This is a genomic window from Streptomyces sp. NPDC006193, from assembly GCF_040613915.1.
Classification (GTDB): domain Bacteria; phylum Actinomycetota; class Actinomycetes; order Streptomycetales; family Streptomycetaceae; genus Streptomyces.
Genome location: NZ_JBEXTB010000037.1, coordinates 1 through 50,705, shown reverse-complemented (window position 1 = coordinate 50,705; position 50,705 = coordinate 1). Strand labels below are relative to the sequence as shown.

At 73.2% G+C, this 50,705-nt stretch carries 45 protein-coding genes and 1 pseudogene; 14 read left to right on the top strand and 32 right to left on the bottom strand.

The window, feature by feature from the left end; translation table 11 throughout:
- Positions 1 to 273 precede the first annotated feature (273 nt).
- From ABZ261_RS26355 to ABZ261_RS26345, 3 genes are all read right to left on the bottom strand, one after another.
- Positions 274 to 1,101: an NAD(P)H-binding protein gene (locus tag ABZ261_RS26355; protein ID WP_356863287.1), complete on the bottom strand. Its 828-nt coding sequence runs from the start codon at positions 1,099 to 1,101 to the stop codon at positions 274 to 276.
- Between the two features lie 104 nt (positions 1,102 to 1,205).
- Positions 1,206 to 3,773, bottom strand: a complete 2,568-nt coding sequence (pepN, locus tag ABZ261_RS26350; protein ID WP_356863285.1) for an aminopeptidase N — start codon at positions 3,771 to 3,773, stop codon at positions 1,206 to 1,208.
- Positions 3,774 to 3,858: 85 nt separating this feature from the next.
- Positions 3,859 to 4,209: a chorismate mutase gene (locus ABZ261_RS26345; protein WP_356863283.1), complete on the bottom strand. Its 351-nt coding sequence runs from the start codon at positions 4,207 to 4,209 to the stop codon at positions 3,859 to 3,861.
- 192 nt (positions 4,210 to 4,401) lie between these two features.
- Between ABZ261_RS26345 and ABZ261_RS26340 the strand changes: the two genes are divergently transcribed.
- Positions 4,402 to 5,283 carry a hypothetical protein gene (locus ABZ261_RS26340; RefSeq protein ID WP_356863309.1) on the top strand — a complete coding sequence of 294 codons (882 nt, stop codon included), beginning with the start codon at positions 4,402 to 4,404 and terminating at the stop codon, positions 5,281 to 5,283.
- Positions 5,284 to 5,582: 299 nt separating this feature from the next.
- Here the strand turns inward: ABZ261_RS26340 and ABZ261_RS26335 are convergent, their stop codons facing one another.
- The 3 genes from ABZ261_RS26335 to ABZ261_RS26325 all read right to left on the bottom strand — a co-directional run bounded on the left by ABZ261_RS26335 (position 5,583) and on the right by ABZ261_RS26325 (position 12,797).
- A complete protein-coding gene (locus tag ABZ261_RS26335; protein ID WP_356863281.1) occupies positions 5,583 to 7,046 on the bottom strand; it encodes a glutamate synthase subunit beta in 1,464 nt (487 codons plus the stop codon).
- On the bottom strand, positions 7,039 to 11,634 hold the full coding sequence (gltB, locus tag ABZ261_RS26330; protein ID WP_356863279.1) for a glutamate synthase large subunit: 4,596 nt from the start codon (positions 11,632 to 11,634) through the stop codon (positions 7,039 to 7,041). The genes ABZ261_RS26335 and gltB overlap by 8 nt, the downstream gene beginning before the upstream one ends.
- Before the next feature lie 431 nt (positions 11,635 to 12,065).
- Entirely contained in the window at positions 12,066 to 12,797 is a 732-nt protein-coding gene (locus tag ABZ261_RS26325; RefSeq protein WP_356863277.1) for a VIT1/CCC1 transporter family protein, read from the bottom strand.
- A gap of 151 nt (positions 12,798 to 12,948) precedes the next feature.
- Here ABZ261_RS26325 and ABZ261_RS26320 point away from each other — a divergent pair.
- Positions 12,949 to 13,244 (top strand): annotated as a pseudogene (locus ABZ261_RS26320) (CoA ester lyase); the annotation flags it as partial.
- A 456-nt stretch (positions 13,245 to 13,700) separates the two neighbouring features.
- On the opposite strand, the gene lgt reads toward ABZ261_RS26320, so the two are convergent.
- The 10 genes from lgt to hisI all read right to left on the bottom strand — a co-directional run bounded on the left by lgt (position 13,701) and on the right by hisI (position 22,660).
- Positions 13,701 to 14,678, bottom strand: a complete 978-nt coding sequence (gene lgt / locus ABZ261_RS26315) for a prolipoprotein diacylglyceryl transferase (protein WP_356863275.1) — start codon at positions 14,676 to 14,678, stop codon at positions 13,701 to 13,703.
- An 81-nt stretch (positions 14,679 to 14,759) separates the two neighbouring features.
- Positions 14,760 to 15,539, bottom strand: coding sequence for a thioredoxin domain-containing protein (locus tag ABZ261_RS26310; RefSeq protein ID WP_356863273.1), 780 nt, complete (start codon positions 15,537 to 15,539; stop codon positions 14,760 to 14,762).
- A 98-nt stretch (positions 15,540 to 15,637) separates the two neighbouring features.
- Positions 15,638 to 16,456: a tryptophan synthase subunit alpha gene (gene trpA, locus ABZ261_RS26305; protein WP_356863271.1), complete on the bottom strand. Its 819-nt coding sequence runs from the start codon at positions 16,454 to 16,456 to the stop codon at positions 15,638 to 15,640.
- The gene (trpB, locus tag ABZ261_RS26300) at positions 16,453 to 17,736 is read right to left on the bottom strand and encodes a tryptophan synthase subunit beta (RefSeq protein ID WP_356863269.1); all 1,284 of its coding nucleotides are present in this window, start codon (positions 17,734 to 17,736) and stop codon (positions 16,453 to 16,455) included. The genes trpA and trpB overlap by 4 nt, the downstream gene beginning before the upstream one ends.
- A 301-nt stretch (positions 17,737 to 18,037) precedes the next feature.
- Positions 18,038 to 18,847, bottom strand: a complete 810-nt coding sequence (gene trpC, locus ABZ261_RS26295) for an indole-3-glycerol phosphate synthase TrpC (protein ID WP_356863267.1) — start codon at positions 18,845 to 18,847, stop codon at positions 18,038 to 18,040.
- A gap of 134 nt (positions 18,848 to 18,981) precedes the next feature.
- A complete protein-coding gene (locus ABZ261_RS26290; RefSeq protein WP_356863265.1) occupies positions 18,982 to 19,440 on the bottom strand; it encodes a DUF2752 domain-containing protein in 459 nt (152 codons plus the stop codon).
- A 166-nt stretch (positions 19,441 to 19,606) separates the two neighbouring features.
- Positions 19,607 to 19,864 carry an HGxxPAAW family protein gene (locus tag ABZ261_RS26285; RefSeq protein WP_356863263.1) on the bottom strand — a complete coding sequence of 86 codons (258 nt, stop codon included), beginning with the start codon at positions 19,862 to 19,864 and terminating at the stop codon, positions 19,607 to 19,609.
- A gap of 184 nt (positions 19,865 to 20,048) precedes the next feature.
- On the bottom strand, positions 20,049 to 20,687 hold the full coding sequence (locus tag ABZ261_RS26280; RefSeq protein ID WP_356863261.1) for a TIGR02234 family membrane protein: 639 nt from the start codon (positions 20,685 to 20,687) through the stop codon (positions 20,049 to 20,051).
- A 51-nt stretch (positions 20,688 to 20,738) separates the two neighbouring features.
- The gene (locus tag ABZ261_RS26275; RefSeq protein WP_356863260.1) at positions 20,739 to 22,232 is read right to left on the bottom strand and encodes an anthranilate synthase component I; all 1,494 of its coding nucleotides are present in this window, start codon (positions 22,230 to 22,232) and stop codon (positions 20,739 to 20,741) included.
- 11 nt (positions 22,233 to 22,243) lie between these two features.
- Entirely contained in the window at positions 22,244 to 22,660 is a 417-nt protein-coding gene (hisI, locus tag ABZ261_RS26270) for a phosphoribosyl-AMP cyclohydrolase (protein WP_356863258.1), read from the bottom strand.
- Positions 22,661 to 22,743: 83 nt separating this feature from the next.
- Between hisI and ABZ261_RS26265 the strand changes: the two genes are divergently transcribed.
- Both ABZ261_RS26265 and ABZ261_RS26260 read left to right on the top strand, forming a co-directional pair.
- The gene (locus ABZ261_RS26265; protein ID WP_356863256.1) at positions 22,744 to 23,379 is read left to right on the top strand and encodes a TIGR03085 family metal-binding protein; all 636 of its coding nucleotides are present in this window, start codon (positions 22,744 to 22,746) and stop codon (positions 23,377 to 23,379) included.
- 13 nt (positions 23,380 to 23,392) lie between these two features.
- Complete coding sequence (locus tag ABZ261_RS26260) at positions 23,393 to 23,791, top strand: VOC family protein (protein WP_356863254.1); 399 nt, start codon at positions 23,393 to 23,395, stop codon at positions 23,789 to 23,791.
- A gap of 6 nt (positions 23,792 to 23,797) precedes the next feature.
- Here ABZ261_RS26260 and ABZ261_RS26255 read toward each other — a convergent pair whose 3' ends face one another.
- The 10 genes from ABZ261_RS26255 to hisD all read right to left on the bottom strand — a co-directional run bounded on the left by ABZ261_RS26255 (position 23,798) and on the right by hisD (position 31,455).
- Entirely contained in the window at positions 23,798 to 25,051 is a 1,254-nt protein-coding gene (locus ABZ261_RS26255; RefSeq protein WP_356863252.1) for an MFS transporter, read from the bottom strand.
- Between the two features lie 11 nt (positions 25,052 to 25,062).
- The gene (locus ABZ261_RS26250; RefSeq protein WP_356863250.1) at positions 25,063 to 25,650 is read right to left on the bottom strand and encodes a helix-turn-helix domain-containing protein; all 588 of its coding nucleotides are present in this window, start codon (positions 25,648 to 25,650) and stop codon (positions 25,063 to 25,065) included.
- 82 nt (positions 25,651 to 25,732) lie between these two features.
- A complete protein-coding gene (hisF, locus tag ABZ261_RS26245) occupies positions 25,733 to 26,488 on the bottom strand; it encodes an imidazole glycerol phosphate synthase subunit HisF (protein WP_356863248.1) in 756 nt (251 codons plus the stop codon).
- On the bottom strand, positions 26,485 to 26,886 hold the full coding sequence (locus tag ABZ261_RS26240; RefSeq protein ID WP_356863246.1) for a RidA family protein: 402 nt from the start codon (positions 26,884 to 26,886) through the stop codon (positions 26,485 to 26,487). Before ABZ261_RS26240 ends, hisF begins: the two co-directional genes overlap by 4 nt.
- Positions 26,883 to 27,608, bottom strand: coding sequence for a bifunctional 1-(5-phosphoribosyl)-5-((5-phosphoribosylamino)methylideneamino)imidazole-4-carboxamide isomerase/phosphoribosylanthranilate isomerase PriA (priA, locus tag ABZ261_RS26235; RefSeq protein ID WP_356863244.1), 726 nt, complete (start codon positions 27,606 to 27,608; stop codon positions 26,883 to 26,885). The genes ABZ261_RS26240 and priA overlap by 4 nt, the downstream gene beginning before the upstream one ends.
- Before the next feature lie 3 nt (positions 27,609 to 27,611).
- A complete protein-coding gene (gene hisH, locus ABZ261_RS26230) occupies positions 27,612 to 28,262 on the bottom strand; it encodes an imidazole glycerol phosphate synthase subunit HisH (RefSeq protein WP_356863242.1) in 651 nt (216 codons plus the stop codon).
- On the bottom strand, positions 28,253 to 28,417 hold the full coding sequence (locus ABZ261_RS26225; RefSeq protein ID WP_356863240.1) for a hypothetical protein: 165 nt from the start codon (positions 28,415 to 28,417) through the stop codon (positions 28,253 to 28,255). Before ABZ261_RS26225 ends, hisH begins: the two co-directional genes overlap by 10 nt.
- A gap of 4 nt (positions 28,418 to 28,421) precedes the next feature.
- Complete coding sequence (gene hisB / locus ABZ261_RS26220) at positions 28,422 to 29,024, bottom strand: imidazoleglycerol-phosphate dehydratase HisB (RefSeq protein ID WP_356863239.1); 603 nt, start codon at positions 29,022 to 29,024, stop codon at positions 28,422 to 28,424.
- A complete protein-coding gene (locus ABZ261_RS26215) occupies positions 29,021 to 30,136 on the bottom strand; it encodes a histidinol-phosphate transaminase (RefSeq protein WP_356863237.1) in 1,116 nt (371 codons plus the stop codon). The genes hisB and ABZ261_RS26215 overlap by 4 nt, the downstream gene beginning before the upstream one ends.
- Positions 30,133 to 31,455 (bottom strand): histidinol dehydrogenase, encoded by a 1,323-nt coding sequence (gene hisD, locus ABZ261_RS26210; RefSeq protein WP_356863235.1) that lies wholly within the window; start codon positions 31,453 to 31,455, stop codon positions 30,133 to 30,135. Before hisD ends, ABZ261_RS26215 begins: the two co-directional genes overlap by 4 nt.
- 186 nt (positions 31,456 to 31,641) lie before the next feature.
- Between hisD and ABZ261_RS26205 the strand changes: the two genes are divergently transcribed.
- The 4 genes from ABZ261_RS26205 (at position 31,642) to ybaK (ending at position 35,676) form a co-directional block, all read left to right on the top strand.
- Positions 31,642 to 33,219 (top strand): oxidoreductase, encoded by a 1,578-nt coding sequence (locus tag ABZ261_RS26205; RefSeq protein WP_356863233.1) that lies wholly within the window; start codon positions 31,642 to 31,644, stop codon positions 33,217 to 33,219.
- A gap of 134 nt (positions 33,220 to 33,353) precedes the next feature.
- Positions 33,354 to 34,406, top strand: coding sequence for a hypothetical protein (locus tag ABZ261_RS26200; protein WP_356863231.1), 1,053 nt, complete (start codon positions 33,354 to 33,356; stop codon positions 34,404 to 34,406).
- Positions 34,407 to 34,417: 11 nt separating this feature from the next.
- Positions 34,418 to 35,158, top strand: a complete 741-nt coding sequence (locus tag ABZ261_RS26195; protein ID WP_356863229.1) for an LON peptidase substrate-binding domain-containing protein — start codon at positions 34,418 to 34,420, stop codon at positions 35,156 to 35,158.
- A gap of 17 nt (positions 35,159 to 35,175) precedes the next feature.
- On the top strand, positions 35,176 to 35,676 hold the full coding sequence (gene ybaK, locus ABZ261_RS26190; RefSeq protein WP_356863227.1) for a Cys-tRNA(Pro) deacylase: 501 nt from the start codon (positions 35,176 to 35,178) through the stop codon (positions 35,674 to 35,676).
- Between the two features lie 129 nt (positions 35,677 to 35,805).
- On the opposite strand, the gene ABZ261_RS26185 is transcribed toward ybaK, so the two are convergent.
- The 4 genes from ABZ261_RS26185 to ABZ261_RS26170 all read right to left on the bottom strand — a co-directional run bounded on the left by ABZ261_RS26185 (position 35,806) and on the right by ABZ261_RS26170 (position 39,671).
- On the bottom strand, positions 35,806 to 36,447 hold the full coding sequence (locus ABZ261_RS26185; protein WP_356863225.1) for an AAA family ATPase: 642 nt from the start codon (positions 36,445 to 36,447) through the stop codon (positions 35,806 to 35,808).
- Positions 36,448 to 36,481: 34 nt separating this feature from the next.
- Positions 36,482 to 37,303, bottom strand: a complete 822-nt coding sequence (locus ABZ261_RS26180) for an ABC transporter permease (protein WP_356863223.1) — start codon at positions 37,301 to 37,303, stop codon at positions 36,482 to 36,484.
- 64 nt (positions 37,304 to 37,367) lie between these two features.
- Positions 37,368 to 38,381, bottom strand: coding sequence for an ABC transporter ATP-binding protein (locus tag ABZ261_RS26175; protein WP_356863221.1), 1,014 nt, complete (start codon positions 38,379 to 38,381; stop codon positions 37,368 to 37,370).
- Positions 38,382 to 38,450: 69 nt separating this feature from the next.
- Positions 38,451 to 39,671, bottom strand: coding sequence for an NYN domain-containing protein (locus ABZ261_RS26170; RefSeq protein ID WP_356863219.1), 1,221 nt, complete (start codon positions 39,669 to 39,671; stop codon positions 38,451 to 38,453).
- Positions 39,672 to 39,896: 225 nt separating this feature from the next.
- On the opposite strand from ABZ261_RS26170, the gene ABZ261_RS26165 reads away from it, so the two are divergent.
- Positions 39,897 to 40,073, top strand: a complete 177-nt coding sequence (locus ABZ261_RS26165; RefSeq protein ID WP_356863217.1) for a hypothetical protein — start codon at positions 39,897 to 39,899, stop codon at positions 40,071 to 40,073.
- 71 nt (positions 40,074 to 40,144) lie between these two features.
- On the opposite strand, the gene dnaE is transcribed toward ABZ261_RS26165, so the two are convergent.
- Complete coding sequence (gene dnaE, locus ABZ261_RS26160) at positions 40,145 to 43,684, bottom strand: DNA polymerase III subunit alpha (protein ID WP_356863215.1); 3,540 nt, start codon at positions 43,682 to 43,684, stop codon at positions 40,145 to 40,147.
- 224 nt (positions 43,685 to 43,908) lie between these two features.
- Between dnaE and ABZ261_RS26155 the strand changes: the two genes are divergently transcribed.
- The 4 genes from ABZ261_RS26155 to ABZ261_RS26140 all read left to right on the top strand — a co-directional run bounded on the left by ABZ261_RS26155 (position 43,909) and on the right by ABZ261_RS26140 (position 48,757).
- Complete coding sequence (locus tag ABZ261_RS26155) at positions 43,909 to 45,258, top strand: DUF2252 domain-containing protein (protein WP_356863213.1); 1,350 nt, start codon at positions 43,909 to 43,911, stop codon at positions 45,256 to 45,258.
- 67 nt (positions 45,259 to 45,325) lie between these two features.
- Positions 45,326 to 46,012, top strand: a complete 687-nt coding sequence (locus ABZ261_RS26150) for a hypothetical protein (protein WP_356863211.1) — start codon at positions 45,326 to 45,328, stop codon at positions 46,010 to 46,012.
- 100 nt (positions 46,013 to 46,112) lie between these two features.
- Positions 46,113 to 46,937 carry a thioredoxin domain-containing protein gene (locus tag ABZ261_RS26145; protein ID WP_356863209.1) on the top strand — a complete coding sequence of 275 codons (825 nt, stop codon included), beginning with the start codon at positions 46,113 to 46,115 and terminating at the stop codon, positions 46,935 to 46,937.
- Positions 46,938 to 47,086: 149 nt separating this feature from the next.
- A complete protein-coding gene (locus tag ABZ261_RS26140; RefSeq protein ID WP_356863207.1) occupies positions 47,087 to 48,757 on the top strand; it encodes an alkaline phosphatase D family protein in 1,671 nt (556 codons plus the stop codon).
- Between the two features lie 41 nt (positions 48,758 to 48,798).
- On the opposite strand, the gene ABZ261_RS26135 is transcribed toward ABZ261_RS26140, so the two are convergent.
- Entirely contained in the window at positions 48,799 to 49,377 is a 579-nt protein-coding gene (locus ABZ261_RS26135) for a dienelactone hydrolase family protein (protein WP_356863205.1), read from the bottom strand.
- Between the two features lie 105 nt (positions 49,378 to 49,482).
- On the opposite strand from ABZ261_RS26135, the gene ABZ261_RS26130 reads away from it, so the two are divergent.
- On the top strand, positions 49,483 to 50,589 hold the full coding sequence (locus tag ABZ261_RS26130) for a mechanosensitive ion channel domain-containing protein (protein WP_356863203.1): 1,107 nt from the start codon (positions 49,483 to 49,485) through the stop codon (positions 50,587 to 50,589).
- Positions 50,590 to 50,705: the final 116 nt, after the last annotated feature.

Here is a 50,705-nt window from a genome sequence, read left to right as displayed (position 1 = left end):
AGGCGCGCGGACTTCCGCACGTGGACGGACGGTCCGCCGGGACACCGAGCGCGGGACACCGGGCCCGCCGGGGCCGCGCGGATGCGTCGGGGGCGGTCGCCCGCACGGTGCCTGCGCCGCCCCGCCGGGCGCGCGGACTTCCGCACGTGGACGGACGGTCCGGCGGGACGCCGGGGCCGCACGGCCGTACGGATCTGCGGGCCGCCCGGTGGCGGCTGCGACGTCAGACGGGCATGCCGGGGGCGGTCGCGGCGGGCCCTGCGGGCGGGCTGGTCACGGCGTCCGGAAGTCGGCGGTGTGGTCGTGGGCCCACCGGGCGAAGGTGCGGGCCGGGGCGCCGGTGACCTTCTCCACCGTGCCGGTGATCTCCGGGGGCACGCCGACGGTCGCCGCGAAGGACTGCATCAGCCGTTCGAGCATCTGCGGCGGGACGTACGGGAACAGCTCCGGGGCCGCCTCGGCCGGGTCGGTCTCGACGAACGTCAGCTGTCTGCCGAGCGCCCGGCCGATCGCCGCGACCTGGTCGGCGTTGCTGATCGCCTCCGGTCCGGTGAGCCGGTGCACGGCACCCTCGTGCCCGTCGTCGAGCAGGACGCGTTCGGCGACGGCGGCGATGTCGTCCTCGTGGATCGGCGCGGACAGCCCGCCGGCGTAGACGCCCCGGACGGTGTCGCCCGCGCGGATCTGCGGCGCCCACTGGAGGGCGTTGGTGGCGAAGGCGTTCGGCCGCAGGAACGTCCAGGCGAGCCCGCTGTCGTGGATCTGCCGCTCGGCGGTGGCGTGCATGACGTGGATGGGGTGCGTCTCGTCGGCGCCCTCCTGGATGACGCCGCTGGAGAGCAGGACGACGTGCCGCACGCCGTGCGCGCGGGCCGCCTCCAGCAGGGGCGCCGAGCAGGCCTGCGCGTACAGGAAGAGCTTGGTCGCCCCGCCGAACAGGGCGTCCGGGTCGTCCGCCCGGAACGGCACCACGTCCGCGGAGGCGGGGAGCGCGGCCCGCCGCGGGTCGCGGGTCAGCGCCCGGACGGGCTGTCCCGCGGCGAGGAGACGGTCGACGAGGGCGCGGCCGACGTTGCCGGTCGCGCCGGTCACTACGATCACGGTGGGCCTCCGGGGCTCGGCTGATCACTGACCGCCGAGCCTAGGGGCGGCGGCCGGGCCGCCGCATCGTCGGCGGGGACCAGCCGCGCCCTACGTCGTCCGGTCTACGCCTGCCGTGCGGCCGCCGGTTGCGCGCCGCGCACCTTCAGGGCGCGGGACAGGTCGTCGAGGCGGTCGGCGAGGGTGCGGCGCAGGGCCGGGGTGAGGTCGGCGTCGCGCAGGCAGGTCTCGCCGAGCCGCAGGTTCTCCGCGTCGACGGCGTGGGCCGGGAAGCACCAGCGTCCGGCGGCGACGGCGATGGCGGGGCCGCGGCGGGCGGCGACGGCGACCGCGTTTTCGTAGAAGCGCGGCACGTACTGCCGTACCAGGTCGGCCTGTTCGGGCTGCCAGAAGCCCTGCGCGGTGGCCGTGAAGAGGTAGTTGGACAGGTCGTCGCCGGCGAACATGGCCTCCCAGGCGGCGCGCTTGGCGTCCGGGTCGGGCAGCGCGGCGCGGCAGCGGGCGGCGCCCTCCTGCCCGGTGGCGCTCGGGTCCCGTTCCAGTTCGGCGGCGATGGCGGCCTCGTCGGTGGCGCCGAGCACGGCGAGCCGGGCGAGGATGCGCCAGCGCAGCTCGGGGTCGAGTTCCGGTCCGCCGGGCACGGTGCCGTCGGCGAGCCAGGCGGCGATGGTGTCCGGGTGGGCGGCCGCGCCGATCAGGTGGCGTACGGCGATGAGGCGCAGGCCGGGGTGGTCGCCGTCCTCGGTGCGGCGCAGCAGGTCGCGGCAGAGGGAGGTGAGGGCGGCGAGGGCGGCCGGCCGGTCCTGCGGCGGCAGGTACTGGTCGGCGATGTGGCCGGCGGCGAAGGCGAGGACGCCCTGGGCGAGGGCCAGGTCGGTCTCGTGCGGGAGGTGGGTGCGGGCCGTCTCCAGGTAGGCGGCGGGCGGGAGTTCGCCGTCGCGGACGGCGTCCCGCAGGGCGTTCCACACGACCGCCCGGGTCAGCGGGTCGGGCAGGCCGGACAGGGTGGTGCGGACCGTCTCGAAGGACTCGGCGTCGAAGCGGATCTTGGCGTAGGTGAGGTCGCCGTCGTTGAGGACGACGAGTGCGGGGCGCGGGCCGGAGGTGGTCAGTCGGAGATCGCCGGTCGCGGGGAGGTCGGCTTCCACGCGCTCGCGCAGGGTGAGCCGCCGCTCGTCGTGCAGGTCGCGGTCGTAGACGCCGAGGGTGATGCGGTGGGGGCGGCTGCTGCCGTCCCGGGCGGCGCCGGACGGGGAGGGGGCGCCGGGGCTGCCGAGGTGCCGTACGTCGAGGTGCCAGGTGCCGTGGTCGGTCCTGACGTCGGGCACGAGGGTGTCGACGCCGACGGTGCGCAGCCAGCTCTCGGCCCAGGCGTGGACGTCGCGGTCGGTGGCGGAGGCGAGGGAGTCGATGAAGTCGGCGAGGGTGGCGTTGCCGAACTTGTGCCGGGCGAAGTGGGTGTTGATGCCGGCGAGGAAGTCCTTCTCGCCGAGCCAGGCGGCCAGCTGGCGCAGCGCGGAGGCGCCCTTGGCGTAGGAGATGCCGTCGAAGTTGAGCAGGGCGGAGGCGGTGTCGTCGACGTTCTCGGGGGCGACGGGGTGGGTGGTGGGCCGCTGGTCGGCGTCGTAGCCCCAGGCTTTGCGGGTGACGCCGAACTCGGTCCAGGGGTCGGTGAAGCGGGTGGCCTCGGCGGTGGTCTGGTAGCCCATGTACTCGGCGAAGGACTCGTTGAGCCAGATGTCGTCCCACCACTGGAGGGTGACGAGGTCGCCGAACCACATGTGGGCCATCTCGTGCGCGATGACCATGGCGCGGGTCTGCCGCTCGGTGTCGGTGACGGCGGAGCGGTAGACGAACTCGTCGCGGAAGGTGACCAGGCCGGGGTTCTCCATGGCGCCGGCGTTGAACTCGGGGACGAACGCCTGGTCGTAGGAGTCGAAGGGGTACGGTTCCTCGAACTTCTCGTGGTAGCGGTCGAAGCAGGCGCGGGTGACGTCGAGGATCTCGTCGGCGTCGGCGTCGAGGTGGGGTGCGAGGGAGCGGCGGCAGTGGATGCCGAAGGGCAGTCCGCGGTGCTCGGTGCGCACCGAGTGCCAGGGGCCGGCGGCGACGGCGACCAGATAGGTGGAGACCGGCGGGGTGGGGGCGGCCTGCCAGACGCCGTCGCCGTCGCGGGCGGTGACGCCGTTGGCGAGGACGGTCCAGCCCTCGGGCGCCTTGACCGACACCTCGAAGACGGCCTTCAGGTCGGGCTGGTCGAAGGCGGCGAAGACGCGCTGGACGTCGTCCATGAACATCTGCGTGTAGACGTACGTCTCGCCGTCGCTCGGGTCGGTGAACCGGTGCATGCCCTCGCCGGTGCGGGAGTAGCGCATGACGGCGTCGACGCGCAGTTCGTGCTCGCCGGCGGTGAGGTTCTTCAGCGGCAGCCGGTTGTCGAGCAGGGACTCCGGGTCGAGCGGTTGCCCGTCGAGCGTGACGCTGCGCAGTTCCGCGGGCTTCAGCTCGACGAACGTGTTCCCGTCGGACCGCGCGGTGAACCGGATCGCGGTGCGGGAGTCGAAGGTCTCGTCCCCGGTCGTGAGGTCCAGTTCGACCGTGTAGCGGTGGACGTCGAGGAACTGTGCTCGGAGCTGCGCTTCGTCGCGCGTGAGTACGGACATGCAGGCCATGCTGCCTGATGGCACCGGCAGCGCACAGGGGCGGATCGGTACACGGCTTATGTCCGGGGTGCGCCCCTGGCTGCCGGTGGCGGGGTCAGGTGTCGTTCCCGGGCTGTCCGTTGTGGGTGTCCTCGGCGATGCGCTCGTGGTGTCTGATCACTTCGGCGATGATGAAGTTGAGGAATTTCTCGGCGAAGGCCGGGTCGAGCTTGGCGTTCTCGGCGAGGCGGCGCAGCCGCTCGATCTGGCGGGCCTCGCGGGCCGGGTCGGCGGGCGGCAGCTGGTGCAGCGCCTTGAGCCGGCCGACCTGCTGGGTGGCCTTGAAGCGTTCGGCGAGCATGTGGACGACGGCCGCGTCGATGTTGTCGATGCTGTCGCGCAGCCGTTCCAGTTCCTGGCGGACCTCGGGGTCCACGGCGCCGGCGTCCGGGTTGCTGGTGGTCATGGGCGTCCACCTTAAGCGCTGGGCCGGTCCTGCCTCACGGGGTGTCCGAGGAGTGGATCACGGCGGTGCGCGGCGGGGGCCGGCCCGACCGCTGCGGCCGCGGGGGCGCCGCGGGCCCCACGCCCGGGCGGCCGCCGCCCGCCGCCGTCGCCGCCTACAGTGGAGGAAGGCGGCGTCGTGAGGGGTGCGGACGTGGCGAACGGCGGACCGGTCGAGCACGGCTACCCGCATCTGGAGACGGTGCGGGCCGCTGTCACGGCGCTGTACCGGCGGCTGTCGCACGACACCGTCCGCGCCTTCTCGGCCAGTGTGGCCCCCGGCGACGTGGCCTTCTGCGACACCGACGACCTGCACCTGGGCGCGCAGCGCGTGGCCCGGGAGATCGTCCGCCACTTCCGGCTGCCGGACGCGCGGCTGATCGTCGGCTTCCGGGAGATGACCCACGCGGCGAACGTGGAACTCGCCGCGGGCCCCGAGTACTTCGTGGAGCTCAACGACCGGTTCCGCACGCATCGCCGGGACATCGGCGCGGCCCTGGCCCACGAGGTGGCGCACGTCTACCTGCACCGGCTGGACCTGTCCTTCCCGACCACGGCGGAGAACGAGATCCTCACGGACACGGCGACGACCTACCTGGGCGCGGGCTGGCTGCTGCTGGACGCCTACCGGGAGGACGGCGTCTCGTCCCAGAAGCTCGGCTACCTCACCCCGGAGGAGTTCGGCTACGTCCTCGCCAAGCGGGCGCTGCTCTTCCACGAGGACCCGTCCGTGTGGTTCACCAGCCCGCAGGCGTACACCGCCTACGCCGAGGGGCTGGCGCGGGCCCGCCGGGACGAGCAGCAGCCGCCGCTGACCAAGGCCGGCTGGGCGGGCCGCCGCCGGTACGCCCACGACCGCCGGCACGTGTCCGACGTCCCGCCGACGGCCCCGTACGCCTTCGCCCACGACGGCAGCGGCCGACTCGGGGTGAGCTTCCCGTGCCCGACCTGCCACCAGCGGATCAGGGTGCCGGTGCGGGGGCGGGTGCGGGCCCGGTGCGGCTTGTGCCGGACGGTGCTGGAGTGCGACACGTGACCCTCCGCCCCGCCCCTGCGGCACGCCACGACTCCGCGCCCTTCGGTGCCTCGACGGCCCGGCCGGGGGGCGTACCGGCCCGGTCACGGGGGCGCGGGCACGGCTGCCGGTCGGCGGCGGACGAGGGCCGGGGAGGCGGCGTGACGGGGTGCGGGTAGGCGGCGTGACGGGGTGCGAGGAGGCCGCGTGACGGGGTGCGGGCGGGTGTGCGACGACGCCTGCCCGGTGTCCGGTCGGGGACGGGGCAGGCGTCGTCGGTGTTCCGTACGCCTTTGTACGGGACGTTTCTCGGGGTGCCGTCAGACCGCCAGGGCGCGGTCCGTCGGGCGGATCGGGGCCGGCAGGTCGCTGGCACCGGTCAGGTAGCGGTCGACTCCGCGGGCGGCCGAGCGGCCCTCCGCGATCGCCCACACGATCAGGGACTGGCCGCGGCCGGCGTCACCGGCGACGAACACGCCCGGCACATTGGTCTGGAAGTCGGCGTCGCGGGCGATGTTACCGCGTTCGTCGAGCTCCAGGCCGAACTGCTCGACCAGGCCGTTCTCCCGGTCGGTGCCGGTGAAGCCCATGGCGAGGGTGACCAGCTGGGCGGGGATCCTCCGCTCGGTGCCCGGCTTCGGGGTCAGCCGGCCGTCGACGAACTCCACCTCGGTGAGGTGCAGCCACTGGACGTTGCCGTCCTCGTCGCCCTCGAAGCGGGTGGTGGAGACGGAGTAGACCCGCTCGCCGCCCTCATCGTGGGCCGAGGTGACCTTGTAGAGCAGCGGGAAGGTCGGCCAGGGCTGGTCGATCGGGTGCCGCTCGTCGTTCGGGCGGGGCATGATCTCCAGCTGGGTGACGGAGGCCGCGCCCTGCCGGTGGGCGGTGCCGACGCAGTCGGCGCCGGTGTCGCCGCCGCCGATGACGACGACGTGCTTGCCCTCCGCCGAGACGGGGGGCGCCACGAAGTCGCCCTCCTGCACCTTGTTCGCCAGCGGCAGGTACTCCATGGCCTGGTAGACGCCCTTGAGCTCGCGGCCCGGCACCGGCAGGTCCCGTGCGGTCGTCGCACCGGCGGCGATCACGATCGCGTCGTACCGCTTCTTCAGGTCGCGGGCGTTGATGTCGCGGCCGATCTCGACGCCGGTGCGGAACCGGGTGCCTTCCGCGCGCATCTGCTCGATACGGCGGTTGATGTGCCGCTTCTCCATCTTGAACTCGGGGATGCCGTAGCGGAGGAGGCCGCCGACGCGGTCGGCGCGCTCGTAGACGGCGACGGTGTGGCCGGCCCGGGTCAGCTGCTGGGCGGCGGCCAGGCCCGCGGGGCCCGAGCCGATGACCGCCACCGTCTTGCCGGAGAGGCGCTCCGGGATCTGCGGCGCGACGTCCCCCGTCTCCCACGCCTTGTCGATGATGGAGACCTCGACGTTCTTGATGGTGACCGGCTGCTGGTTGATGCCCAGCACGCACGCCGACTCGCACGGGGCGGGGCAGAGGCGACCGGTGAACTCGGGGAAGTTGTTGGTCGCGTGCAGCCGCTCGGAGGCGGCGGCCCAGTCCTCGCGGTAGGCGTAGTCGTTCCACTCGGGGATCAGGTTCCCCAGCGGACAGCCGTTGTGGCAGAACGGGATGCCGCAGTCCATGCAGCGGCTGGCCTGCTTGCTGATGATCGGCAGCAGGGAGCCGGGGACGTAGACCTCGTTCCAGTCGCGGACCCGCTCTTCGACGGGGCGGGTCTTGGCGACCTCACGGCCGTGGTTCAGGAAGCCCTTGGGGTCAGCCATTGATCGCCGCCTCCATCATCTTCTCGGTGATCTCGGTCTCGGAGAGACCGGCTCGCTCGGCGGCGTCCTTGGCGGCGAGCACTGCCTTGTACGTGCTGGGGATGATCTTGCTGAACCGTTCCACGGCCGTGTCCCAGTCGGCGAGCAGCTTCCCGGCGACCGTCGAGCCGGTCTCCTCGGCGTGGCGGCGCACCACCTCGTGCAGCCACTGCCGGTCCGTGTCGTCCAGCGCCTCGACCGACCCGGCGTTGCCGGCGTTGACGTTGTCGCGGTCGAGGTCGATGACGTAGGCGATGCCGCCGGACATGCCCGCCGCGAAGTTGCGGCCGGTCGGGCCGAGGACGACCGCGTGGCCGCCGGTCATGTACTCGCATCCGTGGTCGCCGACGCCCTCCGAGACGACCAGCGCGCCGGAGTTGCGGACGCAGAACCGCTCACCGGTGCGGCCGCGCAGGAACAGCTCGCCGCCGGTGGCGCCGTAGGCGATGGTGTTGCCCGCGATGGTCGAGTACTCGGCGAGGTGGTCGGCGGCCCGGTCGGGGCGGACGATGATCCGGCCGCCGGACAGGCCCTTGCCGACGTAGTCGTTGGCGTCGCCCTCCAGGCGGAGCGTGACGCCGCGCGGCAGGAACGCGCCGAAGGACTGGCCGGCGGAGCCGGTGAAGGTGATGTCGATGGTGTCGTCGGGCAGGCCGGCGCCGCCGAACTTCTTCGTCACCTCGTGGCCGAGCATGGTGCCGACGGTGCGGTTGATGTTGCGGATCGCGACCTGGGCGCGCACCGGCTGGGCCTCGGTCGCGTCGTCGGCGGCGAGGGCGTCGGCGGCGAGCCGGATCAGCTCGTTGTCCAGTGCCTTCTCCAGGCCGTGGTCCTGGGCGATCACCTGGTGGCGCACCGCGCCCTCGGGCAGCTCGGGCACGTGGAACAGCGGCGCCAGGTCCAGGCCCTGCGCCTTCCAGTGGTTCACCGCGCGCTGGACGTCCAGCACCTCGGCGTGCCCGACGGCTTCCTCGATGGAGCGGAAGCCGAGCTCGGCGAGGAGTTCGCGGACCTCCTCGGCGATGAACCGGAAGAAGTTGACCACGTGCTCGGCCTTGCCGGCGAAGCGGTCGCGCAGGGTCGGGTTCTGGGTGGCGATGCCGACCGGACAGGTGTCCAGGTGGCAGACGCGCATCATGACGCAGCCGGCGACGACGAGCGGCGCGGTCGCGAAGCCGAACTCCTCGGCGCCGAGCAGCGCGGCGACGACCACGTCCCGGCCGGTCTTCAGCTGGCCGTCGGTCTGCACCACGATCCGGTCGCGCAGGCCGTTGAGCAGCAGGGTCTGCTGGGTCTCGGCGAGGCCGAGCTCCCAGGGGCCGCCCGCGTGCTTCAGCGAGGTCAGCGGGGAGGCGCCGGTGCCGCCGTCGTGACCGGAGATGAGGACGACGTCCGCGTGGGCCTTGGACACGCCCGCGGCGACCGTGCCGACGCCGACCTCGGAGACCAGCTTGACGTGGATCCGCGCCCGCGGGTTGGCGTTCTTCAGGTCGTGGATCAGCTGGGCCAGGTCCTCGATGGAGTAGATGTCGTGGTGCGGCGGCGGCGAGATCAGGCCGACGCCCGGCGTCGAGTGCCGGGTCCTGGCCACCCACGGGTAGACCTTGTGGCCGGGCAGCTGGCCGCCCTCGCCGGGCTTGGCGCCCTGGGCCATCTTGATCTGGATGTCGTCCGCGTTGACCAGGTACTCGGAGGTGACGCCGAAGCGGCCGGAGGCGACCTGCTTGATGGCGGACCGGCGGGCCGGGTCGTACAGGCGCTCCGGGTCCTCGCCGCCCTCACCGGTGTTCGACTTGCCGCCGAGCTGGTTCATGGCGATGGCGAGGGTCTCGTGCGCCTCCTTGGAGATGGAGCCGTACGACATCGCGCCGGTCGAGAAGCGCTTGACGATCTCGGAGACCGGCTCGACCTCCTCGAGCGGGACCGGCTGCCGGTCGGACTTGAAACCGAACAGGCCGCGCAGCGTCATCAGGCGCTCGGACTGCTCGTTCACGCGGGACGTGTACTTCTTGAAGATGTCGTACCGGCCGGTGCGCGTGGAGTGCTGCAGGCGGAAGACCGTCTCCGGGTCGAACAGGTGCGGCTCGCCCTCGCGGCGCCACTGGTACTCGCCGCCGATCTCCAGCGCGCGGTGCGCGGGAGCGATGCCGGAGGCCGGGTAGGCCTTGGCGTGGCGGGCGGCCACCTCCTTGGCGATGACGTCGATGCCGACGCCGCCGATCTTGGTGGCGGTGCCGTTGAAGTACGTGTCCACGAAGGTCCGGTCGAGGCCGACGGCCTCGAAGACCTGGGCGCCGCGGTAGGAGGCGACGGTGGAGATGCCCATCTTGGACATGACCTTCAGGACGCCCTTGCCGAGGGCGTGGATGAGGTTTCTGATCGCCTGCTCGGGCTCGATGCCGTCGATGAAGGTGCCCGCGCGCAGCAGGTCCTCGACCGACTCCATCGCCAGGTACGGGTTGACGGCGGCGGCGCCGTAACCGATGAGCAGGGCGACGTGGTGGACCTCGCGGACGTCGCCGGCCTCGACCAGCAGGCCCACCTGGGTGCGCTGCTTGGTGCGGATGAGGTGGTGGTGGACGGCCGCGGTGAGCAGCAGCGACGGGATCGGCGCGTGCTCGGCGTCGGAGTGCCGGTCCGACAGGACGATCAGGCGGGCGCCGTTGCCGATGGCCGCGTCGGCCTCGGCGCAGATCTCCTGGATGCGGGCGGCGAGGGCGTCACCGCCGCCGGAGACCCGGTACAGGCCGGAGAGGGTCGCGGCCTTGAAGCCCGGCATGTCGCCGTCGGCGTTGATGTGGATGAGCTTGGCCAGCTCGTCGTTGTCGATGACCGGGAAGGGCAGGGTGACCGAGCGGCAGGAGGCGGCGGTCGGCTCCAGCAGGTTGCCCTCCGGGCCCAGCGACGAGCGCAGGGAGGTGACCAGCTCTTCGCGGATCGCGTCCAGCGGCGGGTTGGTGACCTGCGCGAACAGCTGGGTGAAGTAGTCGAAGAGCAGGCGCGGGCGCTCGGACAGGGCCGCGATCGGCGAGTCGGTGCCCATGGAGCCGATCGGCTCGGCGCCGGTGCGGGCCATCGGGGCGAGGATGACGCGCAGCTCCTCCTCGGTGTAGCCGAAGGTCTGCTGGCGGCGGGTGACCGAGGCGTGGGTGTGGACGATGTGCTCGCGCTCGGGCAGGTCGGAGAGCTCGATCTCGCCGGCCTCCAGCCACTCGGCGTACGGCTTCTCGGCCGCGAGGGACGCCTTGATCTCGTCGTCCTCGATGATGCGGTGCTCGGCGGTGTCGACGAGGAACATGCGGCCGGGCTGCAGGCGGCCCTTGCGGACGACCTTGGCGGGGTCGATGTCCAGGACGCCGACCTCGGAGCCGAGGACGACGAGGCCGTCGTCGGTGACCCAGTAGCGGCCGGGGCGCAGGCCGTTGCGGTCCAGGACGGCGCCGACCTGGGTGCCGTCGGTGAAGCAGACGCAGGCGGGGCCGTCCCAGGGCTCCATCATCGTGGAGTGGAACTGGTAGAAGGCGCGCCGGTCCGGGTCCATGGAGTCGTGGTTCTCCCACGCCTCCGGGATCATCATCAGCACGGAGTGCGGCAGCGAGCGGCCGCCCAGGTGCAGCAGTTCGAGGACCTCGTCGAAGGAGGCGGAGTCGGAGGCGTCCGGCGTGCAGACCGGGAAGATCCGCTCCAGCTTCTCCTGCGGGCCGAACAGGTCGGAGACCAGCTGGGACTCGCGGGCGCGCATCCAGTTGCGGTTGCCCTGCACGGTGTTGATCTCACCGTTGTGCGCGACGAAGCGGTAGGGGTGCGCCAGCGGCCACGACGGGAAGGTGTTCGTGGAGAACCGGGAGTGCACGAGCGCGATCGCGGAGGCGAAGCGGCGGTCGGACAGGTCCGGGAAGAAGGGCTCGAGCTGGCCGGTGGTCAGCATGCCCTTGTAGACGATCGTCCGGGCGGACAGGGACGGGAAGTAGACGCCTGCCTCGCGCTCGGCGCGCTTGCGCAGCACGAACGCCTTGCGGTCCAGGTCGATGCCGGTGCTGACGCCGTCGCCGACGAAGATCTGGCGGAAGGCGGGCATGGTGGACCGGGCGGTGGCACCGAGCAGCTCGGGTGCGACCGGAACCTCGCGCCAGCCGAGGACGGTCAGCCCCTCCTCGCCGGCGATCGTCTCGATGCGCGAGACGGCGGTGGCGGTCCCCTCCTCGGGCAGGAAGGCGATGCCGACGGCGTAGGAGCCGGCGGCGGGGAGGTCGAATCCGGCCACCTCGCGGAAGAAGGCGTCCGGCACCTGGGAGAGGATGCCCGCGCCGTCGCCGGAGTCGGGCTCGGAGCCGGTGGCGCCGCGGTGCTCCAGGTTGCGCAGGACGGTGAGCGCCTGTTCGACCAGCGTGTGGGACGCCTCGCCGGTGAGGGTGGCGACGAAACCGACGCCGCAGGCGTCGTGTTCGTTGCGGGGGTCGTACATACCCTGCGCAGCAGGGCGAGCATCCATGAACGACCAGTTCTGGCCGTTCTCGGAATGCTGGGACGGCTGGCGCGGCGTACGCATCGGCTCTCCCGTCGTCGTCATCTGGCATGTGGCAGGTGCCGAGGGACGACGTTGGCCCTCTGCGTGATCTCTGCATGAGATCAAAATTTCGTGCAGGTTACATGATGGAGCGGTTCTCGGGAACCGGATACTCCGTTCCAGCATGCGGACGCCGCGGTCGCGGTCGAGGCGCCGCGCGAACGCGGCGAGCACCGTGCGACGGCGGCGGTGCCGCGCGGTGGCGGCCTGTGTCGTGGGGGGCGTTTCGGACACGATCGGTCGGATCGGTGTCCGTCGGCCCGAAGGGGCCGGGGAGAGCGTCGTCCGCCCGCCCCGGGGGGTGCGGCGGGCGTCGTTGCCCGCAGCGCTTACGGCTCATGCCCGATGGCCGAGTGCGCGAAACCAGCGAGTAACGGCTACGTATGCGGTCCCTCGCATAGATAGCGGTCCGCCTATCCTACGGCCGTTCCGAACAGAGTGCCCAGGGCGTACGTCACACCGGCCGCAGCACCGCCGAGCGCGAGCTGCCGCAGCCCGCTGAACCACCAGGTGCGCGCGGTCACCCTCGCCACCACGGCGCCGCACCCGAAGAGCCCGGCGAGGGCGAGCAGCAGGGCGGGCCACAGCGCGGTCGCGCCGAGCAGGTACGGCAGCACGGGCAGCAGGGCGCCGAGGGCGAAGGAACCGAAGGACGACACGGCGGCGACCAGCGGCGAGGGCAGGTCGCCGGGATCGACGCCCAGCTCCTCGCGGGCGTGGATCTCCAGTGCCTGCTCGGGATCCCGGGACAGCTGGCGGGCGACCTGCCGGGCCAGCGCCGGCTCCACCCCGCGGGCCGCGTACAGCGCCGCCAGCTCGTTCTCCTCGTCCTGGGGGTGCTTGCGCAGCTCACGGCGCTCGACGTCCAGCTCGGCCTCGACCAGTTCGCGCTGGGAGGCGACGGAGGTGTACTCGCCGGCCGCCATGGAGAAGGCACCGGCGGCGAGCCCCGCGAGCCCGGTGAGGACGATGGTGTGCTGGCTCACCGAACCGCCGGCCACGCCTGTCATCAGGGCGAGGTTGGAGACCAGGCCGTCCATCGCGCCGAACACGGCGGGGCGCAGCCAGCCGCCGTTGACGTCGCGGTGGGTGTGGTTGTCGCGGTGCGCCTCGTGCAGCGCGGCCTCGGTGTCGAGGATGGCCATACCGGACCCCCCAGGGAAGCTAAGCCAAAGCTAACTTTGGACGAGTTCTACTTTTCGACAACACCGAACATACGCCGGTCATTCCCTTCCCGCCAGCAAGGCGAGGCTCGGCTAACCTGCGGTTTCGTCTCTTCGGGTTCGTGAGCGCCGGGGCGAGGCGGACCTCCGGGCCGACCCGGGGGCACGGGCGGACGCGGACCTGGACCGGCCGTGCACCCGGGCGGTCCTGGGCGGCCGCGCGGCGGGGCTGCCCCGCCGTCGCAGTCCGTCCGTCAGGACGTCCGCGGCCTCGACGGCCTCGCCGCGTCCCGCGCCCGCGGCCGTGCCCTCGGCTTCCAGGGCCGCGCCGCGCTCCGTCCCCGGCAGCCGCCGGTGTCCGGGCGGGCGCACCCGCCCACCCCGGCGGAGATCGAACCCGGCGAGACGATCACCGAGTCGGCGGCGGCCCGCGTGCACCCGGGCGGTCCTGGGCGGCCGCGCGCCGGGGCTGCCCCGCCGTCGCAGTCCGTCCGTCAGGACGTCCGCGGCCTCGACGGCCTCCCCGCGTCCCGCGCCCGCGGCCGTGCCCTCGGCTTCCAGGGCCGCGCCGCGCTCCGTCCCCGGCAGCCGCCGGTGTCCCGGCGGGCGCACCCACCCACCCCGGCGGAGATCGAACCCGGCGAGACGATCACCGAGTCGGCGGCGGCCCGGCCGGGCGCCGGGGTCTTCCGACGGCCCGTCCATCGACGCGGCCGTGGTGGCGGTCGGCCCGGCGGACGCGGTGGCCGGCGCGCGGGGACCGAGTCCGCCGCCGCTCAGCCACCGCGGGCGCTCGCGCGGTCGCGGTGTCCGGCCGCCCGCGTCCCGCACGCGGCGAGGGCGCCCGGGAGACCCCGGACGCCCTCGGCGCCGTACCGGCGGCGGTCAGCTCTTGCCGGCCTCCGCCGACTCCGCCTCGTCCTCCGGCGCCCCCTCGGCGCCCGACGCCCCGCCCGTCTTCCCGGTCCGCCCGGTGGGCGCGTCCGGCCCGGCGTCCTCGCCGTCGCGCGGCTCGGGGTGCTCCTGCTCGCCGGGCGTCCCGGTGGCCGGGGCCGGCTCCACCACCGCTTCCCGGCCCGGCCGCTTCCTCGACGACACCACGATGTACGCCACCGCCAGCAGCAGCACGACCATCGCGGTCCAGTCGTTGAGCCGGAGGCCCAGGATGTGGTGGGCGTCGTCCACCCGCATGTACTCGATCCAGCCGCGGCCCACGCAGTAGGCGGCGACGTACAGGGCGAACGCCCGGCCGTGGCCCAGCTTGAAGCGGCGGTCGGCCCAGAGGACGAGGAGGCCGACGCCGACGCACCACAGGGACTCGTAGAGGAAGGTCGGGTGGTAGTAGCCCGGCACCCGGCCGCCGTCGGAGGAGGTGATGTGCAGCGCCCAGGGAAGGTGCGTCTGCCGCCCGTACAGCTCCTGGTTGAACCAGTTGCCCCAGCGGCCGATGGCCTGCGCGAAGGCGATGCCGGGCGCGACGGCGTCGGCGTACGCCGGCATCGGGATGCCACGGCGCCGCGCACCGATCCACGCGCCGAGCGCGCCGAGCGCGATCGCGCCCCAGATGCCCAGGCCGCCCTCCCACACCTTGAAGGCGTCCACCCAGTCACGGCCCTCGCTGAAGTACAGCTCGTAGTCCGTGATGACGTGGTAGAGCCGGCCGCCGACCAAGCCGAACGGGACGGCCCAGACGGCGATGTCGGCGACGGTGCCGGCCTGCCCGCCGCGGGCGATCCAGCGCCTGTTGCCGAGCCAGACGGCGACGAAGACGCCGATGATGATGCAGAAGGCGTAGCCGCGCAGCGGGATGGGGCCGAGGTACAGCACCCCGCGCGACGGGCTGGGAATGTAGGCAAGTTCCATGGCAGGTCCGACGCTACCGTGCCGGGCCGCGGGCACGGCAGGCAGTCCGGCTACGGGTCCATAACGGGGCGTGGGAGTCGCTCACGCTCCGTCCGCCTCCTCCACCATCCGCTTCAGCTTGGCCGGGGTCATCGTCCGGTCCTGGTAGATGTTCCTGCCGCCGAACAGGACGGTGGGCGTGCCGCTGAACCCGCCCGAGCGGAAGGCCTGGTGGGACTTGTCCACCCAGCTGTCGTGGGTGCCCTTCTCCACGCAGGCGCGGAACGCGGGCGTGTCCAGTCCCTTCACCTTGCCGGCGAGCCGGATCAGCTTGTCGGCGCTGCCGTAGGCGTCGTCGGTCTCCGGGGGCTGGTTCGCGTACAGCACGTCGTGGTAGGCGCGGAACCTGCCGGCGTCCTGGGCGCAGGCCGCGGCGTTGGCGGAGCGCAGGGAGCCGGTGCCGCCGAGGTTGCCGTCGATCAGCTTGACCAGGTGGTACTCGATCCTGAGCTTGCCGGCGTCGGCCAGTTCGTGGAGGGTCGGCCGGTACGCCGTCTCGAAGGCCTGGCAGGCCGGGCAGCGGAAGTCCTCCCAGACGGTGAGCGTCGGCCTGGCGCCGTCCTTGCCGACCGGGATGGCGAGGCTGTCCTTGCCCTGCGCGCCGGAGGGCGCCACGACCGGGCCAGCGGCGCTGTCCTTGCCCTTGTCCTTGCCCGCGTTGGCGGCGACCACGCCGATCACCGCCGCGAGGCCGAGGACGCAGATCACGCTCGCGCCCACGATCAGCGTGCGCCGCCGCTTGTCCGCGGCCTTCTGCTTCTCGCGCTCGACCGCCAGCCGCTGTCGGGCGGTGCGCTTTCCGTCACGGTTCTTCTCGCTCACACCCCCAGAACGAACCGGGGAGGCGCAGCGCGCCTCCCCGGCCAGGAGTCCACCCCTTCGGGTGATCTCGTCCTGCGGTGCGGGAGCCCCGCGTACGGTCACGCCTGCCCGCGCACGCCCTTCGCGAGCTCGCCGGCGAGCTCGCGGACCGCCGCGAGGCCGGAGGCGTGGTCCGGCGCGTCCAGCATCCGCTTGACGAACGCCGAGCCGACGATGACCCCGTCGGCGAAGCCGGCGACCTCGGCCGCCTGGGCCCGGTCGGAGACGCCGAGCCCGACGCAGACGGGCAGGTCGGTGCCGGTGGCGCGGGTGCGCCGGACCAGGTCCTGGGCCTGCGCGCCGACGGAGTCGCGGGTGCCGGTGACGCCCATGAGGGAGGCCGCGTAGACGAAGCCGCTGCCCGCCGCGGTGATCTGCGCGAGCCGCTCGTCCCGGCTGCTCGGCGCCACCACGAACACCGTCGCCAGGCCGTGCTTGTCGGCGTGCTCCCGCCACAGCGCCGACTCCTGCACAGGCAGGTCGGGCAGGATGCAGCCCGCGCCGCCCGCCTCGGCCAGTTCGGCGGTGAAGCGCTCGACGCCGTAGCGGTCGACCGGGTTGAAGTACGTCATGACGAGCACGGGCTTGCCGGTGGCCTCGTGGGCCTGACGGACCGTGCGCATGACGTCGGCGATCTTGACACCGCCGCGCAGGGCGATGTCGTCGGCGGTCTGGATGACCGGGCCGTCGAGGACGGGGTCGCTGTGCGGCAGGCCGACCTCGACGACGTCGGCGCCGCCGTCGAGGACGGCCTTGACCGCCTCGATGCCGCCGTCGACGGTCGGGAAGCCGGCCGGGAGGTAGGCGATGAGCGCGGAGCGGCCCTCGGCCCTGGCGGCGGCGAGGGTGTCCGACAGCAGCTGGATGTTCCCGCTCACTTGGCGTCCCCCTCGATCTCGGCGGTGTCGGCTTCGTCGGCGGCCACCTCGGCGTCGGTGTCGTACAGGCCGAAGTAGCGGGCGGCGGTGTCCATGTCCTTGTCGCCGCGGCCGGACAGGTTGACGACGATCAGACCGCCCGGGCCCAGCTCCCTGCCGACCTCGAGGGCGCCGGCGAGGGCGTGGGCGCTCTCGATGGCCGGGATGATGCCCTCGGTGCGCGACAGCAGGCGCAGGGCCTGCATGGCGGCGTCGTCGGTGATGGCGCGGTACTCGCCGCGGCCCGAGTCCTTCAGGTAGGCGTGCTCGGGGCCGATGCCCGGGTAGTCAAGGCCGGCCGAGATGGAGTACGGCTCGGTGATCTGGCCCTCCTCGTCCTGCAGGACGTAGGAGCGGGAGCCGTGCAGGATGCCGGGCTCGCCGGCGGTGAGGGTGGCGGCGTGCTCACCCGTCTCGACGCCGTGGCCCGCGGGCTCGCAGCCGATCAGGCGGACGCCCTCGTCGGGGATGAAGGCGTGGAACAGGCCGATGGCGTTGGAGCCGCCGCCGACGCAGGCGACGGCGGCGTCGGGGAGGCGGCCGGCGCGCTCCAGGAGCTGCCGGCGGGCCTCGACGCCGATCACGCGGTGGAAGTCGCGGACCATGGCCGGGAAGGGGTGGGGGCCGGCCACGGTGCCGAACAGGTAGTGGGTGTGGTCGACGTTGGCGACCCAGTCCCGGAACGCCTCGTTGATGGCGTCCTTCAGGGTGCGGCTGCCGGACTTCACGGCGACGACCTCGGCGCCGAGCATCCGCATCCGGGCCACGTTGAGGGCCTGGCGCCGGGTGTCGATCTCCCCCATGTAGATGGTGCAGTCCAGCCCGAACAGCGCGCAGGCGGTGGCGGTCGCGACGCCGTGCTGGCCGGCGCCGGTCTCGGCGATGACGCGGGTCTTGCCCATGCGCCTGGTGAGCAGGGCCTGGCCGAGCACGTTGTTGATCTTGTGGGAGCCGGTGTGGTTGAGGTCCTCGCGCTTGAGGAACACCCGGGCGCCCCCGGCGTGTTCGGCGAACCGCGGGACCTCCGTCAGGGCGCTGGGCCGGCCGGTGTAGTGGGCCAGGAGGTCGTCGAGCTCGCGGGCGAACTCGGGGTCGTTCCTGGCCTTGTCGTACTCGACGGCCACCTCGTCCACGGCGGCGACGAGGGCCTCCGGGATGAACTTGCCGCCGAACGCGCCGAAGTAGCCCTCGGCACTGGGGAGCCCGCCGCTGGGGTCGGGGACGAAGAACTCGCTGGGCATGCGGAAACCTCACGGTGAGTATGTGCGGGAAAGACACTGTTCGCCGTGGGGGCGGAGGTACGTCCGAGGGGTGACGGGCCGTCAGCGGCCCGCCGCGCAGTCCCCCGCGCCCCTGACGGGGCGCTGCCATCGACGCCCGTTCACCTGTCCCGGCTCGTCACCGATGACGTACCGCACCCTGCGCCCGTGGACCCGGCGGGCGGGGGCACGGCAGCCCCGGGGCCGGCAGCCGCGCGCGAGGCGGGCGTGCCGGTCAACGGTCGTCGCGGTGGGAGTCATCGCCGTCCAGCCTAGCGAAAGCTCAGCCCCGGCCGTGCCGCAGCGCGGGGTGTTCGCCCGCCGCCACCAGGTCGGCCACCGCCGTCCTGGGGTCGCGGCCGGTCACCAGGGACTCGCCGACCAGGACCGCGTCGGCGCCGGCGTTGGCGTAGGCGATGAGGTCGTGCGGGCCGCGCACACCGGACTCGGCGATCTTCACGATGCCGTCCGGGATCTCCGGGGCCACCCGCTCGAACGTGCCGCGGTCGACCTCCAGCGTCTTCAGGTCGCGCGCGTTGACGCCGATGACCTTGGCGCCCGCGTCCACCGCCCGCTCGACCTCGTCCTCGTCGTGCACCTCGACGAGCGGCGTGAGGCCGATCGACACCGCGCGCTCGATCAGCGACTCCAGGGCCGGCTGGTCGAGGGCGGCCACGATCAGCAGCGCGAGGTCGGCGCCGTACGCGCGGGCCTCCCACAGCTGGTAGGAGCTGACGATGAAGTCCTTGCGCAGCACCGGGATGTCCACACGCGCGCGGACGGCCTCCAGGTCGGCGAGGGAGCCGCCGAAGCGGCGCTGCTCGGTGAGGACGGAGATGACGGCCGCGCCGCCCGCCTCGTAGTCCGCGGCCAGTCCGGCCGGGTCGGCGATCGCGGCCAGCGCGCCCTTGGAGGGGCTGGAGCGCTTGACCTCGCAGATCACCTTCACGCCGTCGCCCTTGAGCGCGGCCGCCCCGTCCTTGGCGGCGGAGGCCTTGGCCGCCCGCTCCTTGAGCTCGTCGAGGCTGACGCGTGCCTGTCGCTCGGCGAGGTCGGCACGGACTCCGTCGATGATCTCGTCGAGCACACTCACGCGAGCGGCCCCCTTCCAGGCGGTGGTTCCTCAGAGGCTTGAAGGCCCGTGGTCACTGCGATGGTATCCGCAGCGGTGCCCGGGCCCCGCATCCGGTGGAGGGCAGTCCCACTACCTGGACGTTCGCTGTTCGATCAAGGGTGAAGCCAGCCACCGAACGGCAAATTCCGGACGACCGTGAACACCAGCAGCAACGCGCCGAGTCCCCGCAGGTGCGCCGGACCGAGGCCGAGGCGCACCGGCCGGCCGCGCACCGCGCCGACCACCTGGACGGTCCACAGCACGGCGCACGCCAGGAAGGCGGCCACGGCCGGGGCGTTGTCGCGCAGGGCGGCGGCCAGGTCGCCGTGGACCAGGGCGTGGGCGCTGCGCAGTCCGCCGCAGCCCGGGCAGTACAGGCCGGTGAGCCGGTACAGGGGGCAGACGGGGTAGTGGCCGGGCTCGCCGGGGTCGACGGCGCCGACGTACGCGAGCGCCCCGGCGGCGGCCGCGAGCAGCGCCGCCGGGACGGCGAGCCGGCGCCACGGCGGCGGGGCCGGGCGCGCGGGCCCGTGCGGAGCCCGGGGCGGCGCCGGGCGGCTGTCGTCGCTCACGCGGGCATTGTGCCCCGCCGCCCCGCGGTGTGCGCGGCGGCGCCGGGCGCGTTCAGGCGTCCGGGCGGCGGCGCGGGAGCGCGGGCGCCGCGGCGGCGGCGCCGACGGCGCGAGGGGCGGCCCCGCACCCTCTCGGGCGCCGGGCCGCCCCTCGCGGACGCGCTGCTCAGCTCTCGGCGCGGGCCGGCTCGCGGGTCGCGGCCGGGGCGGTGTGCGGGGCGGGGCGGGAGGCCTTGCGCTGGCCGAGGCCCATGGCGCGCATGACGGCGCCGACGACGCCGCCGAGCACCACGATCGCCATGCCGGCCCAGAAGCCGAGCGGCTGGGCCATCACCACGAAGGCGCCCGCGACGCAGAAACCGATGAAGGCGATGGTGACGCCGGTCCAGGCGGCCGGGGTGTGACCGTGGCTGCTGCCCGCCATGACTTGCTCCTCGTTGCTGTGAACGTGTCGTAGTACGCGTCGTACGTCGTGTCCGTACGGTTCCGAGCCCGCCCGTCACCGTCCGAGCCGGACGCTCGGCGACCATTGTCCCGTACCCGCGCGGGCGCCGGACGCGCGGGTGGCGTCTGTTTCACCACATCCCGGCCCGGGCCCGTGCTCCCGGTCAGACGCCGGTGGGGTCCTCGCCGCGGTCGAGGGCCTTCCACATCTCCTCGGGCCGCTCCGGGTCGGCCGGCCGGGCGGTGCGCCGGGGGCGGCCGGCGCCGCGTTCGTAGCGCCCGGACATGGCGGGCCAGCGGCTGCCGCAGCGCAGGGCGAGCAGGCCGGCGAGCGCGATCAGCAGGCCGCCGGCGGCCGCCACGTAGGGCCAGCCGGTGTGGGTGAGCGCGTCGACCGTCGCGGAGGTGTCGCCGCTGGCCCGGGCGGCCTTCTCGTCCAGCGCGGAGCCGTCGGAGGCGGCGGCGAGGGCGGCGGCGGCGATCCCGGCGCCGGACAGCGCGAGGAGCCCGGAGACGAGGAGCCGGCCGGTCCCGCGGACGGCGAAGACGGCGACGAGCGCGGCGAGGCCCACGACGGCGAGGGCCGCGGGGACGCCGGTGACGTCGCTGCCCTTGGCGGTGAGCGGGAACGCGCCGCCGGCCACCGTCGCGGTGCCCTCCGCCCAGCGCTGCCGGGTCGCGAGCAGCGCCACGGCCGCGCCGAGGGCGCCGCACAGGAGGGCCGCGGCGAGGCTGCGCCGGCCGGACCGGGCGGGCGCGGCGGCTGGGGAAGGGGGGTGAGGTACGGCAGTCACGTACTCCACTATCGCCTGCGCCCCGGGCGAGGCGTCACCCGGGGCGCTGCGCGAGGCGTCCTACCCGCCCAGGCGGTTCGCGGTGTGGACCGCCCGCAGCACCGCCGCCGCCTTGTTGCGGCACTCCTGGTCCTCGGCGACCGGGTCGGAGTCGGCGACGACGCCGGCGCCGGCCTGGACGTAGGCCGTGCCGTCGCGGAGCAGGGCCGTGCGGATGGCGATGGCGGTGTCGGAGTCGCCGGCGAAGTCCAGGTAGCCGACGCAGCCGCCGTACAGGCCGCGCCGGGACGGCTCCAGTTCGTCGATGATCTGCATCGCGCGGGGCTTGGGGGCGCCGGAGAGGGTGCCCGCCGGGAAGCACGCGGTGAGCACGTCGAAGGCGGTGCGGCCCGGGGCCACCTTGCCGGTGACGGTGGAGACGATGTGCATGACGTGCGAGTAGCGCTCGACGGACATGAAGTCGACCACCTCGACCGAGCCGGGCTCGCAGACCCGGCCGAGGTCGTTGCGGCCGAGGTCGACCAGCATCAGGTGCTCGGCGCGCTCCTTGGGGTCGGCGAGCAGTTCCTCGGCGAGGGCCTGGTCCTCCTGCGGGGTGGCCCCGCGGGGCCGGGTGCCGGCGATGGGGTGGACCATCGCCCGCCCGTCCTCGACCTTCACCAGCGCCTCCGGGGAGGAGCCGACGACGTCGAACGCGCCGCCCTCCCCGTGCGGGAACCGGAAGAGGTACATGTACGGCGAGGGGTTGGTGGCGCGCAGGACCCGGTAGACGTCCAGGGCGCTCGCCGTGCACGGGGTCTCGAAGCGCTGGGAGGGGACGACCTGGAAGGCCTCGCCCGCGCGGATGCGCTCCTTGACGTCCTCGACGGCCCGCTGGAAGTCGGGGCCGCCCCAGCGGGCGGTGTACTCGGGCAGTTCGGAGGGCGGGAGGTGCGCCGGGGGCTGGGCGACCGGGCGGGACAGGTCCGCCTCCATGGCGTCCAGTCGGGCCACGGCGTCGGCGTAGGCGTCGTCGACGCCGGTGTCGAGGTCGTTGTGGTTGATCGCGTTGGCGATCAGCAGGACGGAGCCCTCCCAGTGGTCCATCACCGCGAGATCGCTGGTCAGCAGCATGGTCAGCTCGGGCAGCCGCAGGTCGTCGCGCTCGCCGGGGCCGATCTTCTCCAGGCGGCGGACGATGTCGTAGCCCAGGTAGCCGACCATGCCGCCGGTGAAGGGCGGCAGGCCCTCCTGGGCCGGGGTGTGCAGGGCCTGCAGGGTGGCGCGCAGGGCGTGCAGCGGGTCGCCGTCCGCGGGGACGCCGACGGGCGGGGTGCCGAGCCAGTGGGCCCGTCCGTCCCGGGTGGTCAGGGTGGCGGCGCTGCGCACCCCGACGAAGGAGTAACGGGACCAGGATCGGCCGTTCTCCGCGGACTCCAGCAGGAAGGTGCCGGGGCGTTCGGCCGCGAGCTTGCGGTAGAGCGCGACCGGTGTGTCGCCGTCGGCGAGGAGCTTGCGCGTGACCGGGACGACACGCCGGTCCGCGGCCAGCTTGCGGAAGGTCTCGAGGTCCATGGCCGTCGACCCTACTGATCCGCGCCGCCGGTGCGCGCCCGCGCAGCGCCACGGCCGGCGTCCGCCAGCAGCACGTCGGCGTCGAAGCAGGTGCGCGCGCCGGTGTGGCAGGCGGCCCCCACCTGGTCGACGCGGACCAGCAGCGCGTCGGCGTCGCAGTCCAGCGCGACCGACTTCACCAGCTGGACGTGGCCGGAGGTGTCGCCCTTGACCCAGTACTCCCGGCGGCTGCGGGACCAGTAGGTGCAGCGGCCGGTGGTCAGCGTCCGGTGCAGCGCCTCGTCGTCCATCCAGCCGAGCATGAGCACCTCGCCGGTGTCGTACTGCTGGGCGATGGCGGGGAGGAGCCCGTCGGCGCTGCGCTTGAGCCGCGCGGCGATCTCCGGGTCGAGGCTGCTGGGCCGGGGTGCGCCGGTCGTACTGGTCATGGGTGCCATTGTGCCGCGCGGCGCGGGCCGCGCCGGGACCGCGTCCACTGGGCGGACCGTTCCCGGGGTCGTAGGCTGACAGCATGTCGACCTTCGCCAAGCGTGAACGGCTGCTGCTCGCCGACCTCTTGGAAACCGCCGGTCCGGACGCCGGGACCCTCTGCGAGGGCTGGCGGACCCGGGACCTGGCGGCGCACGTGGTGGTGCGCGAGCGCCGCCCGGACGCGGCGGGGGGCACGCTGGTCAAGCAGCTCGCGCCGCGCCTGCGGAAGGTGACGGCCGAGTACGCCGCGAAGCCGTACGAGGAGCTGATCCAGCTGATCCGCACCGGCCCGCCGCGTTTCTCGCCGTTCCAGCTCAAGCAGGTCGACGAGGCGGCCAACATCGTCGAGTTCTACGTCCACGGGGAGGACGTCCGCCGCGCCCAGCCGGGCTGGAGCCCGCGCGAGCTGGACCGGGTCTTCCAGGACGCGCTGTGGCTCCGGCTGGAGCGGACGGCGCGGCTGGTGGGCCGGGGCGCGCCGACGGGCCTGGTGCTGCGCCGCCCGGACGGCCGGACGGTGGTGGCGCGCCGGGGCACCCCGGTGGTGACGGTGACCGGTGAGCCGTCGGAGCTGTTGATGTTCGCGTACGGCCGGCAGGACGCGGCCCGGGTCGACGTGGACGGGGACGCGGACGCGATCGCCGAGCTGCGCGAGTCGAGACAGCTGGGCATCTGAGAGGGGCCGCCCCGTGATCAAGGTCGCCATGACCGGTGTGTACGTGGACGACGTGGCGCGGGCGCACGCCTTCTACACCGGTGTCCTCGGCTTCGAGACCCGCCAGCGCGTGGACCTCGGCGACGGCACGACGTTCGTCACGGTGGGGGCGCCGGACGGGGCCCAGCCGGACCTCCAGCTGCTGCTGGAGCCCGGCGAGGGACCGATCGCGGAGCCGTACCGCAGGGCCCTGTACGAGTCGGGGCTGCCGTGCATCGTCTTCTCCGTGGACGACCTCGGGGCCGAGTACGCGCGGCTGCGGGGCCTCGGGGTCCGCTTCACGCATCGCCCGCAGGAGCAGGGGCCGGTGCTGGCGGCGGTGTTCGACGACACCGTCGGCAATCTGGTGCAGCTCGTCCAGCCGAGGCGGTGAGGCGCGTCAGCCGGGGAGTTCCGCGCGGCGCAGGCCCGGCGCGACGAGGGCGACGGCCCCGCCGAGGCCGCAGACGGCGGCGCTGACCGCGAAGACCGGTCCGGGACCCCAGACGCCGATCGCGGCGGCGGCGAACGGCATGCTCAGCGGGGCGAGGCCGAGACTGACCAGGCCGGCCACTGCCGCCACCCGGCCGAGGTGGGCGGGGTCGGCCTGGGTCTGCAGCAGCGCCCCGCACAGGGCGCCGCTGAGCCCGGTGAGCAGGCCCACGAGCACGGCGACCCCGACGGCGGCGGCGAGCGCGGGGACGAAGGCGAGGGCGCCGACGGCCACGGAGCCGGTGACGCACGCGCATCCGGTGACCAGGCCGGCGCGGGGCACCCGGCCGCGCACGGTCAGCAGCAGCGAGGCGGCGCCCGCGCCGGCGCCGAACCCGGCGAGCACCCAGCCCATCCCGGCGGCGCCCCAGCCGCGCCGGTCGGCGAGCAGGGTCAGCCCCACGTTCAGCGGGCCGGCGAAGCCGAGGTCGCCGAGGGCGATGGTGAGCATCAGCGGGGCGAGGACCCGGTGGCGGCGGATGTGGCGCAGGCCGTCCTTCAAGTCGGTCCAGGCGGTGCCGCGCGGGGCGTCCGTCCCGTCCGCGGGCAGGTCCCGGAGGCGGACGGAGACCAGCAGCGGCACGGAGACGGCGATGAGCAGGCCGGCGAGGGCGAAGGCCGTGGCGGCTCCGCCGAGGGCCACCCCGAGTCCGCCGAGCGGTGCTCCGGCGACGCTCGCGAACCGGACGGCGAGGCCGCGCAGTCCCTGGACCCGGGCGAGCTGGTCCGGTGCGGTGATGCGGGCCGGCAGGGCGCCCACGGCGGGCAGGAACACGGCGTCGACGGCGCCGAAGACCAGCGCCAGCAGGGCGAGCGGCCACAGGCCGGGACCGGTGAGGAACAGCAGGGCGGCGACCGCGAGGGCGGCGGCGCAGCGCACGGCGTCGCTGCCGATGACGACTCGGCGCGGGCCCAGCCGGTCGGCGATCACTCCCCCGGCGAGCAGCAGCGCGGCCCTGGGCAGGGCGCTCACCGACATCACGATCCCCGCCTGCGTCGGCGTCCCGGCCCGGACGGCGGCCCAGGACAGGGCGAGGTAGTAGACGCTGTCGCCGAGCATGGAGGAGGTGTAGGCGGCGAGCCAGCGCAGGACGCCGGGGTCGCGGTGGGCGGGGCGGCCGGCGGTGTCGTGCGCGGCCGGGCCCGCGGCGGTGACGGTCACGGAGGGGCCTTTCAGACGCGGAAGGGGAAGCCGTGCACGGACAGCGCGACGTGTTCGCGTCCCTCGGTCGCGCCCGCGGCTTCGGCGGCCCGGCCCTGCGCGTCGTACCGGCGCAGAAGGGCGACGAGTTCCTCCTTCAGCGCGGTGAGTTCCGCGGGTGTCAGCCGCATCCAGGACTCGGCGTCGATCGACGCGGTGGTCCACTCGGGGCTCCACGTCGCGCGTTCGTCCAGGTGGCGGCGGTAGCGGTCGGTGCGCTGCGCGAGGAAGAGGCGGGTGGCCGCGAGATGGGCCGCCGCCGTCTCCGGCGCGTCCCGGAAGTCCTCCTCCCGGATGCCGAGGGCGTCCGAGGAGGGCTGCCACCAGCGCTCGCGCGCGTCCCCGGTCCGCGGCTCCGCCTGCTCGATCAGGCCGTGCCGGGCGAGTGTGCGCAGGTGGTAGCTGACCAGGGACACCTGTTCGTCCACGTGGCCGGCGAGCTGGGAGGCGGTGGCGACCCGCTCGACGCACAGCAGGCGGTACAGCTCGGCGCGCAGGGGGTGGGCGAGGGCCTTCAGCGTGCCCACGTCCGTGATCCGGCGGCTCTCCTCGCTCGGCATGCCGCCACCCTAGACACGAAAGAGAAGTTGCGCAATTTTCGTTGCGCACCTTCCCTTCCGCGTCCTGGACGGAGTCGCGGCGTCACCGCACCGGGTGGCCGGCCTCCCGCAGCGTCTGCTTGACCTCGCCGATCCTGAGGTCGCCGAAGTGGAACACCGACGCGGCCAGCACGGCGTCCGCGCCCGCGTCGACGGCCGGCGGGAAGTCGGCCAGTGCGCCGGCGCCGCCGGAGGCGATCACCGGGACGGTCACGTGCTTGCGGACCGCCGCGATCATCTCCAGGTCGTAGCCGTCCTTGGTGCCGTCCGCGTCCATGGAGTTCAGCAGGATCTCCCCCGCGCCCAGCTCGGCCGCCCGGTGCGCCCACTCCACGGCGTCGATGCCGGTGCCGCGCCGGCCGCCGTGGGTCGTCACCTCGAACGTGCCCTCGGGGGTGCGCCGGGCGTCCACCGACAGGACGAGCACCTGGCGCCCGAAGCGCTCGGCGATCTCGCGGATCAGGTCGGGGCGGGCGATCGCGGCGGTGTTCACGCCCACCTTGTCGGCGCCCGCCCGCAGCAGCTTGTCCACGTCCTCGGCCGTGCGGACGCCGCCGCCGACCGTCAGCGGGATGAACACCTGCTCGGCGGTGCGGCGCACCACGTCGTACGTCGTCTCGCGATTGCCGGAGGACGCGGTGATGTCCAGGAACGTCAGCTCGTCGGCGCCCTCGGCGTCGTACACCTTGGCCATCTCGACGGGGTCGCCCGCGTCGCGCAGGTTCTGGAAGTTGACGCCCTTGACGACCCGGCCGCCGTCCACGTCCAGGCAGGGGATGACTCGGACCGCCAGGGTCATGAATGCACGGCTCCTCTGTATGCCTCTAGCTCTACTTCGACCAGGATGCGCGGATCGACGAAGCCGCCCACGACCAGCAGGGTCGAGACCGGGCGGACGGCGTCGAACAGCTCCTTGTGGGCGCGGCCCACGGCGTCCACGTCGCGGGCGTGGGTCAGGAACGTCCGGGTCCGCACCACCGACTCGGGACCGAGCCCGAACTCCGCGATCGCCTCCAGCGCGCCGGTGAACGCCACCTTGGCCTGTTCGTACGGGTCGCCCTCCCCGTACAGCACGGTGCCCTTGAAGGACGTCGTGCCCGCCACCAGCACGCGGTCGCCCGCCGCGACGGCGCGCGCGAATCCGAAACTCTCTTCCCAGGGACTTCCGCTCTGCACGCGCCGTACGGCTTCGCTCATGACGACACAGCCTCCAAGGCCTCTTCCAGGGTGAACGCCTTCGCATACAGCGCCTTCCCGACGATGGCGCCCTCGACACCGAGGGGCGTCAGGGCGGCGACGGCGCGCAGGTCGTCCAGGGACGACACGCCGCCGGAGGCCACCACGGGGCGGTCGGTGACGGCGCACACGTTCTTCAGCAGCTCCAGGTTGGGGCCCTGGAGGGTGCCGTCCTTGGCGATGTCGGTGACCACGTAGCGGGCGCAGCCCTCCCGGTCGAGGCGCTCCAGCGTCTCGTAGAGGTCGCCGCCGTCGCGGGTCCAGCCCCGGCCGCGCAGGGTGGTGCCGCGCACGTCCAGGCCGACGGCGATCCGGTCGCCGTGCTCGGCGATGACCTTGGCGACCCACTCGGGGCTCTCCAGGGCGGCCGTGCCGAGGTTCACCCGGGTGCAGCCGGTGGCCAGGGCGGCGGCGAGGGTGTCGTCGTCGCGGATGCCGCCGGACAGCTCCACCTTGATCTCCATGGCCCGGGTGACCTCGGCGATCAGGTCGCGGTTGTCCCCGGTCCCGAACGCGGCGTCCAGGTCGACCAGGTGCAGCCACTCGGCGCCGGAGCGCTGCCAGGCGAGGGCGGCCTGGAGCGGGGAGCCGTAGGAGGTCTCGGTCCCGGACTCGCCGTGCACGAGGCGGACGGCCTGGCCGTCGCGGACGTCGACGGCGGGGAGCAGTTCGAGCTTGGGCATGGTCTACAGGGTTCCGATCCAGTTGGTGAGGAGCTGGGCGCCGGCGTCGCCGGACTTCTCGGGGTGGAACTGGGTGGCCCACAGGGCGCCGTTCTCCACGGCGGCCACGAACGGCTTGCCGTGCGTGGACCAGGTGACCTTGGGGGCCTCGATCACCGGGTTGTGGGTCTCCAGCACCCATTCGTGGACGGCGTAGGAGTGCACGAAGTAGAACCGCGCGTCGGCGTCCAGCCCGGCGAAGAGCCGCGATCCGGCCGGGGCGTCCACGGTGTTCCAGCCCATGTGCGGCACGACGTCGGCCTGGAGCGGCCCGACCGTGCCGGGCCACTCCTCGAGGCCCTCGGCCTCCACGCCGTGCTCGATGCCGCGCTCGAACAGGATCTGCATGCCGACGCAGATGCCCATCACCGGGCGTCCCCCGGACAGCCTGCGGTCCACGACCCAGTCGCCGCGGGCCGCGCGCAGCCCCTGCATGCAGGCGGCGAACGCGCCGACGCCCGGCACCAGCAGGCCGTCGGCGTTCATCGCCTTGTCGAAGTCACGGGTGATCTCCACGTCGGCGCCCACGCGCGCCAGGGCCCGCTCGGCGGACCGGACGTTGCCGAAGCCGTAGTCGAAGACGACGACCTTCTTGCCACCGGTGCTCAATTCCACACCTCCAGCCGCATGACGCCCGCCACGAGGCACAGGGCCGCGCCGATCGAGAGCAGCACGATCAGGCTGGTGGGCATCTTCTGCTTCACGAAGGAGATGATCCCGCCGACCAGGAAGAGGCCGACGACGATCAGGAGGGTCGACAGACCGTTCATGGGGTTACAGCGCGCCCTTCGTCGACGGGAGGATGCCGGCCGCGCGCGGGTCGCGCTCCGACGCGTACCGCAGCGCCCGGGCCAGCGCCTTGAACTGGCACTCCACGATGTGGTGCGCGTTGCGCCCGTACGGCACGTGCACGTGCAGCGCGATCTGCGCCTGGGCGACGAAGGACTCCAGGATGTGCCGGGTCATCGTCGTGTCGTACTCGCCGATCATCGGCGCCATGTTCTCGGGCTCGGTGTGCACGAGGTACGGCCGGCCCGAGAGGTCCACGGTGACCTGGGCGAGGGACTCGTCCAGCGGGACCGTGCAGTTGCCGAAGCGGTAGATGCCCACCTTGTCGCCGAGCGCCTGCCGGAAGGCGGCGCCCAGCGCGAGGGCGGTGTCCTCGATGGTGTGGTGGGAGTCGATGTGCAGGTCGCCGTCGGTCTTCACGGTCAGGTCGAACAGACCGTGCCGGCCGAGCTGGTCGAGCATGTGGTCGTAGAAGCCGACGCCCGTGGCGATGTCGGTCCGGCCGGTGCCGTCGAGATCGATCTCGACGAGCACCGAGGTCTCCTTGGTGGTGCGCTCGATTCGTCCGACGCGGACATCGCGAGTCATGCCTCAAGCTCCTTCTTCAGGTCCCGTACCGCGTCGAGGAACGCGTCGTTCTCCTGCGGGGTCCCCGCGGAGACCCGCAGCCATCCCGGTACGCCGTTGTCCCGGACCAGCACGCCGCGGTCGAGGATCCGCCGCCAGGCCTCGTGGGCGTCCGCGAACCGGCCGAACTGCACGAAGTTGGCGTCGGACTCGGTGACCTCGTAGCCGGCGGCCCGGAGTTCGGCGACCAGCCGGTCGCGTTCCGCCTTCAGCTGCTCGACGTAGCCCAGCAGGGTGTCGGTGTGCTCCAGGGCGGCCAGGGCCGTCGCCTGGGTGATCGCCGACAGGTGGTAGGGCAGGCGGACCAGCTGGACGGCGTCCACGACCGCGGGGTGCGCGGCGAGGTAGCCCAGGCGCAGGCCGGCCGCGCCGAACGCCTTCGACATGGTGCGCGAGACGACGAGGTGGGGGCGGCCCTCCAGCAGCGGCAGCAGCGAGTCGCCGTGGCTGAACTCGATGTACGCCTCGTCCACGATCACCATCGACGGCTTGGCCGCCTGGGCCGCCTCGTACAGGGCGAGGACGGTCTCGGGCGGGACGGCGTTTCCGGTGGGGTTGTTGGGGGTGGTGACGAAGACGACGTCCGGCCGGTGCGCGGCGACGGCCTCCCGGGCGGCGGCCGGGTCGATGGTGAAGTCCTCGCCGCGCGGTCCGGAGAGCCAGCCGGTGCCGGTGCCGCGCGCGATGAGCGCGTGCATCGAGTACGACGGCTCGAAGCCCATCGCGGTGCGGCCCGGCCCGCCGAAGGTCTGCAGGAGCTGCTGGATGACCTCGTTGGAGCCGTTGGCGGCCCACACGTTCTCCACGCCGAGCCGGTACCCGCCCGTCTTCGTCAGGTAGGCGGCCAGTTCGGTGCGCAGCTGCACCGCGTCCCGGTCGGGGTAGCGGTTCAGGTTGCGGGCGGCCTCCCGCACCCGCTCCGTGATCCGCTCGACCAGCGGCTCGGGCAGCGGGTAGGGGTTCTCGTTGGTGTTCAGCCGTACGGGGACGTCCAGCTGGGGCGCGCCGTAGGGGGACTTGCCGCGCAGCTCGTCCCGCACGGGGAGATCGTCGATGCCGATGCCGGGGGTCACTTGCCGGGTACCTTCCAGCCGAACCTCGCCTTGACCGCCGCGCCGTGCGCCGGCAGGTCCTCCGCCTCCGCCAGCGTCACCACGTGGTGGGCGACCTCGGCCAGCGCGTCCTCGCTGTAGTCCACGATGTGGATGCCGCGCAGGAAGGACTGGACCGACAGGCCCGAGGAGTGGCAGGCGCAGCCGCCGGTGGGCAGGACGTGGTTGGATCCGGCCGCGTAGTCGCCGAGCGAGACGGGGGCCCAGGGGCCGATGAAGATCGCGCCGGCGTTCCGCACGCGGTCGGCGACCGCGGCGGCGTCCTCGGTCTGGATCTCCAGGTGCTCGGCGCCGTAGGCGTCGACGACCTTGAGGCCCTCCTCGATGCCGTCCACGAGGACGATCGCGGACTGCTTGCCCGTGAGCGCGGGCACGATCCGGTCGTCGACGTGCTTGGTGGCGGCGACCTGCGGCTCCAGCTCCTTCTCCACCGCGTCCGCCAGCTCGGCGGAGTCGGTGACGAGGACGGCGGCCGCGAGCGGGTCGTGCTCGGCCTGGCTGATCAGGTCCGCGGCGACGTGCACCGGGTCGGCGGTGGAGTCCGCGAGGATCGCGATCTCCGTGGGGCCGGCCTCGGCGTCGATGCCGATCCTGCCGGTGAAGTAGCGCTTGGCGGCGGCGACCCAGATGTTGCCGGGGCCGGTGACCATCCGGGCCGGCGGGCAGGACTCGGTGCCGTACGCGAACATCGCGACGGCGGTGGCGCCGCCCGCGGCGTACACCTCGTCCACGCCGAGCAGGGCGCACGCGGCGAGGATCGTCGGGTGCGGCAGCCCGCCGAACTCGGCCTGCGGCGGCGAGGCGAGCGCGATGGACCCGACGCCGGCCTCCTGGGCGGGCACCGCGTTCATCACCACGGAGGACGGGTAGACCGAGCGGCCGCCCGGCGCGTACAGGCCGACCCGCTCGACCGGCACCCACTTCTCGGTCACCGAGCCGCCCGGCACGACCTGCGTGGTGCGGGTCGTGCGGCGCTGCTCGCGGTGGACCAGGCGGGCGCGGCGGACGGACTCCTCCAGGGCGGCGCGCACCGCCGGGTCCAGGCCGGCGAGCGCGTCGGTGAGCGCCTGGGCCGGCACACGGACGGATTCCAGCCGTACTCCGTCGAATCTCTCGGCGAAGTCGATCAGCGCCGCGTCGCCACGATGATGCACGGCCTCGCAGATCGGACGCACCTTCTCCAGGGCGGCCGCCACGTCGAAGTCGGCTCGGGGCAGCAGGTCGCGCAGGGCGGGGCCCTCGGGAAGGGCGTCGCCGCGCAGATCGATTCGGGAAATCACGGTCCCAATTCTCTCAGACCGGCGAGGGAGGCCGTTCGCGCGTATCAGTGGCTGATACAGGACGTGGGCCAATGAGTGGTACACAAGCTGGCCGGAACCCGGACGATGCTCGTCACTCGTTGTTACCGAAGGTCACTCAGCGGGCATGAACGGCTGTACGAAACCACCGGACCGAGAGAGGCCGACGTGACCGAGGGGGCCGGCATCCGCACCGGGGACCTGCCGGACGACCTGACCGCGGCCGAGGCCGGCATGTGGCAGGCCTTCCGCAACGGCAGCGTGTACGACCTGAGCAGCGGCGACATCGTCGTGGACGATCCGCACGGCAGTCATCCCTGGGGCCCCGAGCGGACCGTGCGGGCGCGCATCGTGTGCTGGCTGCTGCTGGACGGCCCACCGGCCCTCCCGGGCCGGGTGCCCGCCCTGAAGCTCGTCGGCCTGCGGATCACCGGCACGGTGGAGCTGGCCGGCGGCCAGGTCACGCCGTACGTGGAGCTGCGCGGCTGCCGCTTCGACGAGGAGGTCCGGCTGCCGGAGGCGCGCTTCACGACCGTGCGCCTGGTGGACTGCTCGGTGCCGCGGCTGGAGGCGGCCCGGGTGAACACCGAGGGCGACCTGCACCTGCCCCGCTGCCGCTTCCGGTACGGGGTCCGGCTGACCGACGCGCACATCGGCACCGATCTGCTGCTCAACCAGGCGTTCGTGCACCGGGACCGCAGCGGGCGGTCCATCGTGGCGGACGGCATGACCGTGGGCCAGGACCTGCAGGCCGAGATGCTGGAGTCGCACGGCGAGCTGAGCCTGCGCGGCGCCCAGGTCGGCGTCTCGCTCAGCCTGCGCGGCGCGCGGCTCGCCAATCCGTACGCCCGCCTCGCCCTGAACGCCCCCCAGCTGACCGTCGAGCGCACCCTGTACCTGACTCCGGCCGGGGTCGGCAATCCGCTGCTCAGCGGCACCACCCCCGCGCGGGGGACGCGGATCCAGCGCTTCGAGTGCCAAGGCGGGGTGCGGCTGGACGACGGGCGGTTCGGGGACGCCGTGGACATGGAGCGGGCCCGCTTCGTCTTCACCGACGACCAGGAGCTGTCGCTGCGCCGGGTGCAGACGCCGGAGCTGCGTTTCCTCGGCGACCGGCCGGAGCGCGGCAAGGTGGTGCTGTCCGGGGCGCGGATCGTGAACCTGGTGGACCGCGCGAGCAGCTGGCCGGAGGCCGGCAAGCTGCACATGGGCGGCTTCGCCTACGAGAACCTGGTCCCGCAGGGCCCGTTCCCGCTGACCCGGCGCCTGGACTGGGTGGCGGCGGCCACCGCCGAGTACGCACCGGAGCCGTACGAGCGGCTGGCGGCGGTGCTGCGGGCCGCCGGCGAGGACGAGGACGCGCGGGAGGTGCTGCTCGCCAAGCAGCGCCGGCGCCGCGAGACCCTCCCACCGGCGGCGAAGTGCTGGGGGTACGTCCAGGACTGGACGGTCGCCTACGGCTACCGGCCGGGCCGGGCCGCGGTCTGGATGGCGGTGCTGTGGGCGGCGGGCACGCTGGCGTTCGCGCACGCGGCGCATCCGGCGGTGGACCCCGGCGGCCACGCGGCCTGGAGCCCGGCGCTGTTCACGCTGGACCTGCTGCTGCCGGTGATCGACCTGGGCCAGGTCGGCCAGTGGCAGCTGCGCGGCGGCTGGCAGTGGCTGGCGACGGTGGTGATCCTGCTCGGCTGGACGCTGGCGACGACGGTGGCGGCGGGCGCGACGCGGCTGCTGCGGCGCAGCTGACGCGACGGCGACGGAACCCCCACACTTCCCCCACAACTTGAACATTCACCTTTTACCGGTCCTTGACCGTCCGCCGTACAACCTTCCCGGATCTGCCCGGCCCCTCTGGCGCGGCCCCGACCTGCGGTCTTTCAATGGTCGGCACCATGGCTCTGCTGCCCTCGTTCATCCGGCCCGCCCGGATGGCCAAACGCCTCACGCACCCGGCCGCCCGCCCCGCGGCCGCGGACGAGCACGTGCTCGACGCGCCCGACGACCGCCTCTCGCCCGCCCTGGTCGCGGCCGGCCGGGGCGAGTACGCCGCCGCGGCCGGCCTGCTGGCCGCCACCCGCGCCGCGGCCGAGTGGGAGAACCGCGACCGGTACGTGCGGCGGCTGGCCGCCTTCGCCCGCTCCCGCCCCGAGTGGTACGAGGACTGGCGCGCCGCCGACCCGGACGACCCCGGGGTGCTGCTGGTCGGAGCCCAGCTCGCGGTGGACCGCGTCTGGCCCTCGCCCGCCCGCGCCGAACTGCTGCGCGAGGTCAGCCCGGCCATCACCGCCGCCGCCCGCGCCGACGACCGGGACCCGGTGCCCTGGCGGATCGCGCTGGACCACGCCCGCGGCTCACGCGCCGGGCACCGCTACTTCGAGGAGCTGTGGGAGGCGGCGGTCCGGCGCGCCCCGCACCACTACGGCTGCCACGTGGCCGCCCTGCGCTACCTCGCCTTCTGCTGGCACGGCTCCCACCGCGAGTGCTTCGACTTCGCCGACCGGGCCGCGCAGGACGCCCCGGCCCACTCGCTGGTGCAGGCCCTGCCCGCCCGCGCGGCCTTCGGCTACCTGACCGACGGCTGCGGCCCCGAGGTGCCGCGCGGCCGGCTGGACGCGGCGGCCGACCGGGCGGTCGAGCTGTCCGGGCGCTTCCCGGCCGCCGACCCGTGGCCCGCCGAGGTCCGCAACAAGCTGCTGTACGTCCTGCTGAGGCTGGACCGCCGGGAGGACGCCCGCACCCAGCTCCGCCTGATCGGCCCGTACGCCACCTCGTCCCCCTGGGAGCTGTTCTCCGACGACCCGCTCGGCCACTTCCTGCGCCTGCGCGAGCACCTGCTGACGGGCGACCCGCGGCCGGTCCCCGCCGGGCTGCTGGAGGCGCCCCGCACCGCCCTCGGCGAACACGGCGGACACGCCGGCGCCGGCGCCCACTAGGCTGGGGCGCCGTGACCACCGTCCGTCTGCCTCTCTTCCCACTGAACTCGGTGCTGTTCCCGGGGCTCGTGCTGCCGCTGAACGTCTTCGAGGAGCGCTATCGCGCCATGATGCGCGAGCTGCTGAAGACCCCCGAGGACGAACCGCGCCGGTTCGCCGTCGTGGCCATCCGCGACGGCCACGAGGTCGCGCCGAGCCTTCCCGGCATGCCGGATCCCACGGCGGAGCCCGAGCGGGGCCCGGCCGCCGGCTTCGGCCCCGATCCGCTGCGGGCCTTCCACGGGGTGGGCTGCGTGGCGGACGCGGCGACCGTCCGGGAGCGCGCCGACGGCACCTTCGAGGTGCTGGCGACGGGCACGACCCGGGTGCGCCTGCTGTCCGTGGACGCCTCGGGGCCGTTCCTGACGGCGGAACTGCAGGAGCTCGCGGAGGAGCCCGGCGACGGAGCGGGCGCGCTGGCCGAGGGGGTGCTGCGGTCCTTCCGCCAGTACCAGAAACGCCTGGCCGGCGCCCGCGAGCGGTCCCTGTCCGCCAAGACGGAGCTGCCGGACGACCCGAGCGTGGTGTCGTACCTGGTCGCGGCGGCGATGGTGCACGACACCCCGACCAAGCAGCGTCTGCTCCAAGCCCCGGACACCGCCTCCCGGCTCCGGGACGAGCTGAAACTGCTTCGCGCGGAGACGGCCATCATCCGTAATCTGCCGTCGTTGCCGGCGTTCGAGCTGACCCGGACGCCGACCAGTCTGAACTGAGGGGACCGGCACTCCCGATGGCGAAGAAGGCGAAGAAGCAGCAGTCCGCAGGGACGCCCGCGACGGTGGCCCTGACGGCGGCGGGCGCGGACTTCACGGTCCACGCCTACGACCACGACCCGTCCCACCCGTCCTACGGCGAGGAGGCGGCGGAGGCGATGGGCGTCTGTCCCGACCGGGTCTTCAAGACCCTCGTCGCCGACGTGGACGGCTCGCTGGTGGTCGGCGTGGTCCCGGTGGCCGGCTCCCTCGACCTGAAGGCGCTCGCCGCGGCGGTCGGCGGCAAGCGGGCGGCGATGGCCGACCCGGCGCTCGCCGAACGCACCACGGGCTACGTCCGCGGCGGCATCTCCCCCCTCGGGCAGCGCAAGAAGCTCACCACGGTGATCGACGACTCGGCACGGTCCCACGAGACGATCTGCGTCTCGGCGGGCCGCCGGGGCCTGGAGGTCGAACTGTCCCCCGCCGTCCTGGCCGAGCTGACGAACGCGGTACTGGCCCCGATCGGCCGGGGCTGAGACGCACCGGCGGCCGGCGGCCCACCCGGCACGAAGGCCCCGCGCCGCCCCTCCCGGCCCGGCGCGCGGTGCCCGGGCGGCGGTCCGGCGAGCCGGGCCGGGCGCGCAGGCGGACGGCCGCGGGTCCGGCTACGGCTGCTGCGGGTACGGGGCCTCGGGATCCCGGGGCCCGAACGCCGCGGTCAGCCCCAGGTGCGCCAGCAGCCCGCCCAGCGGCCACGCGAGCAGAGCCCCCTTCGCCGAGAGCTTCAGCGGCGCCGGGAACGTCACCCCGTCGCCCACGGCCCGCGCGTGCGCGAGCACGTCGGACTCGGGCCCCAGCCACACGCCCAGCCGCCAGGCCAGCAGGGACCCGAGCAGCCCGCCCAGGCCCAGGGCGACGACGAGCGGCACTCCCCCGCGCCGCCGCAGCAGGAACACCGCCGCCGCGCTGACCGCACCGAACGCGAGCCCCAGCAGAGTGAACGTTCCGTCGACCCCGACGGCCTGCTCCCCCTCGGAGTCCTTGAAGTAGACGACCCAGTTCCCGCCGGCCTCGTCACCGACCAGCGGCACATGCGGCGCCAGCCACCACCACAGCAGGCCCAGCAGCACCCCGCCGAGCGCCGTCGCCACCGTGATCACGGCGGCCTCCCGTATTTCCGTCTTCATCCCGGGGCCGTCCTGTTCGTACAGGTCCGTACCCGGCGCCCCGGCGGGCGGCGGGTCCTGCCGGACCTGGTGCGGGGAGTCGTCGTGCGGGGGCGGAGGAGGAGTCAGCGGTACGGTCACCTGAACATCGTGCCAGGCCGTGCCGTGCCCCGCGTCACCGGACGGCGGCCCTGCGGTACGCCCAGGTCGCCACGGCCAGCGAGACCACGCCGACACCCGCGCACACCCCCAGGTCCGCGAGGACGACCGCCCAGTCCGGGCGGTCCCCGAAGGTACGCGCGTACGCCTCGACGCCGTAGGTCGACGGCAGCAGGTCACGGGCCACCCGCACGATCTCCGGCATCCGGCCGGCCGGCAGCACGCCCAGCAGCAGCGCCGCCGACATGCCCAGCTGGCCCAGCAGCGTGGCCAGCTCGGGCCGGGGGGCGAGCAACCCGCAGGCCGCCCCGAGCCCGGACAGCGCGGCCCCGGCGAGCGGGACGACGGCCAGCAGGATCCACAGGTTGGACAGCGGCAGCCCGAACAGCACGCACCCGAAGACGGCGGTGACCAGCGTCCCCGGCACGGTGAAGGAGGCGTACGCCGCCGCCGCGCCCAGCACCACGGCGGCCGGCGGCACCGGCAGCGTGGCGTAGTGGTCGAGCCCGCCGCTGGCCCGCAGCTGCCCGAAGTACTGCGCCAGCAGGTTCAGCGCGACGTACGCGACGACCAGCACGGACGAACCGGCCACCACGGACCGGGCCTCGCCGCCGCCGTCGACGACGCCCCGCATCATCACGGCGATGCCCACGGACTGGAACGTCGCCACGAACAGCAGCGGGATCCGCGCCACCCGGGCCCGGGACAGCTGCGCCCGGTACACGGCCGCCAGCGACGGCCACAGCCGCGCGGCCGGCCCCAGCTCGGCCGCGCCGGACCCCGTGTCCGGCACGGCCCGCGCGCCGCCCGGCAGAACCTCGGCGGGTACGACACTCACCTCGAGCTGCTCCTCTTCCCTACGGCAGTCGCGCACATCCGTACGCATTCCGCGGCCCGCGCGCTCATGCCCTCACCAGCCCCTGCCGGGCGGCGCCGCCCAGCGCGAGGTAGACGTCCTCCAGGCTGGGCGTGGCGAGCGTGAAGTCGTCGAGGGCGGCGAAGGCGGCGCCGCCGGTGACCGTGGCGACGACGGCGCGGGCCTCCTCGGGCGCGAGCCGGAGCGTCCAGCGCCGCCCGGACTCCGCCGCCCGCTCGCGCAGGACGGCGACCTCGGGCACCTCCAGCGGCGGCCGGTCCCGCCACACCAGTTCGACCCGCACCTCGCCGGCGACCCGGGCCTTGAGTCCGGCGGGGGTGTCGCAGGCGATGACCCGCCCCCGGTCGAGCACGGCCACCCGGTCCAGCACGGTCTCGGCCTCGATGACGTTGTGGGTGACCAGCAGCACGGTGGTGCCCCGCTCGGCCCGCCGGCGGTCCACCGCCGCCCACACCGCGCGCCGGGCCACCGGGTCCATGCCGGTCGTCGGCTCGTCCAGCACGAGCAGCGGCCGTTCCCCGACGAGGGCGGAGGCGACGCAGGCGAGCCGCCGCTGTCCGCCGGACAGCTTCTTCAGCGCCCGCCCGGCGATCGGGGTGAGCCCCAGCTCCTCCAGGACGGCGTCCCGCTCGGCCCGGGCCTGCCGGGCCGGAAGGCCGCGCAGGCGTCCGGTGGTCTCGGCGGCGAGGGAGACGGTCAGCTCGTCGAGGGCGGAGGACTCCTGGCCCAGGTACGCGAGGAGCCGCGCGGCCCGCTCCGGGTGCCGCACGATGTCGTGCCCGAGGATCTCCACGCTTCCGGCGTCCGGCCGCAGCAGCCCGGTGAGCTGCCGTACCAGGGTGGACTTGCCGGCGCCGTTCGGCCCGAGCAGCCCGAACACCTCCCCGCGCCGCACCTGGAGCGCGACGCCGTCGGTGGCGCGCACCTCGGGGGTGCCGGGAGCGCCCCGCCGGCCCTTGACGGCCGGGTAGGTCTTGCTGAGTCCGCGCACGCGTACGACCTCGTCGTACCGAAGTGCCTGTGCCGCGCGCGTACTCACAAGGGACGAGACTACGGGGTCCGGGGCCTTTACTCGTCTTTGGGGCCGTCCACGCCGGCCCGCCCGGGGTCAGTCCCCGGCGCCCGCGGGCTCCGCCGCGGCCGGGACGTCGATCTCCCGCCAGAAGCCCGCCCGGATGGCGTAACGGTCGTGCTCGTCGATCTGGTCGTCCTTGTGCGCCAGCAGTCCGAAGCGGGCCGCGTACCGCAGCAGCTCGCCGTCGATGCGGTGCGGGATCCGCGGGTACATCTGCGACAGGCGCTGCAGGTGGCTCTGGTCGCCGAGCCGGGACATCCAGCGGCGGGCGAAGACCTGCCCCACCTCGTAGGGGTCGCCGCCGACGGTGGTGATGTCCTCCTCGCGGTCCGCCCACCGCTGCTCGGCCGTGGTGAGCTGGGCGAGCGTCGGCATGGCGGCGGCCTCGGGCGGCTCGGCGACCGCGCCCGGCCGGTCGACCCAGCCCTTGTCGGAGGACCAGCGCAGGGTGGCGGTCGCCGGGTGCTGCGCGGGCTGGGCGCCGGGCGCCCGCAGCGCGGCGAGGTCCTTGGGGGTGGGCACGGCCTTGGCGGCGGGCACGCGCTCCTGGGCGCCGTTCTCCGTCGCGGAGGCGGCCGGCGGGTGGGCGGGGGGCTCGGCGGGCCGCTCGGCGCTCGCGGCGAGCGCGGACTCGGGAAGCGGCGCGGAGAGGATCGCGGCGATCTCGGGCCGGGGCACCGGCGGCGGGGCGCACACGCCGGTCAGCTCCTTGGCGCGGACGGCCTGGGTGATCCAGGCGCGGTCCAGCACGCGCCGCTCGTCGGCCTCGGCGACCAGGTCCTCGGACTGGTTGTAGTCGCCGTCGGCGGCCTGCACGGCCCACAGGTGGACGGCGACGCCGTGCTCCTTGGCGGCCATCATGCCGGGAAGCAGGTCGCCGTCGCCGGTGACGAGGACCACGTCGGAGCAGGCGCGGTTGCGGGCCAGTTCGGTCAGCTCGGCGTGCATGGCGGCGTCAACGCCCTTCTGGGCCCAGCGTCCGTCGCTGCGGGTGAGGGCGCCGAGCCGGACGGTCACCCGGGGCATCACCCGCAGCCGGCGGTGCTCCGGCTGGGGGACGCGGTCGGGGGCGCCGTCGAACCAGTAGATGCGCAGCAGCGGGCGCCCGGTCTCGGACTCCGCGCGCTCGCGCAGGGCCTGGATCAGCGCGGTGTGGTCGACGGTGATCCGGGACCGCGAGGGCTCACCGGCGAGGAGGCTGGCGGCGGCTCCCAGCAGATACCCGGCGTCCACCAGGACGATGCAGCGGTCCACGCGACTCACCCTCTTCCCGGGAGGTATTGCTTCGGACTTCCTTCGAGTCTGCCCGACGGCGCGGGGGTTCACGGCCCGAACTCGATCTTCGGCGTGGCGTTTGCGGGGCCCGCGGCGCCACCCACCCTGTCACACACGGTAATTATCCGACATGCGCTTGATGTCAGCGTATGTGAATCTGGTCCCGGCCCTGGCCCCTAGATCCCCCTCAGGAGGCAGATCCCCATGGCCAAGAACAAGAACCGCAAGCAGCCCGGCCCGAAGAACCGCGCCCCGCAGACCGAGCACGCGCAGGAGCGGGCACCGCGTCCGGCGGAGGAGCACGAGGCCTCGATGGCGGGCGTCCCGGGCAGCCCGGCGGACGGTGCTCCGAAGAAGCGGCAGCGCTTCGGCCACAACTGAAGGGCAGTTGAAGCCCGTGCGTGAGGAAGGGGCGCACCCGTCCGGGGTGCGCCCCTTCGCCGTCGGGGGCCTCAGCCGGCCAGGCAGGACGGGCCGAGCAGCACCTTCAGGTCGCCGAAGAGCGCCGGGTCGGGCTTGACCCGGTGCCGGTCCAGGCGCAGCACGGTGGTCTTGCGCGGGCCCTGGAGTCTGATGCGGACCTCGCTGTCGCCCTTGTGGTGGCTGAGGATCTCGCCGAGGCGGCTGACCATCGGCGGAGTCACCTTCACGGCCGGGATGGTGAGGACCACGGGCGCGTTGGTGCCGGCGTTGGACAGGTCCGGGACCATCAGCTCCATGGCGACGAGCCGCGGCACGTCCTCGCGCTTGTCGAGCCGGCCCTTGACGAACACCACGGCGTCCTCGACCAGTTGGGTGGAGACCAGCTGGTAGGTGGCCGGGAAGAACATGCACTCGATGGAGCCGGCGAGGTCCTCCACGGTGGCGATGGCCCAGGCGTTGCCCTGCTTGGTCATCTTGCGCTGCAGGCCGGAGATGATCCCGCCGATGGTGACGACCGCGCCGTCGGCGTGCTCGCCCCCGGTGAGCTGGGCGATGCCGGCGTCGGCCTTGTCGGACAGCACGTGCTCCAGGCCGAAGAGCGGGTGGTCGGAGACGTACAGACCGAGCATCTCCCGTTCCTGGGCGAGCAGATAGGTCTTGTCCCACTCCTCGTCGGTGAACTGGACGTCGAGTCCGAAGCCGGGCTCGCTGCTGGTCTCCTCGCCCATCCCGCCGAAGAGGTCGAACTGGCCCTCGGCCTCCTTGCGCTTGACCGCGACCACGTTGTCGATCATCGGCTCGTACTGGGCCATCAGCCCCTTGCGGGTGTGGCCGAGGGAGTCGAAGGCGCCGGCCTTGATCAGCGACTCGGTGGTGCGCTTGTTGCAGACCACGGCCTCGACCTTGTCGAGGTAGTCGGGGAAGGAGGTGTACTTCCCCTTCGCCTTGCGCGTCCTGATGATCGAGTCCACGACGTTCTGGCCGACGTTGCGGACGGCGGAGAGGCCGAAGAGGATCACGTCGTCGCCCTGGGCGGCGAAGTTCGCCTCGGACTCGTTCACGTTCGGCGGGAGCACCCGGATGCCCATGCGGCGGCACTCGTTGAGGTAGACCGCCGACTTGTCCTTGTCGTCCTTCACCGAGGTCAGCAGGGCGGCCATGTACTCGGCGGGGTGGTTGGCCTTCAGGTAGGCGGTCCAGTACGACACCAGTCCGTACGCGGCCGAGTGCGCCTTGTTGAACGCGTAGCCGGCGAAGGGGACCAGCACGTCCCAGAGGGCCTGGATGGCCTCGTCGCTGTAGCCGTTCTTGCGGGCGCCGGCCTGGAAGATGACGAAGTTCTTCTCCAGTTCCTCCGGCTTCTTCTTGCCCATCACGCGGCGGAGGATGTCGGCCTCGCCGAGCGAGTAGCCCGCGATGATCTGGGCGGCCTTCTGCACCTGCTCCTGGTAGACGATCAGGCCGTAGGTGACGTCGAGGACCTCCCGGAGCGGCTCCTCCAGCTCGGGGTGGATCGGCGTGATCTCCTGCTGCCCGTTCTTGCGCAGCGCGTAGTTCGTGTGCGAGTTCATGCCCATCGGGCCCGGCCGGTACAGGGCCGACACGGCGGAGATGTCCTCGAAGTTGTCCGGCTTCATCAGCCGCAGCAGCGAGCGCATGGGGCCGCCGTCGAACTGGAAGACGCCGAGGGTGTCGCCGCGCTGGAGCAGCTCGAAGGTCTTGGGGTCGTCGAGCGGCAGGGACAGCAGGTCGATGTCGAGGCCCTTGTTGGCCTTCACCATCTTGACCGCGTCGTCCATGATCGTGAGGTTGCGCAGGCCCAGGAAGTCCATCTTCAGCAGGCCGAGCGACTCACAGCTCGGGTAGTCCCACTGGGTGATGGTCACGCCGTCGGTGTGCCTCACCCAGACCGGGACGTGCTCGGTGATGGTCTCGCTGGACATGATCACGCCGGCCGCGTGCACGCCCATCTGCCGGACCAGGCCCTCGACGCCGCGCGCGGTGTCGATGACCTTCTTCACGTCCGGCTCGTTCTCGTACATCGCCCGGACCTCGCCGGCCTCCGAGTAGCGGGGGTGGCTGGGGTCGGTGATGCCGGACAGCGGGATGCCCTTGCCGAGGACGTCGGCGGGCATGGCCTTGGTGATCCGGTCGCCCATCGCGTACGGGTAGCCCAGCACGCGCGCCGAGTCCTTGATCGCGTTCTTGGCCTTGATGGTGCCGTACGTGCCGATCATGGCGACCTTGTCGGCGCCGTACTTCTCGGTCACGTACCGGATCACCTCGACGCGCCGGCGCTCGTCGAAGTCGATGTCGACGTCCGGCATGGAGATGCGCTCGGGGTTGAGGAACCGCTCGAAGATCAGGCCGTGCGGGATCGGGTCGAGGTCGGTGATGCCGAGGGCGTAGGCCACGATCGAGCCCGCCGCGGAGCCACGGCCGGGGCCGACGGCGATGCCCTGGCGCTTGGCCCACATGATGAAGTCGGCGACCACGAGGAAGTAGCCCGGGAACCCCATCTGGATGATGACGTCCATCTCGTACTCGGCCTGCTTCATCCGGTCCTCGGGGATGCCGTCCGGGTAGCGGCGCTCCATGCCGCGGCGGACCTCCTCCTGGAACCAGGTGACCTCGGTGTAGCCCTCGGGGATGTCGAACTTGGGCATGAGGTCGCGCTTCTCGAACATGCCGGTGGTGTCGACCATCTCGGCGACGAGGAGCGTGTTGGCGCAGCCCTCCTGCCAGGCGTCCGAGGAGTCGATGGCGTACATCTCCTCGGTCGACTTCAGGTAGTAGCCGGTGCCGTCGAACTTGAAGCGGTCGGGGTCGGAGAGGTTCTTGCCGGTCTGGATGCACAGCAGGGCGTCGTGGGCGCCGGCCTCGTGCGCGTACGTGTAGTGGGAGTCGTTGGTGACCAGCGGGGGGATGCCGAGCTTCCGGCCGATCTCCAGCAGGCCGTCGCGGACCCGGCGCTCGATCTCGATGCCGTGGTCCATCAGCTCCAGGAAGTACTTGTCCTTGCCGAAGATGTCCTGGTACTCGGCGGCGGCCTTCAGCGCCTCGTCGAAGTGGCCGAGGCGCAGCCGGGTCTGCACCTCGCCGGAGGGGCAGCCGGTGGAGGCCACGATGCCCTCCGACCACTGGGCGATGGTCTCCTTGTCCATCCGGGGCCACTTCTGCAGCCAGCCCTCGGCGTAGGCGTCGGAGGAGAGCCGGAAGAGGTTGTGCAGGCCGGTCTTGTTCACGGCCCACATCGTCTTGTGGGTGTAGCCGCCCGAACCGGAGACGTCGTCCTTCTTCTGGTGCGGCTGGCCCCAGAGGATCTTGCGCTTGTTGCGCCGGGACTCCGGGGCGACATACGCCTCGATCCCGATGATCGGGGTGATCCCGGCCTTCTTCGCGGAGTGGAAGAAGTCGTACGCGCCGTGGAGGTTGCCGTGGTCGGACATGGCGATGTGCGTCATGCCCATCTCGTTGCAGGCGTTGAACATGTCCTTGAGCCGCGCGGCACCGTCCAGCAGCGAGTACTGGGTGTGGACGTGCAGGTGCGTGAAGGGCGGCTTCGACACGGTGTGGCCTCCAACGGAAACACTCGGCGACGGACGGGCGGACACTCTGGGGGACAGCGTCGAAGTCTATGCCCCGGCTCTGACACGCGCGGGCTCCGTCCGCGTACCTTCGTGCGGGAACCGGGCACTCCCGCGTGGCGTCGCCCGTTGGAGACGGCGGAAGCGCCGTCGTCCCTTCCCGCACACCCCTGCACCACCCGCCCTGCACCAGGAGGCACCCCGCGATGTCGGTCCCCCAGCTCAGCGACGAGCAGCGCGGCGAGGAGATCCTCGCCGTCTTCGACACCGCCTTCGGACGGCTCCTGGCCGCCGACCCGGCCGCGTTCCGCGTGAAGTTCCGGAAGATGGCGGCCTCGGCCTTCGCGTTCTACCGGGGCACGGCGTGCCTCTTCTACCACGACCTCGACGCGCAGGGCGCCGGGCGGGACGGCGGGGGCATACGGAGCGGGCCGTACCTCGACGACCGCACCAGCCGCGTGTGGATCCACGGCGACCTGCACGCCGAGAACTTCGGCACGTACATGGACTCCAACGGCCGCCTGGTCTTCAACGTCAACGACTTCGACGAGGCCTACGTCGGCCCCTTTACCTGGGACCTCATGCGGTTCTCGGCGTCCATCGCCCTGATCGGGTACGCGAAGGCGCTCAGCGACGAGCAGATCACCGAGCTGGTCACGGTCTACGCCGCCGCCTACCGCGAGCGCATCCACGCCCTGGCCACCGGCGCCAAGCGGGACGAGGTGCCGCCGTTCACGCTGGACACCGCGCAGGGCCCGCTGCTGGACGCGCTGCGTGACGCCCGCTCGCTGACCCGGTTCGCGCTGCTGGACTCGATGACCGAGATCCGCGACTTCGAGCGCCGCTTCGCCCCGGGCGGCGGCGCCATCGAGCTGGACGCGGCCACCCGCTACAAGATCCTGGCCGCCTTCGACGGCTATCTGGAGACGCTGCCGGACTCCTCGCTGGCCCGCCCGGACTCCTACCGGGTGAAGGACGTCGTGGGCCGCCGCGGCGTCGGCATCGGCTCGGCGGGCCTGCCGTCGTACAACATCCTCCTGGAGGGGCACAGCGACGCCCTGGAGAACGACGTCGTGATCTACATCAAGCAGGCCCAGACCCCGGCGGTCTCCCGGCACATCACGGATCCGGCCATCGCGGACTACTTCCAGCACGAGGGCCACCGCACGGTGATCTCCCAGCGCGCCCTGCAGGCGCACGCCGACCCGTGGCTGGGCTGGACGGAGCTGGACGGCGCCGGCCAGCTGGTCGCGGAGATCTCGCCGTACGCCGTGGACCTGGACTGGAGCGACATCGACGACCCGGAGGAGATCGCCTCGGTCGTCGCCGACCTGGGGCGGGCCACCGCCGCCATGCACGCGGCGGCGGACGACACCTCCGGCGAGTCGCTGGTGCCGTTCTCCACCGAGCGCGCCATCGACGCCGCGATCGCGGCCGACGAGGAGGGCTTCGCGCCCCTGCTGGTGGACTTCGCGCACGGTTACGGCGCACGCGCGCGTGCGGACCACCAGATCTTCCTGGACCTGTTCCGCAACGGCCGGATTCCGGGGCTGTAGACCGGCGGACGCACAGGCACCCTTTACGGGTCCCTCACCCGCGTACGTGACACACTCTCCTTTCGCCATGGAAACTTCCGGAACCCAGCTCAGAGCCGTGCGCGCGGCGCTGTTCACGGCCTTCGTCGTGACGCTCAGCACCGCGTCGCACGTGCTGCTGTCCCGGACTCCGCTGCCCCCGGCCACCGTGGCCGCGGTCGCCGCGGGGGTGTTCTGCGGCGCGTACGCGCTGGCGGGCCGCGAGCGCGGCTTCGCCCGGATCGCGGCCCTGCTGGTCCCGCTGGAGCTGGCCGCCGACACCGTGTTCACCTCCGGCCAGCACACCTGCTACGGCCGTGCGGGCGGACCGGTCACGGGCCCCCTGCACACGATGGGCCTGGACGTGCTGTGCGAGGGCCGCATGGGCGCCCCGCTGGCCCGGGTGACCGGCGGCGCCGACGGCGCGGGGGAGCTGCTCGCCCAGGCCGGCCCGGCCGCCGCCTGGCTGCTGCTCGCCGCGCACGTCGGCGTGGGCCTGCTCGCCGCCGCCTGGCTGCGCCGGGGGGAGCGGGCGCTGGCCCAGCTGCTGCGCGCGGTGGCCGCCACCACGTTCCGGCCGCTGCTGCTGGCGGTGGCCGCGGTGTCCGCACGGCCCGTGCGGGCCCGCCGGCTGCCCCGCCCGGTCCCGCGCCGCGCCACCGCCCGCGACCGGCTCCTCGTGCACTCCCTGGGACGGCGCGGCCCGCCGTGCCGCCCTGCCGCCGCGGCCGCCTGAGCGACCACGTCGCCCGCGTGCCCGGCGGCAGCCGCGTACGGACCAGTCCCCGCACGTATCCCGCGTACGACGTGTACGCGTCCCCAGGGAGATCACAGACATGAGCAAGCGGAACAGCCAGGCCTCGAAGACGGCGGCCCGGGAGCGGCTGCGCGAGGAGCGCGAGCGGCAGGCCAAGCGGGACAAGGCCAAGCGGCAGGCCATCGTGGCCGGCTCGGTCGTGGCCGTGCTGGCGGCGGCCGGCGGCATAGGCTACGCCGTCGTCCAGGCCAACAAGCCCAGCGGCTGGGATGCGGTGAAGGACCAGAAGCTGGTCAAGCCGGCCCACAGCACGGGGACGGACGGTACGACCGTCGTCGTCGGGAAGAGCACCGCCAAGAAGACCCTCGTGATGTACGAGGACCCGCGCTGCCCGGTCTGCGCCCAGTTCGAGCAGACGGTCGGCCCGACGGTCAAGCAGGATCTCGACGCCGGCAAGTTCAAGATCCAGTACGTCGGCGCCACGTTCATCGACAACAACATCCCGGGCGAGGGCTCCAAGAACGCGCTCAGTGCCCTGGGCGCGGCCCTGAACGTCAGCCCCGAGGCGTTCTTCGAGTACAAGACCGCTCTGTACTCAACGAAGTTCCACCCCGATGAGCAGGACGACAAGTTCGCGAGCGACGACTACCTGATCAAGGTGGCGAACACGGTGAGCGCCCTCAAGGACAACACGGCGTTCCGGAATGCCGTGAAGAAGGGGACCTACGACAAGTGGGCCCTCGTGATGAGCGGCAAGTTCGACACCGATCAGAAGAAGTACGGTTTCCAGGGGACCCCGACGCTGCTCATGGACGGCAAGATCCTCACCGGCGGCGACGGAAAGAACCCCCCCATGTCGGTCGCCGACTTCAACACCGCGCTGCAGAAGGCTCTCAAGGCGTAGTTCCGCAGCCCTCGAAAAGGGGAAGTGCCCCGGGCCGGCTCCAGGCCCGGGCCACTTCCCCTTCGACATGCGACGGGTTGCACAGAACAACGGGAACATTCGGGAGTTTGCCCGCGCGCGCGATGTACTGATCAGTAATCTGATGCGCCGTGACCAGTCGATACAGATCCTCCACATCGTCCGAGGGCGTCAACTCCCTCTCCCCCCGCCGCCGTACGGTCGTCAAGGCCGCGGCGGCGACCGCTGTCCTGGCCGGCCCCCTCGCCGCCGCCCTGCCGGCGAAGGCCGCCGCGGACGCCCCCGCCTTCCTGCACGGTGTGGCCTCCGGCGACCCGCTGCCCGACGGCATCCTGCTGTGGACCCGGGTGACCCCCGTCCCGGAGGCGACCCCCGGCTCGGGGCTCGGCCCGGACACCGAGGTCGGCTGGGTCGTCGCCGAGGACAGGGCGTTCACCAGCATCGTCGCCGAGGGGACCGTCACCGCGACGGCCGCCTCCGACCACACCGTGAAGGCCGACATCCGCGGTCTGCGGCCGGGCACCGACTACTGGTTCCGGTTCTCGGCCGGCGGCGCCGACTCCCCGGCGGCGCGCACCCGCACCGCGCCGGCGGCGGACGCGGCGGTCTCCGGGCTGCGCTTCGGGGTGGTGTCCTGCGCCAACTGGGAGGCGGGCCACTTCGCCGCCTACCGTCATCTGGCCGCCCGCGGCGACCTCGACGCATGGCTGCATCTCGGCGACTACGTCTACGAGTACGCGTCCGGCGAGTACGCGGCCCGGGGCGAGGTCGTCCGCCCGCACGCCCCGGCGAACGAGACGGTCACCCTCGCCGACTACCGCATCCGGCACGCCCAGTACAAGACCGACCCCGACCTGCAGGCCCTGCACCTCAAGGCGCCGGTCATCGCCATCTGGGACGACCACGAGTTCGCCGACAACGCCTGGTCGGGCGGCGCGGTCAACCACACGGAGGGCGCCGAGGGCGCCTGGGCCGCCCGTCAGGCCGCCGCGAAGCAGGCGTACTTCGAGTGGATGCCGGTCCGGCCGGCCGTCGCCGGCACCACCTACCGGCGGCTGCGCTTCGGCAGGCTCGCCGACCTGTCCCTGCTGGACCTGCGCTCCTTCCGCTCCCAGCAGGCGGCGACGGCGAGCGGCTCGGTCGACGACCCGGACCGCACGCTCACCGGGCGCGCCCAGCTCGACTGGCTGAAGGCCGGCCTGGCGGCCTCCGACACCACCTGGCGGCTGGTCGGGAACTCCGTGATGATCTCGCCGTTCGCCGTCGGCTCCCTCTCCGCCGACCTCCTCGAACCGCTCGCCGAGCTGCTCGGGCTGCCGCGGGAGGGCATCGCGCTCAACACCGACCAGTGGGACGGCTACACCGACGACCGCCGGGAGCTGCTGGCCCACCTGCGCGCCCACGGCATCCGCAACACCGTGTTCCTCACCGGCGACATCCACATGGCCTGGGCCAACGACGTGCCGGTGGACGCGGGGACCTATCCGCTGTCGCCGTCGGCGGCCACGGAGTTCGTGGTGACCTCCGTCACCTCCGACAATCTGGACGACATCGTGAAGGTGCCCCAGGGCACGGTCTCCGCGGTCGCCGCGCCGGTCATCAGGGCCGCCAACCGGCACGTCCACTGGGTGGACACCGACCGGCACGGCTACGGCGTGCTGGACATCACCGCCGACCGCGCCCAGATGGACTTCTACGTCCTGTCCGACCGCACCGACCCGGACGCCACCGCCCGCTGGGTCCGCTCCTACCGCACCCGCAGCGGCACGCAGAAGGTCGAGCGGACCTACGACCCGGTGTGACCGCGCCCGCGTGACCGCGCGGGCGCGCCCGGGTCACGGCGTCACGCGTCCCGCAGGCCGTCGAGGAAGCCGAGCGCCACCCGCCAGGTGGCCTCGGCGGCCTCCGCGTCGTAGTCGGGCAGTCCGGGGTCGGTGTACAGGTGGCCGGCGCCCGCGTACCGGTAGACCTCCACGTCGGCGCCCGCCCGGCCCATCTGCAGGTACCAGGCGCTCAGCCAGTCGTCCGTCTCGAACGGGTCCGGCTCGGCCACGTGCAGCTGCACCGGCAGCTCGTCCACGTGCGCGTTGGGCGCGATGTCCGACGTGCCGTGCAGGAGCAGCAGCCCGCGGGCCTTGTCGTCGCCGAGGGCGAGGGTCTGGGCGACGGACGCGCCCAGCGAGAACCCGGCGTACACCAGCCCCCGGTCCGAGTACGGCGCCGCCGCCAGCACGGCCCGCTTCAGCAGCTCCTCCTTGCCGGTGCGCTCCTTGAACTCCATGCCCTCCTCGACGGTGTCGAACGTGCGCCCCTCGAAGAGGTCCGGCGTCCACACCTCGTGCCCCGCCGCGCGCAGCCGGTCGGCCGCCTCGCGCACCGCGGGCCTGAGGCCGTAGGTCGAGTGAAAGAGCATGATGTTCATGAGGCCATGGTGCCAGCCGGGGACGGCGGCGCCGGTGCCGCCTTACCCAGGAACGGGCGTAACTCACATGTTCATGGTCGCGGGGCCCTGGATAGGCGCGGAGGCATGGAGAACGTACTCCGCCCCCTGATCGTGGTGGGCAGCTCGGTGCTGCTCACCCTTGCCCTCGGCTGGGCGACCGACCGGCTGTTGCGCAAGGCCGACGAACGCGACTCCGACACACCGCTGTGGGGACTGCTGCGGCGCGGCCGCATCCCCTACCAGCTGGTGCTGTGCGCCGCCATGCTCAGAGGCTCCTACGACGAGGCGGACCTGCTGCAGAGGCACCAGACCGCCGTCGGCCGCACGCTCACGCTGGTGCTGATCGGCTCCGCGGCCTGGCTGGCGATACGCATCGCCGCGGCCATAGTCGAGACGTCCTACAGCCGCTACGCACGCGTCCACCGGGACGCCGCCCGGGTCCGCCGGGTGCGCACCCAAGTGGAACTGATCATGCGCGTGGTGTCCGCGATCGTCATCGTGGTGGCGATCGCCTCGATGCTGCTGACGTTCCCCGCGATGCGCGCGGCCGGCGCCTCGCTGCTGGCCTCGGCCGGCATCCTCGGCATCGTCGCCGGTGTCGCCGCCCAGTCGACCCTGTCCAACATGTTCGCCGGGCTGCAGATCGCGTTCGGGGACATGGTCCGCATCGGCGACACGGTCGTGGTGGACGGCGAATGGGGCACCGTCGAGGAGATCACCCTGACCTTCCTGACGGTACGGACCTGGGACGAGCGCCGGATCACCATGCCGGTGTCGTACTTCACCTCCAAGCCCTTCGAGAACTGGTCCCGCGGCACCCCGCAGATGACCGGGATCGTCTACTGGCACCTCGACCACAGCGCGCCCATCGAGGCGATGCGCGAGAAGCTGCGCGACATCCTGCGCGGGTGCCCGGCCTGGGACGGCCGCGCCTGCAATCTGCAGGTGACGGAGACCACCCCGAACACCATCCAGGTGCGGGCCCTGGTGACCGCGAAGGACGCCGACGACATCTGGACGGTGCGGGTCACGGTCCGCGAGCAGATGATCGCCTGGCTGTCGGAGGAGCACCCCTACGCGCTGCCGCGGGTGAACACCTCGGACGCCGTGCTCCCGCCCTACCGGGTGCCGTCCCCCGACCGGGCCACCCTCCGCAAGGCCTACGAGTTCCCGCGCACCGGCCGGGGCTGACCCGCCCACCGGACGGTGCGGCCCGGCGCCCAGTACTGGGGCCTGGACGGCACGAGCGCCGCGGAGAAGGCGCAGGTCGCCGAGGCCGCCCGGAACGGCACCGGGCTGATCCTGTC

Excerpts from the sequence above, each read along its gene's own strand:
- pepN (WP_356863285.1), bottom strand. The coding sequence starts at position 3,773 with ATGGCCTGCATGTCCGTACTCACGCGCGACGAAGCGCAGCTCCGAGCA.
- ABZ261_RS26345 (WP_356863283.1), bottom strand. The coding sequence starts at position 4,209 with ATGACCACCAGCAACCCGGACGCCGGCGCCGTGGACCCCGAGGTCCGC.
- ABZ261_RS26335 (WP_356863281.1), bottom strand. The coding sequence starts at position 7,046 with ATGGCTGACCCCAAGGGCTTCCTGAACCACGGCCGTGAGGTCGCCAAG.
- gltB (WP_356863279.1), bottom strand. The coding sequence starts at position 11,634 with ATGCGTACGCCGCGCCAGCCGTCCCAGCATTCCGAGAACGGCCAGAAC.
- ABZ261_RS26325 (WP_356863277.1), bottom strand. The coding sequence starts at position 12,797 with ATGGCCATCCTCGACACCGAGGCCGCGCTGCACGAGGCGCACCGCGAC.
- lgt (WP_356863275.1), bottom strand. The coding sequence starts at position 14,678 with ATGGAACTTGCCTACATTCCCAGCCCGTCGCGCGGGGTGCTGTACCTC.
- trpB (WP_356863269.1), bottom strand. The coding sequence starts at position 17,736 with ATGCCCAGCGAGTTCTTCGTCCCCGACCCCAGCGGCGGGCTCCCCAGT.
- ABZ261_RS26285 (WP_356863263.1), bottom strand. The coding sequence starts at position 19,864 with ATGGCGGGCAGCAGCCACGGTCACACCCCGGCCGCCTGGACCGGCGTC.
- ABZ261_RS26275 (WP_356863260.1), bottom strand. The coding sequence starts at position 22,232 with ATGGACCTCGAGACCTTCCGCAAGCTGGCCGCGGACCGGCGTGTCGTC.
- hisI (WP_356863258.1), bottom strand. The coding sequence starts at position 22,660 with ATGACCAGTACGACCGGCGCACCCCGGCCCAGCAGCCTCGACCCGGAG.
- ABZ261_RS26265 (WP_356863256.1), top strand. The coding sequence starts at position 22,744 with ATGTCGACCTTCGCCAAGCGTGAACGGCTGCTGCTCGCCGACCTCTTG.
- ABZ261_RS26250 (WP_356863250.1), bottom strand. The coding sequence starts at position 25,650 with ATGCCGAGCGAGGAGAGCCGCCGGATCACGGACGTGGGCACGCTGAAG.
- hisF (WP_356863248.1), bottom strand. The coding sequence starts at position 26,488 with ATGACCCTGGCGGTCCGAGTCATCCCCTGCCTGGACGTGGACGGCGGC.
- ABZ261_RS26240 (WP_356863246.1), bottom strand. The coding sequence starts at position 26,886 with ATGAGCGAAGCCGTACGGCGCGTGCAGAGCGGAAGTCCCTGGGAAGAG.
- priA (WP_356863244.1), bottom strand. The coding sequence starts at position 27,608 with ATGCCCAAGCTCGAACTGCTCCCCGCCGTCGACGTCCGCGACGGCCAG.
- ABZ261_RS26225 (WP_356863240.1), bottom strand. The coding sequence starts at position 28,417 with ATGAACGGTCTGTCGACCCTCCTGATCGTCGTCGGCCTCTTCCTGGTC.
- hisB (WP_356863239.1), bottom strand. The coding sequence starts at position 29,024 with ATGACTCGCGATGTCCGCGTCGGACGAATCGAGCGCACCACCAAGGAG.
- ABZ261_RS26200 (WP_356863231.1), top strand. The coding sequence starts at position 33,354 with ATGGTCGGCACCATGGCTCTGCTGCCCTCGTTCATCCGGCCCGCCCGG.
- ybaK (WP_356863227.1), top strand. The coding sequence starts at position 35,176 with ATGGCGAAGAAGGCGAAGAAGCAGCAGTCCGCAGGGACGCCCGCGACG.
- ABZ261_RS26165 (WP_356863217.1), top strand. The coding sequence starts at position 39,897 with ATGGCCAAGAACAAGAACCGCAAGCAGCCCGGCCCGAAGAACCGCGCC.
- ABZ261_RS26155 (WP_356863213.1), top strand. The coding sequence starts at position 43,909 with ATGTCGGTCCCCCAGCTCAGCGACGAGCAGCGCGGCGAGGAGATCCTC.
- ABZ261_RS26150 (WP_356863211.1), top strand. The coding sequence starts at position 45,326 with ATGGAAACTTCCGGAACCCAGCTCAGAGCCGTGCGCGCGGCGCTGTTC.
- ABZ261_RS26145 (WP_356863209.1), top strand. The coding sequence starts at position 46,113 with ATGAGCAAGCGGAACAGCCAGGCCTCGAAGACGGCGGCCCGGGAGCGG.
- ABZ261_RS26135 (WP_356863205.1), bottom strand. The coding sequence starts at position 49,377 with ATGAACATCATGCTCTTTCACTCGACCTACGGCCTCAGGCCCGCGGTG.
- ABZ261_RS26130 (WP_356863203.1), top strand. The coding sequence starts at position 49,483 with ATGGAGAACGTACTCCGCCCCCTGATCGTGGTGGGCAGCTCGGTGCTG.